Raw genomic sequence first — 56,867 nt, 5'->3', positions numbered from 1 at the left:
CCGGTGACTCCAGCCGTTGCTCCCTCTCCAGAGACGGGGCCGGAAGAGCTGGTCTTCGATGAGGGCTTCCGCTGGTCAGCCGAGATCTTGGCGGCTCAAGGGCGCAAACCGGAAGAGATTTCCGTTGAGGAAATCTCCTGGCTGCAAAAGCTGCGGCGAGGCTTGGGCAAAACCCGCCTTAACCTGATCAACCAGTTGAAAGCCCTGGTAGGCCGCGGCCCTCTGGATCAGAAGGCTGTGGAAGAAATTGAGGCCCTGTTGCTGCAGGCCGATGTGGGGATCGACGCCACCGAGCAGATCATCCAAGCCCTACAAAAGCGCATGCGAGAGGAGGTGGTGCCCCCAGAGGAGGCCGTCAAATACCTCAAGCAGCAGATGCGGCAGATGTTGACGGTGGGGAATCCCACCTTTGCCCCACAACGGGACACGCTCAACATTTGGCTGATTGTCGGGGTGAATGGGGCGGGCAAAACCACCACCATTGGCAAAATTGCCCATGTCGCCCGCAAGTCTGGATACCGCTGTCTGATTGCTGCTGCTGATACTTTCCGGGCTGCTGCTGTGGAGCAGCTCAAGGTTTGGGCAGAGCGAGCAGGGGTAGAGGTAATCGCCAATCCCTCTCCCAATGCCGATCCGGCAGCAGTGGTCTTTGACGCCATCACAGCCGCCAAGGCCAGGGGCACAGAGCTGCTGTTGGTGGACACGGCAGGCCGTCTGCAAAACAAGAAAAACCTGATGGACGAGCTGGCCAAGATCCGCCGCATCGTCGATAAAAAAGCTCCCGAAGCCAAGGTAGAAAGCCTTCTGGTGCTGGATGCCACCCAAGGGCAAAACGGGTTGCGCCAAGCCGAGGTATTTGCCGAGGCTGCCAAGTTGAGCGGCGTGATCCTGACCAAGCTGGATAGCACCGCCAAGGGGGGGATTGCCCTGGCCATTACGCAGCAGATGAACCTACCCATCCGCTTTATCGGCGCCGGAGAGGGGCTAGAAGATCTGCGGCCTTTTTCCAGCTACGAGTTTGTGGAAGCTCTTCTAAGCGAGTATTGAGGCACCCCCTCTCTGAGAAGGGCCACCGTGAAGGAGAGACACACAGATCCAGGCTTTGTTGGGCGTCGCCCCCGCTTTCTAACCTGGAGTGCCGCGCTGGTGGGGGCAGGTTTGCTTTGGGCCTGGAGCGGGCATCGCTGGATCCAGAGCGGGTTGAACCTGGTCTGGGCGGGATCCACGCAGGATACAGAAGCTTTGCAGGAATTTGTAACCACCTTGGCTCAGGTGTTGTCGGGGGTGCTGGGCTTTACCCTCTCGGTGGTGGCCATTGTGGTGCAGTTGAGCGCGGATCGCTTCACGCCAAAGGTCACGGAGCTGTTTTTGCGCGAGAAAGTCAATTTCTACCTCTTCTTTTTCCTGATTTTGGCCAATGTGGTCAGTTTGTGGAGTTCGGCAGCCCTGAGCCTTTACGTTCGCGTCGGCGGTGTGGAGCAACAACGTCTGGGGCTGCTCGTCGGGCTGAATCTGCTGCTGGGCACAGCTTCGTTTTTGATGCTGATCCCCTACTTTCGCTTCGTGTTTCACTTTTTGCAGCCGGCACGGAGTCCTTTCTGAAACCTTTGGCTTTGATCTGGGAATGTTGGCCCAGTCGAGCTGTGCTCTGGGCTCTGAAACAACGGAAGCCATTGTGCAAGCCTTGTTACGCCTGGATCAAGACCCCGTTCGCGTCAGCGGGACGGAGTCCTTAAGCGAGCAACAGGAAACCACCCTGCGTGGGATCCGCAAAACCCAAGTCCGCTTGGCAGCCTATCGCGTCAGCGGGACGGAGTCCTTGCAGTTTTTTAGCTGGTTTCAGGGCTTAACCTTGCCGGCAGATAAGCTGATCGCGTAAGCGGGACGGAGTCCTTAGAGCTCCTCTGGATCTCTGGAGCTTCCCTAAAAAATTCTGCCGATCGCGTAAGCGGGACGGAGTCCTTGTCTAGTCTGGTTAGAGCCGCCCCTTGCTGACTTGTCCCATCGCGTTAGCGGGACGGAGTCCCATGCGTCCTTTCGGCAACCCCAACCGTCTGGGCAGTTCTCCTAGCCGCAGATCCCTGCCGGGATCCAGCTCCTTCGTTCAGTTTCGCCGCGACCCGCACCTAGTGCCCTTTTGGGGCCTAAGCCTACTAGTCATGGGCCTGGCGGTGCCCCTGTTTGTGCTCTCGGGGGCGGATCCCAGTTTGGCTGGCTGCGACGAGAGCTTTTATGCCCAAATGGCCCGCGAGCTGCTGCGGGGAGGGCATTGGCTGGGGCCCACTTTTTTGGGGGAGCCTTTTTTCGAGAAACCCCCTCTGCTCACCTGGAGCGTGGCCCTCAGTTTTGCCCTGTACGGGGTAAACGAGTGGGCAGCGCGGCTGCCAGGGATCCTCGCTGCTTTGCTCTCCATTCCCCTGGTGGGTTGGATTGGGTGGTTTTTTTTGCCGATGCGGGCGGCCTTTTTGGGGATGGCGGTTTTGCCCCTGTGCTACCTCTGGGTGCAGCAGGGGCGGCTGGTGGGGCAGGATGTGCCCTTGACCTTTCTGGAGCTGCTGGGGATCCTGGGGCTGGTCAACGGTATCCGCGGCCACAGGGTTTGGTTTTGGCTAACCGGAGTGGCCTTCGGGCTGGGCCTGCTGATGAAAAGTGCCATGATCCTGCTGCCGGGGGCGGCTTTGATCCCCTATCTCGTGCAGCAACGGCGCCGCTGGATGGGATCCGCCCCATTTTGGCTGGCGCTTGGGCTGGGCTTGGGGATTTTTGGCCTCTGGCTAGGTCCAGCCATGCAGGTGTATGGCCCACAGGTGCTGACCACCCTGGTGGGGAAGGTGTGGGATCTGGGGCAAGAGCCCTTCCATGCGGATGCCACCGGCTGGTACTACCTTTGGCACATTCCCGTTCATGGCTTCCCGTGGACGGTTTTGGCTTTGGTGGGTGGCTTTCTCCTGGTGCGCCAGCAGCCGGGATCCACGCTGCTGATCTGGTCTTTCCCCCTGCTGCTGCTGTTGTTGTTGCAGCTTTATCCCACCAAAACCCCCTACTACACCGTGCAGCTTTACCCTTGGCTGGCTCTCTTGGCCGGGGTAGCCTTGGATCAAGCGTTGGCTATGCGGGGTCGCGTCAGCGGTGCGGAGCACTTAAAGCCCCGTCTGGCCCAGGTGCTCTCTTGGGGACTGGCAGCGGTGGGGCTGTTGCTGTTGGGTTTGGGGGTGGCCGTCCGGCTAGGTGTAGACGGTCTGGAGCTCCTACAGCCTCATGCTTGGCCGCTGGTGGTGATGGGTGTTTTGTACCTCTTGCTGCCGGGGATCTGGAGTTGGCGGCGGGTGTTGCGCTGTGCCGGCAGTCTGTGGGTGGGAACCCTCTTGTTGGCCGGGATCCTCGCTATGATCACCATCGTCTTGCGGCCTGATTTTGGCAATTTCAGCCCTGCTTTTGCCCGCATGGATTGGAGCCAGATGCTGCCCCCGTCCGTTCGCGCTATTCGGACGGAGTCCTCGACAGAGGCTGGGGAGACGGTGGTGGATATTGGCCGCAGCGGCTTGCCGGATGTCTGTCAGGGCCAGGCCATCGCTTTTTATACCCCTAATCCGGGGAGATGGGTGGATGATCAGGCTCTGCAACGAGGGGAATATGGAGACTACCTTTGGGTTTCTCCGGTGCAGGCAGAAAAGGTGGAGATCCGGGATTTGGGGTTACAACCTCTGGCGGAGGTGGAGGGCTGGCAACTGGTGCGCCGTTTGGATCCCCTCTTGGAGCAGGGCAGCGGGGAGCCTCTTTGAGTTTAAAAATCTTAAGTTTAAGAATCCTAGGAAGTGTTAAAGCATGGCGGGAATAGCGGAATCGGGCCGGTCGTGGGTGTCTCTAGAGCGTACCTGGGTAATCCAGGGATTGGCTTGGCTGGCAGCGCTGCTATTTGTGGCGGGGGTGATCCTGCTGGCGGGGGCTTCACCTCTCCAGGTGGCGGCCAGCATGTGGCAGGGGGCCTTCGGCACTGAAGCTCAGTTTGGCCGGGTTTTGGCAACGCTGGCTCCCCTTGTCCTCTGCTGCTGTGGGCTGGTGTTTACGTTTGTTGCCGGTCTCTACAACTTGGGCATCGAAGGGCAAATGGTGGTCGGGGCAATTGCGGCCACGTTTCTGGTGCGTCTGGAAGCGGGATGGTTGCCGCCGCCACTGGCCATTACCTTGGCGCTTTTGGCCGGGATCCTGGGGGGGGCGGGCTGGGGCCTGTTGGCCGGGATCCTGAATGTGTGGGGGCGGGTCAACGAGATCTTCGCTGGGCTGGGGCTGAATTTTGTTGCCCAAGGTTGGGTGCTCTACCTGATCTTCGGCCCTTGGAAAAGGCCGGGGGTGGCTTCCATGAGCGGGACGGAAGTGTTGGATCCCCGTCTGTGGTTGCCCACCTGGGGGCGGTCAGAGGCCAGTCCGGTGGCGTTGCTGCTGGCCCTGTTGGCTTTGGCCCTGACGGTGCTGGTGGTGGGCAACACTCGCTTCGGCCTGCAGTTGCGGGCGGTGGGGAAAAACCCTGTAGCTGCTTTCCGGTTGGGGATCCCGGCTACCCGCAGGTTGCTCATGGCATTTGCCTGCTGTGGGGGCTTAGCAGGGCTGGCGGGCGCCTTGCAGGTGTTGGCTCTGTTCCATCGCCTCATCCCCAATATCTCCAGCAATTTGGGCTTTCTGGCCTTGTTGGTGGTGATGCTGGCAGGCTTTAACCCCCTGCTGATTTTGCCGATTGCCTTTTTCTTCAGCAGTCTTAACATCGGCAGCTTGCAACTGCCTCTCTCTTTGCAATTGGAGTCTTCTTTGGCCGGCGTGATTCAGGGATCCCTGGTGTTGTTCGTCTTGCTGGCCCAAGGGATCAGCCGCCGCTACTTCCTTGGGAAAGGTTAATGGCTTCGGCGATTTCTGGGATCCCTTTGCGTTAGCGTTGCGCAACAACGAGATTTAACTCCTATCGCGGGGGAAAACTTTGGATTTTTCTGCTCAGGACAGTGGTGCGGTTCCTCTGCCGTAGGCATAGCACCATCAACATCGGGAAATAAGGTTATCGTAGAAGGATGAATCGGACATCCCCTTTTTCAAATCGACCGCTCATCGGCGTTACCACCCGCAACCGCAATGACGAGGGAGACTTTGTAGCGCCAGGCCGCTATGTGGATGCCATTCGTGCTGCCGGAGGGATCCCTGTTCTTTTTCCCCCAGGCGAAAGCGAGCCCCAGGTTTTGCTGTCTTGGGTGGATGGCCTGGTGTTGACCGGTGGCGGCGACCTCTGCCCCAGCACCTACGGAGAAGATCCGCAACATCCCCAGGTGCGCTATGTCAACTCGGAGCGAGATCGATTTGAGGTGGCCTTGGCTGAAGCAGTAATGACGCAAGGGATCCCTGTTTTGGGCATTTGTCGAGGGATGCAGTTGCTGAATGTGGTGAGTGGCGGCAAGCTGATCCCCCATGTGCCTGATGTGTACGACAAGCTGGATCACTTCAACCCCGCTGATCGCGGTAGCGGGACGGAGTCCTTTCGCAAGCCCATTGTCGCTACGCGACGCTAACGCGAACGCCACAATGTCAGCCTGATCCGCTCCACACGGCTACACCAGGGCGCAGAAGAAATCTCTGTGGTCTCTTGGCACCATCAGGCCATCCGCGATGTGCCCTCAGGTTGGCGTTTGGCTGCCCGTTCTCGAGATGAGCTGTTGTCGCTACGCGACGCTAACGCGAACGCGGTAGCGGGACGGAGTCCTTTCGCGTCAGCGGGACGGAGTCCTTGCGGGCATGAAAGATGTCTTGGTACTCAAATACGCTCGTTAGGCTGAGGCTTTGCCAGGGCGGGATCCCTCTGCGGCAGCTCAACACCCCAGTAGCCAGCAGAAAGCTGCCCCATGCTAGGCTCTAGGCGGTGCTGCCCTAGTCGGCAAGGGGGGACTTGAAGGATATGAAAAAAAGGGTGGGCAGGGTAGTTTTCGCAAGTGCTTTAACTTTTTTTGCCAGTTCAATTCTTCTGAGAGCATGACTCTAGTCAATAATAAGCTCAACTATACTGAAAATAATGTATAATATGTTCAGTACGGATTACTACCAGTTGATCTTTCTGTTTACTTTCGAGTCTGCCAACATGGTAGCCAAAGCAAAGCAGAAAATTGGTAGTAAGACGACATGGAAACTGCGCTTTGGGTATTCTACTCAAAGCTTTGCGGGATACCGCCATTCTGTTTGGAAACAAACAGAATGCTATCGCTGCATAGTTGAACAGCGATGTGTGGCTACGCCACGCAAGCGAACAGCAGTGTTCAGCGTAAATGTATCAGCCTACGGTTCGCATTCAATCGAGTGGGCTTGCCAGTTCGGAACTCCTGCGAATGAGGTGGCTGACTCTATTGCTGTCGATCGCGCCAGCGGTGCGGAGCACTTTGGACAGGGCAATGCTTGGGTAGCGGGAACCACTACGGGAGCCCTTCCTGACCAGTTGAGCGCTGGGAGCTGGGGTGCTTCTGTGCTTCAAGTACAGTCGCTAAGCCTGAGCTTCCTTCTCTTGGGAGAGCGGCCATGCACCGAATAGCTGCTTTGCCAGGGGGATGGGATCCTTCCCAATCCGGCGTCATTTTCTTGGAGCAGGATCCCGCTCCCATCGTTATCCTTTCGGCAGCCGATACGGACCTGACGGCTTTGAGCGCGGCCATCCGTCTTTTGCCCCAAGACTTTCCGGCCATACGGGCAGCTAATCTGCTGCAGTTGCAACAGCCCCTCAGCCTGGATGACTACGCCGAGAAGGTGCTGCGGCAGGCCCGGCTAATCTTGATCCGCCTGTTGGGGGGAAGGGCCTACTGGAGCTATGGCCTGGAGGTAGCCAAGCAGGTGGCCGCCGAGGAGGGATCCACCCTAATCGTCATTCCTGGGGACGATCGCCCCGACTGGGATTTGGTGAGCCATTCCACTGTGCCCCTGGCGGTGGCGGATCGGGTGTGGCGGTACTGGCTGGAGGGGGGAGCGGAGAATGTGGCTGCCTGTCTGCTGTTGCTGGCTAGGGAGTTCCTAGGGGGCCAATATTCGGCGCCGGATCCACAAGGGTTGCCTCGTCTTGGGATCTACCAACCTCCCGTAGCCTCGCCGACGGATCCCCAAGCTCCCAAGGTGGGGATTTTGCTCTACCGAGCCCATGTTCTGGCGGGGAACATAGAGCCGGTGGATCAATTGGCAAAAGCCTTGGTGGAGCGGGGGCTGCAGCCTCTGTGCCTTTACACCTACAGCCTTCAAGATCCCGACTTGCCCCAGGCCATTCGGGATCACTTTGGCAGCCAGATTGACCTGTTGCTCAACACCACCAGTTTTTCGCTGGCGCGGTTGGACAGCCACCAGCCCGATGTAAGCCTGTGGCAGGAATTGGATGTGCCCGTTTTGCAGGTAATCCTTAGCAGCGGATCCCGCCAGAGCTGGGAGGACTCCACGCGAGGACTGGGAGCGCGGGATCTGGCCATGAATGTGGCTTTGCCGGAGGTGGATGGGCGCATCATCAGCCGCGCCGTTTCCTTCAAGGCGGTTCAACAGCGGGATCCCCACTTGCAAACGGAGGTGGTGGCCTATGCGGCTGTGCCGGATCGGGTGGAGTTTGTAGCCGATTTGGCGGCCAACTGGGTGAAACTGCGGCGCACCCCTGCCAACCAGCGCCGTCTGGCTCTGATTTTGGCCAACTACCCCAGCCGGGACGGGCGGCTGGCCAATGGGGTAGGGTTGGATACACCGGCAAGCTGCGTGGAGATTCTCAAGGTCCTGGCGGAATCCAGCTACCGGGTGGGGCCCCTGCCGCAGACAGGAGATGAGCTCATCCGCTGGCTCACCCAGGGCCAAACCTATGACCCGCTGGGATCCCTGCGCCCCGCTCGCCAATGGCTTTCTGCTGCCCTTTATCGAGAGTGGTTTGCCCGCTTGCCTGAGCCCATCCAGACCGACCTCGTCCGGCAGTGGGGGGATCCGCCCTCTCGAGATATTCCCGTGGTGGGACTGCAGTTAGGGCAGGTGTTTGTAGGCATTCAGCCCCCGCGAGGCTATGACCGGGATCCGTCCTTGAACTACCACGCCCCGGATCTGGTGCCCCCCCACGAGTACCTGGCTTTTTACCTGTGGCTGCGGCAGGTCTTCGCCGTTCAAGCGGTGGTGCATGTGGGCAAGCACGGCAACCTGGAATGGCTGCCCGGCAAGGGATCCGCCCTTTCCGCCACCTGCTACCCGGAGATGGCCCTGGGGCCGCTGCCCCACTTCTACCCCTTCATTGTCAACGATCCGGGAGAGGGATCCCAGGCCAAGCGGCGAGCCCAGGCAGTGATTATCGACCACCTCACCCCGCCCCTTACCCGCGCCGAGCTGTACGGCCCCCTGGCGGACTTGGAACGGTTGATGGATGAGTACGTGCAGGCCCAACAGATGGATCCAGGCCGCTGCCCGCTGATTCGCGCCCAGATTCAGGAGCTGGTTCGAGCCGAGCATCTAGACCAACAGTTCAACCTGGAAAAAGAAGAAGATTGGAATCGCCTGGATGGCTATCTTTGCGAGCTAAAAGAATCCCAGATTCGCGATGGGCTGCACATCTTTGGCCGGATCCCTGCCGGTGAGCAGCTTGTTGATCTGGTGGTAGCGCTGGCCCGCTACCCCGGCCACGGACAACTGGGGATTACTCAGGCCATTGCCCGCGATTGGGGATGGGACTGGGATCCCTTGACCGCCGACCTGACAGATCCTTGGCCAGAGGGATCCCCGAACTCGCCGTAACCCAAGCCAAGCGTTTTATTTTCCTCTCTCAGGGAGCAAGGAAGAATCTTAAGAGTAAGAGGAGTTGATCGGGATCCCTCATCAACTCCTCTGTTGGAACAATGGAAGCAGGCTAGAGAAACAGCTGGATCCCGGAATCGTAGCCCAAGACCGGCTCGCGCCTAGGTGCCCCCTGGCCAGCTACCGGGAAGCCTCAGCAGGCGTTTCAATAGCGAGATTGAAAACTCCGCCGCCGCTCACCACCACCGAAAGCAGGGCGTTCTTCCCGGGGACGAGCTTTGTTCACCTTGAGGTCGCGCCCCATCCATTCCGCCCCATCCAGCGCAGCAATGGCAGCCTGCTCCTCTGCTTCAGAGCTCATTTCCACAAACCCGAAGCCTCGAATGCGGCCTGTCTCACGGTCAGTGGGGATCTGCACCCGCTTCACAGAACCGTACTCAGCAAAAACAGCGGTCAAATCCGCTTCTGTCACCTTAAAGGAAAGGTTGCCAACATAAATCGACATAGACGATCTCCGAAAGAGAGAGTAACAAAGGGTGAGATGTTCGGAGAGCCGTCTGCCAATACAAAACGTGAAAATCCGTCAAGACCAGAAGAAACGAGCACTACAACCGATAACAATCTCAGCTTCTATCCTAACACAGAAGCAGGGGTTCACCACTTCGATTTCGCGAAATTCTGGGGACATTGCCTTCACACCCCAACTGGCCCGGCCCAAACACTCCGCTGCCCTACCTGCGCTGACGCCACCTCAGCCCAGCTTCTCCAGCCTGGATCCCAGTAACCTCATCTGGGCTTCCAGCTCTGCCAGTTGCTCCTGACTGGCTTGCACCACCTCAGGGTTGGCCCGGTTGAGAAAATTGGGGTTCTCTAGGCGAGCGCGGATCCCTTGGGCCTCTTTTTCCAGTTTGGCCAGGTCTTTTTGCAGTTTGGCCCGCAGCGCTTCCACATCCACCAGTCCTGCCAAGGGCATCAGCACCTGCACCGTGCCCACCACTGCAGCTGCCACCTGTTTGGGCTCCGTGGCCAGGGATCCCGTAATCTCCAAAGCCTCGGCCTTAACCAGATCCCGGATATAAGCTTGGGCAGCCGTCAGGATCCGCTGCTCGGCGGGATCGGTAGTGAGCAAAAGGGCCCTGATGGTCTGCTGGGGCTTGAGGCCGGTTTCTGCCCGCAGGTTGCGCAGGCTGGTAATGGTTTGGATCACCAAGCCAAACTCCCGCTCCAGTTGAGGGTCGATCCAACTGGGATCTGGGGTGGGATAGGGCTGCACGGAGATAGAGGTGGTTTGGTTGGCCTGGGTGAGCAGCTGCCAGATCTCCTCGGTGATGTGGGGCATCCAGGGGTGCAGCAGTTTGAGAATGGTTTCCAAAACGATGGCCAGCACCTGCTGCGCTGTGCGCTTGGAAGCCAAGTTTTCTCCCCGCAGCCGGGGCTTGACCAGCTCGATGTACCAGTCGCAAAAGTCATCCCAAATGAGAGAGTAGAGCAGGCGCGCCCCCTCGCCCAGGCCATAGGCTTCCAGCTCGGCGATGACTTGGGTGGCTGTGGAGTGCAGCCGCGACAGGATCCAGCGATCGGCCAGCTCCAGCGCTTCGGGGGCAGGGGATCCCAGCTGGGCAGGGGTTTGCCCCTCCAAGTTCATCAACACAAAGCGGGAGGCGTTCCAGATCTTGTTGGCAAAGTTGCGGGCGGCCTCTACGCTGGCGCTCTCCCCCGTCTTGCGGTCGTAGGCCAGGCGGATATCCTGCCCTGCCCCCACCACCTCTTTGACCAGGGCATAGCGCAGGGCGTCGGTGCCGTATTTGTCCAGCAGCTCCAGGGGATCGATGCCATTTCCCTTGGTTTTGGACATTTTCGCCCCGTGCTCATCCCGCACCAGGCCATTGATGTACACGTCTTTGAAGGGGATCTGGCCGGTAAATTGGGATCCCATCATGGCCATGCGGGCCACCCAGAAGAAAATGATGTCAAAGCCCGTGGACATCAGGGAGTTGGGATAGTAGCGTTTGAAATCCTCGGTCTCTTCCGGCCAGCCCAGGGTTGAAAAGGGCCACAGAGCAGAGCTAAACCAGGTATCCAGCACATCCGGATCCTGCTCTACCCGCTCAACTTCTGGGCCAAACTTTTCCCGTGCCTTGAGCAGCGCTTCCTCGCCGTTGCGGGCCACCACAAAAGCTTGGGGATCCTCGAGAAGCTGGCCATTGAGGACTGGATACCAAGCTGGGATCTGATGGCCCCACCACAACTGCCGAGAAATGCACCAGGGGCGCAGCTTTTCCAGCCAGCCCGTGTAGACTTTGGTCCAGCGCTCAGGGATAAAGCGGGGGCTATTTCGTTGGTATTCCTCTTCCAAACAGCGAGCCCCCATCCCCGAGACATCGCAAAACCACTGAATGGAAAGCAAAGGCTCGATGGGCACGCCGCCGCGGTCGCTGTGGGGAACGGTGTGGGTGTAGTCCTCCACCTTCTCCAGCAGGCCATGTTCGGCAAACCACTGCACCACCTTTTCTCGGGCCACAAAGCGATCTAGGCCGGTGAAAGGATCCCCGTTTTCGTTGAGGGTGCCGTCTTTATTGAGGATGTTGATGAAGGGCAATCGGTGCCGTTTGCCGATTTCAAAGTCGTTGGGGTCGTGGGCCGGGGTAATTTTCACACACCCGGAGCCAAAGGAGGGATCCACATACTCATCCGCAATGATGGGGATGAGGCGATTTTTAATGGGCAGGCGAATGAACTGGCCGATGAGATGGCAATAGCGCTCGTCTTGGGGGTTCACCGCCACCGCCGTATCCCCCAGCATGGTCTCGGGCCGAGTGGTGGCCACCACCAGATACTGGCTGGGATCCTCGGCCAAGGGATAGCGAAAATGCCACAGGTGGCCCTTGACCTCTTTGTCGTCTAGCTCAATGTCTGACACCGCCGACTGGGTGGCCGGGCACCAGTTCACCAAATACTCGCCCCGGTAAATCAACCCCGCCTCGTATAGCCGCACAAACGCCTCGGTTACCGCCCGGCTCAGCCCCTCGTCGAGGGTAAAGCGATCCCGCGTCCAGTCCAGCGAGAGACCCAGCCGCCGCAATTGGCTCTTGATAGCTCCCTGCGACTGCTCCTTCCAAGCCCAAGCTCGCTCCAGAAAAGCCTCGCGGCCCAGATCGAAGCGGGTCTTGCCCTCTTGGCGCAGTTGGTTTTCCAGGATGGTGTGCACGGCGATGCTGGCATGATCCGTGCCGGGCAGCCAGAGCACGTTGTAGCCGCGCATGCGCTTGTAGCGCGTCACCACATCCGGCAGGGTAAAGGCAAAAGCATGGCCCATGTGCAGGTTGCCCGTCACATTGGGCGGGGGCAGCACCATGCTAAAGGCCTCTCCCGGCGCCTTGGGATCCGCCACGTAAAAGCCCTTCTCTTCCCAAAAGCGCTGCCACTTCGGCTCGGTCTCGAAGGGGTTGTACTGGCTGGGCAGGTTGGCGGAGGAAATTGCAGCAGTCATGGGGAGAACAGGCCAACGGCTGAGAAGGATAAATCACTTTATAGAGTAGCAGTCTAACCCCTTGCCCTTCGGGGTAGAGTGGCCCGTTGGTCTTGACCCCGATCACACAGCCAGAGAGGGATTTCGAGCTAGGGTACTGCTGTCCTCAGCGTTTGGGTACTGCGTTATGTCCAGATCATTGACGGCAACGGTACTGATGGCCCTGATGGCTCTATCCCCTGGGATCCCTGCCTTGGCGCAACAGGACCAGGAGAGCTTAGATGGTGACGTCCTGATTTGTCAGGGGGTACCTCATCTAGACTCTTTGGCAGGTTTTGAGGCTTGCTTGAGTTTGGGTTCCTACACCTACTCTCAGTCTGATAACCAATCCGCGACCCAGTTGTTAGCAGATTTGTTGCTTTCGCACCTCCTCGAGCGAACCCCCTCTCAGTCTAATAGCCAATCCCAGTTGGTAGGCCTGTATTTCATCCCATACACCACCTATAGCTTTTGCTTTGTGGGTACAGAGAAGTTCGATGACTCAGAGAAGATTTATGTGTATGTGGGTCGAAGTGGACGGCTATTCTTCGGTTTGGATCGCCCCCTGACCCCTTCTGAACTGGAGGTAGAGACCCCCCAAGTTATCCAGCGGAAGGCCCGTATTCTCCAGGTGGCGGCAGATCCCATTTTCGGTATCAGCCAACTGGTGGTTTACGACGAGACTGAGTTTCGCCTGAAGCAGCCAATAATAGTGACCACACCTCTAGGATACTTTGGAGACTCCATTTCGCGAGAGGTGTTTTTAGAGAGTCCCGACTGCCAAGCCATTTTGAATTGAGGATCCCCTGCACCTGTAACTGGTGTGCGTTCTTGGGTTTTGGCAGGCTTACGAAACGGCCCTAGAGGCCAGAGTAAGCGTTGAGCCATTCCATGAAGTAAAACACCAGTGGCGCGGTGAACACATAGCTGTCTCCCCGATCCAAGATGCCACCGTGGCCCGGGATCAGATCCCCGGAATCTTTGACGCCGGCATCTCGCTTCATCAGCGATTCGGTCAGGTCGCCCAGCAGGCTGGTCAACCCGATCAAAAACCCCAACACGCTGCCGCTCAGCCAGCTCCAGGGCCAGCTCAGGGCGTGGGCTCCGGCCACGGCCAGGGCCATGCTGGCGGCAATGCCGGCTACTGCCCCTTCCACCGTTTTCTTCGGGCTGAGGATGGAGAGCTTGGTGCGCCCAAAGGCCCGACCACACAGGTAGGCCCCTACATCTGCGGCGATCACGCAGCCAATGGCCAACAGCGTAATCCATAGCCCTTCGCCAATGCCCTTGGATAAAGACAAAGCCCTGACCCGAATCCAAAAACTGGGCAGCAGAGCACAGTAAAACAGTCCCAAAATTGAGGTGGCAATATCGGCAATGGTGGCCACCTTGGGCTTAAAGAGCAAATAAAAACAGATGATCGATCCCGCCACGATAAAGGCAGGGCTGGTCCACTCCGGCCTCACCTGCTGCAAAATCACCAGCACCTGGCTGGAAAACATGGTGGTGCGCATGGCCGGCGCATTGCCTTTGGCTTGCACCAAGCGAAAAAACTCCAACTGGGCCAAAAAAATGATTAGCCCAATGGCTGCAGTAAAATACCAGCCCCCTAGCAGGGTGACCGCCAACGCAAACAACACCGCCGCAAAACCGCTAACCCAACGGGCTCCCATGGGCGCACCCCGTCACGTTGGCTGGCCAAATACCTCTTGCCCCCGGCTCCAGCAGATCGACGTCCAAGCCGAGAGCAGAAGAAACCCCCCCTCTGGTGTTCAAGATTCGCGTTTGCGGGACGGAGTCCTGATGCGGCTGCTGCAATGGAAACGCCTCTTGCCCTAGCCTTTCAGTTTAACTCCCTTGGCCTCGAAACAACCGCTTTCGGCCCTGCAGGATGGGATTTCCAGGTAAGGTGGCAGACAGACTGGAGCATGAGATAATGGGCAAACCGCAAAGCTCACTGCTGACCGCCTAAGATACCTCTGATTCGTTGCACCGCAGCATGGTTCAAGAACTCACTTCGCGCTCCACGACTGCTCGCATTTCTGCCGAAGAGGCTCGTCTTCTCTATGAAGACATGGTGCTGGGCCGCCTGTTTGAAGACAAGTGCGCCGAAATGTACTACAAGGGCAAGATGTTCGGCTTTGTGCATCTGTACAACGGCCAGGAGGCCGTCTCTACGGGGGTGATCAAGGCGCTCAAGCCCACCGACTACGTGTGCAGCACCTACCGCGATCATGTGCATGCTCTCAGCACCGGGATCCCGCCGCGGGCGGTCATGGCAGAGTTGTTCGGCAAGGCCACCGGCTGCAGCAAGGGTCGGGGTGGTTCCATGCACCTCTTCTCGGCGGAGCACAATTTCTTGGGGGGCTATGCCTTCGTGGCCGAAGGGATCCCGGTGGCGACGGGGGCTGCTTTTTCTGCCAAATACCGGGGCACTGACCAGGTAACCGCCTGCTTCTTCGGGGATGGAGCCTGCAACAACGGCCAGTTTTACGAGTGCCTCAACATGGCTGCCCTCTGGAAGTTGCCCATCATCTATGTGGTGGAAAATAACTTCTGGGCCATTGGCATGGCCCATGAGCGCTCCACTTCCGACACCGATATCTACCGCAAGGGCCCGGCTTTTGGCATGCCCGGCTACCAGGTGGATGGGATGGATGTGCTGGCGGTGCGAGAGGCGGCCCAACAGGCCATCGCCCGCGCCCGCGCCGGAGAAGGCCCCACCTTGCTAGAGTGCATCACCTATCGTTTTCGGGGCCATTCCCTTGCCGACCCTGACGAGCTGCGCAGTCCTGAGGAAAAAGAGTTCTGGCGGCAGCGGGATCCCATTAAACAACTGGAACGCTATGCCCTGGAGCACAACCTAATGTCCGAGGCAGACTTCCAAGCCATCCACGCGGAGGTCAGCGCCGTGATTGAGGACGCGGTTCTTTTTGCTCTGGAAAGCCCAGAGCCAACCCTGGACGAGCTGCACCGTTTTGTCTTTGCCGAAGACGAGTAGATCCTGGCCACTTCCCCGGTAGCGGGGGAGTCGCTTGCCGGGGGATCCCCACAAGGTTCTCTGGCCAACTCGGGTGGCCCATCCACCTGGCGGAGTGCTGTCCTGCTGGATCCCTCGAGGCTCCTCGAGGATCGGCATCAGAGAAACTTTCTCGAGATCTGCGCGATGGCGCAGATTTTTTTGTAAATATCGCTTCCCATTTGTTTACACAGCTTCATATCATTGAGGTATCGAGCATGAGTATTTATTCCCGGTCATGAGCAATTCTCTTGAGTTTCCCTGGCTGTCGGTGCTGGTGCTCTTGCCTCTGCTGGCAGCCTTCGGGATCCCCTTGATCCCCCAGAGCCGTTGGGTGCGTTGGTATGCCCTCGCTGTGGGGGCTTTTGATTTGGGCCTGATGGTCTATGTCTTTGCGCGGCACTATGACCTGCAGGACTTTTCTCTGCAACTGGCGGAGCGCTACGCCTGGGTGCCCCAAATTGGATTCCACTGGTCGCTGGCGGTGGACGGCCTCTCCTTCCCGCTGGTGTTGCTGTCGGGTTTGATCACAACCCTGTCGATTGTGGCGGCTTGGAATCTCACCCATAAGCCGCGTTTGTTTTTCTTCTTGCTGCTGCTGATGTACGGTGCCCAGGTGGGCGTGTTTCTGGCGCAGGACATGCTCCTTTTCTTCCTGATGTGGGAGATCGAGCTGGTGCCGGTCTATCTGCTCATCTCCATCTGGGGTGGGCCGAAGCGCCAGTACGCCGCCACCAAGTTCATCCTCTACACCGCCGCCGCCTCCATTTTTATCTTGGTGGGATCCCTGGCAATGGCCTTCTATGGCGAGGGCTTTAGCCTGGAGATGGCAGAGCTGAGCGCTAAGTCTTACCCGGTGGCCTTGGAGCTGTTGGTGTATGCGGCTTTGCTGATTGCCTTTGGGGTGAAGCTGCCGATTTTTCCGCTGCACACCTGGCTGCCGGATGCCCACAGCGAAGCCTCTGCTCCCATTTCCATGATCTTGGCGGGGGTTCTGCTCAAGATGGGTGGCTATGGCCTGATCCGCATGAATGTGGGCATGTTGTCGGAAGCCCACGTGTACTTCGCCCCGGTGCTGGCGGTGTTGGGTGTGGTGAACATCATCTACGGGGCGTTGGCCGCCTTCGGTCAGAACCATCTCAAGCGGCGCTTGGCCTATTCATCCATCGCCCACATGGGCTTTGTGTTGATCGGGATCTCCGCCTTCACGGAGCTGGGCATCAATGGGGCAGTGCTGCAGATGATCTCCCACGGTCTGATTGCCGCGGTTCTGTTCTTCCTGACGGGGATCACCTACGAGCGCACCCACACCCTTGCCCTCGACAAGTTGGGAGGGTTGGCCAAGCAGATGCCGAAGGCTTTTGCCCTGTTTACAGCGGGATCCCTGGCCTCTCTGGCGCTGCCGGGGATGAGCGGATTTGTGGGTGAGCTGACGGTGTTCTTGGGCTTGACCACCAGCGATGCCTATGCGCCGACCTTCAAAGCTGGAATTGCCCTGCTGGCGGCAGTGGGTATCATTTTGACGCCCATTTACTTGCTCTCCATGCTGCGTCAGGTGTTCTACGGGGCTCAGGATCCCGGCCTAGTTTTGGAAGATTACCTGGGGGATATGCGCCCGCGGGAAATGGCGGTGGCCCTCTGTCTGCTGTTGCCGATCCTCGGCATTGGCTTCTACCCACGCCTGGCTACCCAAACCTACGATGTCACAACGGTGGCGGTAGCTGCCCAGTTGCGCAGTGTGTTGGCCACTGAAATTGTGCAACGGCCTTTCTTCCCTTCGCCAGTGCAACCGGCCCAGGTGGCCGCTCTGCCCCTGGAAGATTGAAAGGGGGTCGAGACTCGCTTTCTTTTTATCGGTCTTTCTCTATTCCTTCCCTATCCAGAAGAGCTGCTGTCGGAGGAGTGGCCCGACTCAACTTGCGGCTCTTCTTTTTTCTTTTGTTTTTTAAGCTTCTTTTAAGTTTTAAGGTTGGATTTCGGATCGAGGATGTTCCTGGGCTGGGATTTTCTGGCGGTTGATTGTTCTTGGGCTGCCAATCCTAGTGGTGATCGGTGCGGATGGAGTTCTGTTCCATCAGGTTTAGCTGCACCACCAACCACCAAAGGGTTACATCGGAATAGGTTGCCCGAAGCTTGAGCCGAGAAATGGAGTGTACTGGGTTTTGGCTGTCGATCATCCACTCAGAAGCGATGATTTGGCCACGTTGTTGAGCATTCATGGTTTCTCCCTCCGCTCGCCAACTGCTCAATAGAATGGCTAATACCCAGGATGGCGAATTTGAACGGGAGCGTGTGAAAAAATATATTACGCAAGGATCCCCAAAGTCAGCCAACTTTCTTAGCAATGAGGATCTCAGAGAATCTCAGAGGCCGTCGAGTTGCTGATTTATCGTCCAGGGATCGGGAAAAACGTTGCAAAAAGGGCAAAATGTTGGGTGAGGGGATCCCCTCTATCTTCACAAGTCTTAAAACTAGAAAGATCCCATCTCTCTACTGGTCTGAAGGTCTGGGTTCTACCTCTTGTTGCCAACCTTTGCAGCAGCAACCCTTGAGAAGTCCGAGATCGCGATGAGAGCCAAGGCCATCTCCCCCCAGCCGGCCTCTGCTTTTGGAGAAGTGGTGGAGGCCAACACCACAACCTTTGTGGCCCAGTGCTTCGAGCCGGAACGTCTGACCTTCCCACCCATGCCTGCTCTCGGCAGTTGGACGCGCTCCCAAGACGAAGAGACCGGCAACCTAATCTACGGGGTGGTTTGCTATGCCGCCATCGCCCCCATCGACACCGTCCATCGCGCCAGGGCTTTGGGCCTCTCCCCTCAGGAGCTGCGGGAGCAACAGCCCCAGATTTTTGCCATGTTGCGCACCGATTTTCGCGCGGCCATTGTCGGCTTTGTCAGCGGGGGACGGGTCTATCAGTACTTGCCGCCACGCCCTCCCCAGATTCACCAGCCGGTTTATCTCTGCTCCGATACGGAAGTGAGGGAGTTCTGCCGCTCTTTCGAGTTTTTGCGCACCCTGCTACGGGTCAACGGGATCCCAACCGATGAGCTGGTGGCTGCCGTGATTCGCCAAACTTACCGAATCCTGAACCGGGATCGCAACTGGCTTCTACAGGCAGGTCGGCAGTTGAGCTGTCTGTTGCGGGGTGATTATGAGCATCTCAGCGCAATTTTACGAAAGATTGAAGCCTAAGCGAAGAAATATTGAGAATGGCCTTGGATCCTTCTTGAGTCAGGTCGGGGGGTGATAACCTGAGGCCGTTTCCTATGGAATTGATTCCCTTTGAATCCTCTTTCTGCTGTAAAAATGTTTAACAAATTCAATCCTTCTGACAAACCCTCCAAAGGCAATTGGGCAGGTCGTACCTTTTCTGCAGCTGCGGGCGCTTCGGTGGCAGCCGGTGTTTGCATTGCCCACGGTCAGCCGGCTTATGTGTCGCTGTTGGTGGCCTGTTGCGCGACGGTGTTTACCCTCGTTTTGGATGAAATGGGCTGGATCTAGGCTCGGTTTCAACGTCAGCTCTGGATTTTGCCGCGTAAGAAGCCGGTCTAAAGCAGAGGCCAACCAATAGGGATCCCTGGCCCTCTGGGTTTGCTGCTTGCGTGAAAGGATCCCTTTGCTGGGTTGGCAACATGCAGCCTTACTTTACCCTGCTTCGCGGGCTGCCCGCACCAACAATCCTGCTGTGATCAGCCCTGCCAGAATGGAGCTACCCCCATGGCTGAACAAAGGCAGGGGCACGCCTGTGGTGGGCAAAATCCCAGTGACCACGCCGATGTTCATCAGCGACTGACCCACCAAAAACATCAGGCAGCCACAGGCTACTAAGCGAATGGTCAGCTCTCGACAGCGCCCCATCACTCGCCAGCCCAGCAAGGTGTAGAAAGTCAGCAACCCCAGAAAGAACAGGGATCCGGCCAAGCCAAACTCTTCTGCATACACCGAGAAGATGAAGTCGGTGTATTGGATGGGCAGGTAGAACAGCTTTTGCTGGGAGAGGCCATATCCCTTGCCCCACAGGCCGCCGGAGCCAATGGCCAACAGGCTTTGCACCAACTGATAGCCATCCCCTTGGGCGTTACCCCAGGGATCCAAAAAGGCCAAGATGCGCCGCCGTTGGTAATCTTTGCTGAGAATGCTCACCACAGCCGCCAGAATCCCCAGCCCCGCTGTGGCCAAAAGGGTGAAAGCTGGGATCCCGGCGGTCCAAGCCATAGCCCAGAGGGTAAGGCCGCAGATGGCCGTGGTGCCCAGGTTGGGCTGGGCGAGGATCCCCAAGAGCGCAAAGGCGAAGATAACCACCCAGAGGATGCGGAACCAGAGGGGATGGTGAAACCAGCGGCCAAAGATCCAGGATCCCTGCAACACCAACAGGGGCTTGAGCAATTCTGAAGGCTGGATAACAGGGATCACCTTCAAATCCAGCCAGCGGCTGGCCTCCAGGCGGGAAACCCCCAATCCCGGCACCTGGGTGGCCCACACCAGGCCAACTCCCACCAAGCAGAGGATCCCGGCCCAGGGGAACCAGCGCCGCAGCGGGATCTGCACCAGAGCCCAGAAACAGCCCAGACCCAGCCCGGCCCAGAGCAATTGGCGCTTGAAAAAGTAGAGGCCATCGCCGGTGATCCGCTGAGCCACCGGGTAGGAAGCGGAAAACAGCATCATCAGCCCCAGCACCAGCCAGATCAAGGTGAGCCAGCGCAGCCAGCGAGCTTCAGCATTCCAGGGATCCCTGGAGGGCTTGGCAGCAGGCTCGGAAATGGTTGCCACGGTGTTCAAAGCTGGAGTACTGGTCAAAACTGGCACAGGCGGGGGACAGCAAAATGGTGATGGGTTGAGCGGGCTTCCCCAAGCTCTGAGCTTGACGCGAAAGGGAACAAGCCGCTGCAAAGGCTCTTTCCACCGCTACATCTAGGGTTGGCACCAGCTCAACGTCAGTATAGTGGATCCCCTGGAGGGCCTCCGCCAGGGCTGGGGCAGACTCCCCCATCAGCACCACGCGGGCCACCTTGGCCCGAATCAACCGCAACCAGGCGCCGGGATCCCCCTGCTTAGCCCTTCCTCCGGCAATCAGAATAATGGGTGGGGAGAGGGCGTTGAGTGCCACCCAGCCGGCCTCGTAGTTGGTGGCCTTGCTGTCGTTGACAAAGCGGATGGGGGTGGCTCCCACCTGGATTTGCGCCACCCGCTCCAGCCGATGGGGCATGCCGGCAAAAGATCGGATGGCTTTTTGAATGGCAACGTTGGGGATCCCGGCCAGACGTGCTGCTGCTGCCGCCAAGAGCAGGTTTTGCAGGTTGTGTTGGCCAGGGCAGCGTTCTGCAAAGTCCTCCAGCTCCGCCACCATCTCCCCCTGGATGTAGAGGCGGTTTTCCCGCAGGTCAACGGTTGCGGTGGGATCCCGGTCACAACAGCCTTGGGTAGCAACAAGGGAAGTCCAATAGGTATTTTCCCAGTCCTGCCGGCGGCAGCACAGGTAGGGATCCTCGCCGTTGAGCACCCGCCACTGGGCCCGATCCAAAAGGCGAGCCTTAAAGCTGGCATAGCGCTCCAGCGTCCCATGCCGTTCTAGGTGATCGGGAGTGAAGGTGGTCCACACCCCAATGCGCGGCGGCCCTCCAGGAGTGCTGCTCATGAGGCGGCTGCTGGCTTCCAACTGATAGCTGCTCAGCTCCGCCACGATCCAATCCGGCTTGAGCTTTCCCTGGAGCGTTGCCAAAGCCACTTGCGACAGGGGCAGGCCAATGTTGCCGCAGGGGATCCCTTGCAGCCCCGCCGCCTTGAACATCTCCGCCACCAGAGCTGTGGTGGTGCTTTTGCCGTTGGTGCCGGTGATCCCCACCCAGGGTAGGTGGTCAAGATAGATCCAGGCCAGCTCCGCCTCCCCCACCACCGGGATTCCCTGTTGACGCACCGCCTGCAGCAGCGGGTGATCCCAGGCAATGCCTGGACTGACCACCACCTGCTCCACTCCTTCGGCCAGTTGAAAAGGCTGCCCCAGCCGAACCGGGATCCCTTCTTGATTGAGCTCAGCCTGCCGCTGTCTGAGAAGAGGGGAATCTTGCTCATCCCAAACCAGCACTTCATAGCCCTGGGCCCGCAACAGTCGCGCTGCCGCCAGCCCCGCAACGCCTAACCCCAAAACTTGATGTTGCACGTTGGTTTCTACTTCGTTTCTTTATTTGGGGATCCCTGCTTGGATCTTACCGGTCACGTCCTTGACCCGCATGTTTTTGTTCGACACTCCCCTTGCTTATGGGGGTAACCAGTTGGTGGAGTGGATGGAGTTTTCCTAGCCGCCTGGATGGCTAACTTGGGAATAGGCTGGAGCATGACTCTAGTCAATAATAAGCTCAACTATACTGAAAATAATGTATAATATGTTCAGTACGGATTACTACCAGTTGATCTTTCTGTTTACTTTCGAGTCTGCCAACATGGTAGCCAAAGCAAAGCAGAAAATTGGTAGTAAGACGACACGGAAACTGCGCTTTGGGTATTCTACTCAAAGCTTTGCGGGATACCGCCATTCTGGTTGGAAACAAACAGAATGCTATCGCTGCATAGTTGAACAGTGATGTTCAGCAGTGTTCAGCGTAAATGTATCAGACCAGTCCGCCGGCCACCCTCTACAACCCGTGCAGATTTGTCTTTGGCGTAGAAAAGATTCCACCTAGCCTGCCAGCCTCACTTTGTGGATGCTGTAGGAAATTTTCTTCCCTATGCATCATCTACTCAATCTTCCAAGGGATCCAACTTGGGATCCAGACTCTTGGCCGTTAGACGCAGAGCCTCCGCCTGATCCATCACCCGTGGAGCTTGCACTGCCGTTTCAAGGCCCTGGCGATAGCTCTCCCACAGGGGCATTTCTGGGTAGGTCTGCTGCAACTCGCTGATCTGATCCAGAAGGGCCTCCAGCCAGCCGGCCGTGCTCCAGGTGAGCAGAAACTGGAAGGGGTTCCAGAGGTTGAGCTGCCGCCCCAATTCATTTAAGCTCTCGTTGCGAATGGGCGGATCGAAGATGTCCGCCACGGTCATCAACTGGCGGGCCAGCAGGGGTCTGAGGATTTTCTCGGCAGCTTCCACCACAGCAGGGATGGCAGCCTGGATCTGGTTGGGTCTGGGAATGTTCCGCGCCTGGGGCAAGGCTTGCAGCACCAACTCCAGTCGCCGCTCTGCCTCTGCCGATTCCAAAGCCGATTCCAGGGTGGTGCCCACGCTGAGAAACACTTCTCCCGTCAGCAGCCGCACTGCATCGATGACCAGGTGATACAAGGGGGGGATCACGAGCTTAATCCACTCACTCTGGAAAAACTCCCGCAGCCGCCGTGCCGCATAGTCCCCCACTTGGGTGGTCTGGATCCCCACTTGAGTGAGATTGAGATACCAGTCGGGAGGAGATCCCTTGGGATCCAGCCAACGGCGCAGCGTTTGCCATTCTTCTTCTGTGAGGGCAGTTCGTCCCTGTTTTAAGCCAGTTCGCCGCAGCTTGCCCTCGGCATTCAAGAGCTTGCGCAGCTCCGGTGTGCCCAGCAAGGACAAGGCACCTGCCGAACCCACACTGCCGATCTCGATGGCGATCAAGGCGGCCAACAAGGCGGCTGAGGCCTTTACTTGAATCTGGCCGCTTTTGTCCATCACCAAAGGCAGGCGGCTGTTGCCATAGGCACGGGCACTCATCGCCTCCAGAGCAGAGCGTTGGTCAGAGGTCAGCGTCCAAGCCCAAGAAGGGATCCCGTGGCTTTCCGCCTCTGGATAGGCCGCTTCCTGCAAGCCGTGATACAGCAAGCTGGCCACCCAGGCGCGATCCGCAGCCTGCCGCAAAGAGCCAATGACCACTTCCCATTGGCAGGGGTTAAGCAGGGGCAAGAGCGCTTGCAGCTCTCGGTGGATGGGTTCTGGGGATCCCGCCGTTCTCGACTGTTCCAGAGCGCTTTGCAGCCGATCCCGCGCCTCTCGGCACAGCCCGCCCCACTCCAGTTGCAGGCGAGCCAGGGTCTGTTGCACCGTCTCTTCGGAGCGACGGGGTAGATCCTGCCAGCCCGCTTCCAGCTGCCGCCACAGCTCCTCCCAGTTCAGGCCCTCAGCAGCGCCATTGACGGCATCTGAGGCAACCTTTGAGCTGGGCGAGGCGTTTTGGGGCTCGGAATGGAAAGGGGGATTCAGGGGTTCAGACATGGACAGAATCCGCTTCAAGGGGATCACGGGCATTATAGCTAGGGGTAAAACGCCAGCCGAGGCAAACCCAACGTTTCCGGCCATCCCATCATCAAGTTGAGACACTGCACTGCCTGCCCGGCTTGCCCTTTCATCAGGTTATCGATCACCGACAGGACGATAACGCGGTTGGTGCGGCTGTCCACCTCCACCCCGATCATGCAGGTGTTGGTGCCGGAGACCCATTTGGTTTGCGGGTAAACCCCCCGCGGCAGCACCTTCACCCAGGGAGATTGGCGATAGAAAGCATTGTAAATGGTGAGCAAATCTTCCCCCACAAAGCCGGGATCCCGCAGGGTGGCATACAACGTGACGTGGATCCCCCGCACCATGGGCACCAGATGAGGCGTAAATTGCACGGTGATGGGGGTGTGGGTCAGGTCGGTGCAAGCTTGCTCGATCTCGGGCGTATGGCGGTGCTGGGCCACTCCATAGGCTGCCAGAGAGCCGTCCACTTCGGCAAACAGGGATCCCACCTTGGGGGTACGACCTGCCCCCGAAACGCCGGATTTGGCATCGAAAATGAGGCTGTCCAGCTCCACCAACCCCTGCCGCAGCAGAGGAGCAACCGCCAACAATGAGGCAGTGGGATAACAGCCGGGACAGCCCACCAGTTGGGCTTGGGCAATCGCCTCGCGATAAAGTTCCGGCAACCCATAGACCGCCTGCTCATTGGCCTGGCGATAGGCAGGGCTGGGCCAGTTGGGATCCGTCTGACCCATGCGGTACCAAGATTGGTAGGTGGCCAGGTTGCGAAAGCGGTAATCCGCCGACAGATCTAAGACTTTGCACCCTTTGGCCAGCAAGGGCGGGGCCAGCTCGGCAGCTAGCCCATTGGGGAGAGACAAAAACACCACATCGCTGTTGGCGGCAATACGATCCACCTCTACCGGCTGAACGGTCAGATCCACGGCCTGGGCCAACTGGGGATAGAGATCCCCGTAGCGCTTGCCGGCGCTGTCTTGCCCGGCCAGGTAGGTGATCTGCACGCCAGGGTGCTCGCTCAGCAGCCGCACCAACTGCACCCCTCCGTAGCCGGAAGCGCCGACAATGCCAATGCGGACAGGCTCTGTGGGGTGGGGTGGGCGGGGCGCCATGTTGGCCATGGGGGGGCTGCCTGTGCAAGAGGGTTGCGTGATGGCTTGCCTTAAGTTCTACCGCATTTTTCTGCTGCATTTGACGCTGCATCTTGTCCATTCGCGTTTTCATTCGCGTTAGCGTTGCGTGGCCATCCAGGGGGATTTGTTATGCTGGGTTCACCTGAGCCGCTCGGGCCTTGGCAGCGGCTTCCGTAATATCTGTCTATGTTCTGTGTAGCTTTCTAATCTGCGGTCTATGCACTATGAGCGATTGATCAACATGGTCTTGCGGGCCTATGGCCAAAGCAGCCGCCACGGTCTGGATCAAGAAACGCTGACCCTCTACTCAGAAGGCCCCTACACCCTCTACAAACTCACTTCCCATTTCGATCGCCGCTCCATTTTTGTGTTGGCCCAGAATCAGCGGGATATGTTTGTTTCTGGCGATGCGTTTAACAACAAGCTGATCCCAGGGGAATGGCAGGCGTGGCTGCACCAGAAAGCGCTGGGCATCGCTCCCGACACGGCCCAAGCGGGTTAGCTGCAGACCAGCTCTGCCGGGGAAGGATCCCCAAGCCTACGCCCGGCCTGTTGAGATCCAGCCCATGCTGACAATGGCCGCCTACTTCCAGCTCAGAGGGTGGTGGGATCCACAGGTCGCTCCACCTGTCCAGAATCTACCCGCCACTGGCCAAAACCCCAGGCTGAACCTGTCGGGGCACCACCGAGAGACGATCCAGATCGGCACAGTAGGCCAGATCCTTATCGTTTTCCGGCCCCAGACCCAATAGCCGTTGCCCGTGGCTAGAGCGTCTCAACAAACCCAGCAGATCGTCCTGCCAAGTTTGGTAGAGGGCCAAGGCTGCCAAGGTCTCGTCGTTGCCCAACTGGTTCAAAGAGCAGCCCAAGCGATGCAGGATAGCCCCGGCACAGGCAGTATCTTCCAGCGAAAAGGCCCCTTCCCACCCGGATCCCACCAGCCACACCTCGGCAAAGGAGCCCCGTCTGAGAAAATCCACCACGGCTCCCAAGTTCACCAGGGCTGCTGTAATCACCACTGGGATCCCTTCCAGGCGCTGTAGGCTGCGCGTGCCGTTGGTGGTGCTCAGGAAGATGCGCTTGTCCCGCACGCGGTCGGGAGTGTAGTCGAGGGGGGAGTTGCCCAGATCAAACCCCGCCACCGCTTTGCCCCCCCGTTCCCCGGCCAAAAGCCGCTGGGAAGCCGGCCAGTTTTGGCTTGCCTCTTGGAGCTGCTGCAGGTGGGCAAACACCTGTACCGCTTCTGCTCCTGCTGCCAGCGCTGTGGCAATGGTGGTGGTGGCCCGCAGCACATCAATGGCCACCGCACACTCCGGGATCCCAGATGAAGGCACCTGTTCAGGCGTATGGAAGTGGAAAAAACGCATGGGGGAAGAGGTAACGTCAGAACTCACGCCGGGCGAACACCAACACTGCCAGAATCAGCAGCAAAAGGGTGTAAACCAAGCCGTACAGTGCATCTCCGAGAAGTTCTGCTGGGGGCGGAACTTGGCCGTAAACCGCAGCATCTCTCAAATTGAGGCGCTCCAAATCCGGCAGGATCAAATAAATCACCTCAAACAGTTTGCCAAATCCGGCATCTTTCACCAGCTTGCTCAGTTGCAGCAGGGCGCGGCTGGCATGGCCCATCAGGAACAGGGCAATGGTGTAGAGGGTGGCCAGAATCGAGGAAGTGAAAACCCCGAACAGCAGGGCTGCGGCAACAATCAGCACCAGCTCTAAGAAAGTGAAGACTGTTGCCCAGAGAATGGCCAAAAGGGGGATCGGGGCCTGCACCAGCAGCAAGCTCAGCAGAAACACAACCGTCATCAGCAGCACCAGCACCGACAGCAGCGCCGATAGGCCCAGATGCTTGCCGACAATGAACTCTGCCCGGCTCATGGGTTTGGCGATCAGCACATACACCGTGCGTTTTTCAATCTCCTTATTCACCAGCCCTGTGCCCACGAAAATGGCCACGATCAGGCCGAAGAAGTGAATGGCTGCCAACCCCAGGTCGGCAATGATTTTGTTGTGGGCCTGGTTGGCCACCTGCGGGATCAAAACAGTGGCTCCCAGCATGGCCACCGCAAATACCATCACCAGGTAGAGAATCCGATCCCGAATCGTTTCCCGGAAAACGTTGTGGGCAATGGCCACCACGCGCGACGCATCCATGACTGAACCCAAAGCTGTGATGATCCGACTGATACACTGGTAACAGATCCAGCCTTTATTCTATGCAGTTCCAGGCCCAGATTCAGATTCACCTACGCCCCTCTGTTCTCGATCCCGCCGGGGCTGCGGTTCAGTCCAGCTTGCATCAGCTGGGGCATACCCAGGTACAGCAGGTGCGCATTGGCAAGCATATCCAACTGCAGCTAGAGGCCCCCGACGCCGAGACCGCCCACCGCCAGGTGGATGAGCTGTGCCATCAACTGCTGGCCAACCCGGTGATTGAGACTTATCAAATCCAAGTGGCTGCCATCGGTGGTTAATTTGATGGGTTCACGCGATTTGGGGTTGATCTGATGGCCATTCCAAAAATACCCCCAACCCCTCTTCCATCCCTCTAATCTGACCATCTTCTTTCCTCTCACTTAAGGGATCCCAATGGCTGGCGTGAGGTTTGGCGTTGTTGTTTTTCCGGGTTCCAACTGCGACCGAGATGTAGCCTGGGTAACCCGCGGCCTCTTGGGCTGCCCAACGCGGCTGATCTGGCACCGAGAGACGGATTTGTCGGGGCTGGATGTGGTGGTGCTGCCGGGGGGCTTCAGCTATGGGGATTATTTGCGGTGCGGGGCTATTGCTCGCTTTGCCCCGGTGATGGGATCCCTGAAGGAGCACGTAGCGCGAGGGGGCTATGTGCTGGGCATCTGCAATGGCTTTCAGATCTTAACAGAGGCGGGCCTGCTGCCGGGGGCGCTGGTGCGCAATGCCAACCTGCACTTTATCTGCGACCGAGTGGGGATCCGTATAGAACGGCAGGATCTTCCCTGGACAAGCGCGTATCCCCAGGGATCCACCCTAACCCTGCCCATCGCCCATGGGGAAGGCCGCTATACCTGCGACCCGGATACCCTCAAGCAATTGCAGGATCAAGGGCAGATCGTCCTTCGCTATGCTCCGGTTGCGCCCAACGGCTCTGTGGATAATATTGCCGGCATTTGCGATCCCAGTGGTCGGATCTTGGGTTTAATGCCCCACCCCGAGCGGGCAGGAGATCCTGATTTGCCAGAGCAGGATGGGATCCCCTTCTGGCAGTCGATTTTGCACAGCTTCGCCGCCTAATTCTTCTCCTCCATTCTTCTCCGGGACAGCTCACTCCTGCCTCGGCCCTTGAGACAACACCTGGCGAACTTGATTCACCATCTCCTCGTGATCCACCACTGGCTTGGCGATATAACCATCCGCCCCGCTCTGGGCCAAGAATGCCTCGCGGTCGCCGCGCATCGCATGGGCCGTCACCAAAATGATGGGGATGGAGCTGCTTTTCGGATCCGCCTTCAACAGTTGGGCAATGCGGATCCCGTCCACCGCCTCGCCGCGAAAGGTGCTCTGGGACAGGGAAACATCCAACAAAATGACATCCACCTCGTGCCCCTGGGCCAGCTTCAAAATCTGCTCCACATCCTGGCTGTGAAAGACCTCAAAACCTCCCCGCCGTCGCAACACCTTCTCAAAAACACGGGCGTTGATCGGATCATCTTCCACCAGCAGCACTGTTGCCATCGTTAACCCAATCTTGAATCTGAACCCAAGCTAAGCTGTCTCTGGGATCCCAAAAGCCATCCTAAGGCATCCTTAGCGAGTTCAATTTGAGCAGTAGGACAAGCGTTCTCCTACAGAGTACTGAAGAGTACCGAAAAGGGTCTCAGTAGCTCTGAGAACTCCCCCCTCCTCTCCCAAAAGGAAGGATCCTCAGGTTGCCGCTACTTGACTATTTAACTATTTATTTTGGAATCTTATTTTGGAATCACTCCATTCCGAGTTGCCGCTACCCAACCGCAAATAGGAAAGCCGGAGAGAGCTCCGGCCCCATCCAGAACTAAGCCTAAACCACAAATCTCAAAAGAGACTGACCTTCCCTCTGCCTTGCTTGAGCCCGGCACAGCAGGAACGGCAGCCACTACCCTGGGTTACTTCTTGGTAATTCTCGGAGTTTCCCGAAAGGCGACCGCGAAAAACAGAAGGCCCAACGTCAAAAACAGGATAAAGGTGTAGGTGATGGCTTCCATACAAAACCTCCATTTCTAAGGGGGCTTGATTCCAGATTAACTCGGAGCCGCCAGCACCCCATCTCCAAAGTGAAGCAGAGTGCCGACGGCATCGCCGAAAAGGGCTCTAGGCTTCCTGAACCTTGCGAGTGGTGGGATCCCCTACTTTCTGGAAGACGCCGAACTCCACCATTTCCTCGCTCATATTGGGGTCAATACCGGCGAACACATCGCGGAAGAGAGTGCGAGCGCCGTGCCAGATGTGGCCAAAGAAGAACAGCAGGGCAAAGACCGCGTGAGCAAAGGTAAACCAACCGCGGGGGCTGGTGTGGAAGGTGCCGTCCGCCTTGGGGGTTTCTCGGTCGAACTCAAACAACTGACCCAACTGGGCCTGGCGGGCATATTTCTTAACCGTTGCCGGGTCGGTAAACACCTGACCGTCCAGCTTGCCGCCGTAAAACTCCACCGTCACGCCCACCTGCTCAAAGCTGTAGCGAGACTCTGCCCGACGGAAAGGAATGTCTGCCCGCACCACGCCATCGGCATCCCGCAGAATAACCGGGAAGGTTTCGAAGAAATTGGGCATCCGCTGCACCGTCAGCTCGCGCCCTTCGCGGTCACGGAACACCGGGTAGCCCAGCCACTCGATGGCAATGCCATCCCCTTTGTTCATGGGGCCAGCTCGGAACAGTCCCCCCTTGGCCGGGCTGTTGCCCACGTAGTCGTAGAAGAGCAGAGACTTGGGCAGGGAGTTGTAGGCCTCGCTGCGGGTCATCCCGGCTTCCATGGCCGCATTTACCCGGCGGTTAATCTCCTGGTTGAAATAGCCAGAATCCCATTGGTAGCGGGTGGGACCAAACAGCTCCACAGGGGTAGTGGCGCTGCCGTACCACATGGTTCCGGCCACCACAAAACCGGCAAAAAACACCGCCGCAATCGAGCTGGAAAGCACCGTCTCGATGTTCCCCATTCGCAGAGCGCGATAGAGGCGCTGGGGTGGGCGTACCGTGATGTGAAATAGACCTGCAATGATGCCCACGATGCCTGCAGCAATGTGGTGGGCCACCACCCCTCCGGCGTTGTAGGGGTTAAAACCGGCTGGCCCCCATTCCGGTGCTACCGGCTGGACGTGCCCCGTCGTCGCATAGGGATCGCTCACCCACATCCCCGGGCCAAAAACCCCCGTCAGGTGAAAGGCGCCAAACCCAAAGCAGAGGATCCCGGCCAACAGCAGGTGGATCCCAAATATTTTCGGCAGATCCAAAGCCGGCTCGCCGGTGCGGGGATCCCGGAATAGCTCCAGATCCCAGTACACCCAGTGCCAGCAGGCCGCCAAGAAGAGCAAGCCGGACAAAACGATATGAGCAGTAGCTACCCCTTCAAACGTCCAGAAGCCCGCATTGGCTACGCTCTCGCCGTAGATATTCCAACCGCCCCAGGAGTTGACCACCCCCAGGCGAACCATAAATGGCATGACAAACATGCCCTGACGCCACATCGGATTCAGGACAGGATCCGACGGATCGAAAATGGCCGTTTCATAGAGCGCCATCGACCCGGCCCAACCTGCTACCAGAGCGGTATGCATCAGGTGAACCGCGATCAGGCGACCTGGGTCATTCAGTACAACCGTATGGACCCGATACCACGGTAGTCCCATAAAGCTCGGTCCTCCACGTTCTCCAACACTTGCGCGATATCCAGTCAAAATTAAGCCGACATCTTACCTGGGATCCTGACCTGAGCAGTTTCTTCAGAGTCGAGGGGTGCCGCACCCGCTTGAACCCCTGAGCGCACCCAACTAGGATATCGCTCTCAGAATTTCCATCGCGGGCATCAAACAGTATAACGAAACGCTACCGACCTGAGTGGCTTCAGGCAGGATGCCGTCTCACTTTAGGCATCATCATCCCAGATCTCTCGCCGGAGATTAAAAATATGACTTAAAATGTTACAATACTTAGCAACTGTGAGCGCTCTCCTGGCTCAGGCTGAAAGGTGTCGTGGTTTCTGGCAGGGGTATGGCAACGATTCGCTTCGTCAACGAGAACCGAGAGATCTTCGTCGCTGAAGGCGCTAACTTGCGCTTGAAGGCTCTGGAAAACCAGATCGATCTCTACAAAATGATGGCCAAGCTGCTCAACTGCGGCGGCAACGGCCAGTGTGGCACCTGTGTGGTGGAGATTGTCGAGGGATCCGAGAACCTCTCCCCTCGCACCGAGGCAGAAAACCGCAAGCTCAAGCGCAAGCCCGATAGCTACCGCCTTGCCTGCCAGACCAAAGTGCTGGGGGATGTTTCCGTCAAAACAAAGCCCTAGCCTTGGCCCGCCCGTTTTCCCTTTGGGCAAGTCGCACCTCAGAGTGGTATGCTGACTGCCAGTTGGGCTTGTGGCATTTGGAGTTATGGAGACGAACTACCTGGGCATCTTGGCCACCCTCTTAGTTGTTCTGGTGCCCGCCATCTTCCTGGTGATTTTGTACGTGCAAACCTCCAGCAGATCTGGTGACTGAGTGGGCAACTCCTACTGGCTCAAGTCGGGTAAATGCTGGTCAAAAGGGGGGATCCCCTGTGTAGGAGGGGATCCCTTCGTCTTTTGTCGTCTAGGCTGGGCGAATTAAGGGTATTTGGAGCTCTATCGGTCAAGCTGTTGCTTGAGCTGACCTAGCCCTGTCGAAAGTCCCCGCAGGCTCATACAAAAACTCAAACAGGTTGCCGTCGGGATCCTTGCCGTAGAAAGAGGCCGTGCCATCCCTGTGGGTGTGAATGGCCCCTACCGGGATCCCTTGGGATTTCAGGCGTTGGTGTTCTTGCTGGAGCTCCTCTATGCTGTCGAAGACAAAGCCAAAGTGAGGCCCTGCCGCGCGGTAGCCCGGCCCCAATAGCGCCAGCCCATCCTCTCCCGCCTTCATGTAGGCCCAGTCGGGATCCTGCCAGACGTTGACCATGCCCAGCTTTTGGTAGAACTCCACCGCCTTGGGGATGTCTTCTACCCGGATGGCGACATGCCCGAGTTGTCTAAGTGCCATGTCATCCTCTGTGCTCAATTGAGCCAACTGCAATGGTTCTTCTACAGATCAGCTTGACACACTCCCCGCCGCAAAGGGCAGGGATCCCTGCAGCAAGACAGGGCTCTAGACCTGACTTCTTGAGAACTTGAGACAGGGATCCCAATCCAGTCCATAGGCAGGACAGAAGATGGTTTCAACCCATTGGATTGGGGATGAACCAAGACTTATCCTGTTGGCTGCGCGGCCAAGAACTGCTCCAGCTCACTCAAAGCCTCTGCATCCATTTTGGTTTGCATGGGGCAAAACTTTGGCCCACACATGGAGCAGAACTCTGCCGTTTTGTAGATATCTGCTGGCAAGGTCTCGTCGTGATATTCTCGAGCTCGCTCCGGATCCAAAGACAGTTCAAATTGTCGGTTCCAGTCGAAGTTATAGCGAGCTCTGGACATCTCATCATCGCGATCCCTGGCCCCAGGCCGGTGACGGGCAATGTCGGCAGCATGGGCGGCAATTTTGTAGGCAATGAGGCCGTTGCGCACGTCCTCAGCATTGGGCAAACCCAAGTGTTCCTTGGGGGTGACGTAGCAGAGCATTGCCGCACCATACCAGCCAGCCAAGGCCGCCCCAATGGCGGAGCTGATGTGGTCATAGCCTGCCGCAATATCGGTTACCAAAGGCCCCAAAACGTAGAAGGGAGCTTCGTCGCACTCCTCCATTTGCTTGCGCACGTTAAATTCAATTTGATCCATCGGCACGTGCCCCGGCCCTTCTACCATCACCTGCACATCGTGCTCCCAGGCCATGCGGGTCAGCTGGCCCAGGGTTTTCAACTCCGCCAGTTGCGCCTCATCAGAGGCATCGTGCAAGCATCCCGGTCGCAAAGAATCTCCCAGACTAAAAGAAACATCGTATTTCTTGAAAATCTCGATAATGTCGCGGAAGTGGGTATAAAGCGGGTTTTGTTTGTGGTGGGCCAACATCCAACGGGCCAGGATCCCACCCCCACGAGAAACAATTCCCGTCAGGCGATGGCGTACCAACGGAAGATATTCGATCAGGATCCCGGCATGGATGGTCATGTAGTCCACCCCTTGCTGGGCCTGCTTTTCGATAATATGCAAGATATCTTCTGCCGAGAGTTTTTCGACATTGCCATGCACGCTTTCTAGGGCCTGGTAGATGGGCACCGTGCCAATGGGCACTGGAGAAGCTTGGATAATGGCTGTGCGAATTTCATCCAAATCGCCCCCGCCGGTGGACAGATCCATAACGGTATCGGCGCCGTATTTGATGGCCAATTTCAGCTTTTCCAGCTCTTCGGCCAAGCCGGAAGAAGTAGGGGAAGCGCCGATGTTGGCATTAACTTTACAGCGGGAAGCGATCCCAATGCACATCGGCTCGAGGTTGGTGTGATTGATGTTGGCAGGGATGATCATGCGACCCCGGGCCACTTCCGAGCGGATCAGTTCCGGCGGCAGGTTTTCCCGCTGGGCCACATACTCCATCTCTTCGGTAATCACGCCCTGACGGGCAAAGTGCATCTGCGTTACATTTGCTTGCCCACGACGACGGGCAACCCATTCGCTGCGCATGTTGTCAACTCCAGTGCTCGCTTTCCTACGCTGGTATGAACCAGATCAGGTTCTGAGGATGTAATCTCAGCCTGGGGGGGATCCCCAGACACTCCTAGCGTGGTGTGATCATATCACCGAAATAGAGATGAGGCGGGGAGCTTTATAGTCTTTATTAAAAGAGTTTGAGATAGTACTAACCCTCACTCCTGGCCTCTCTCCCCATGAGATCCTGACCCTCACAGGGATCCCAGCCAGCGCCGCCAGCTCCACCAGAGCCCCTTTTTCCTGCGGGCCCGGAACAGTTCGGCTACTTCTTCCCCGCTGGGCTGGGCAATAAAAGTCTTCAAGACGCTGTAGAGGCCGGGCTCTTCCTGTTGCCACACGCTCCAGGGATCCGGATAGGCCCGAAACAGGGCCCCCTCCACCAGGGAGCGCAGGTAGTAGCTGGTCTCAAAGGTGCTCAGGAACCGCTGCCGCAGTCGGCGACCGGCCAGACCCACCCCCACGGTGGCGGCATCCTGCAATTGGGGGTTGAGCAGCACGACGGGTTTGGGATCCCGTCCTTTGGAAGCCAGCCCAGAGGGATCCCCGCCACTGACCGCTTGGCAAACCCGCTCCACCTGATCCAAGCTGTAAACCGCGGGCATCACCAGCAGGATGCTCTGTTCTGGGGTAGGTTGAGTCCGGGAAGTCAAGCTCTGTAATTCAATCCCTTCTGGCAGGGATCCCCATTCCCGCTGGGCCAGGGCTGCTCCGCCGGCATCGCTGAATAGCACCAAAGCCGGTGGCTGCACAAGTTCCAAAAAAGGGCGAGCCAAAACCTCCGGCTTCAGGTCGGGGGCGAGGATCTCGATCAGCAGGCGGCGATACCCCGCTTGCATGGCCAAGCGAGTTGCCCGAATGGCTTGTTCGCAGGCTTGGGCCAGATCGACGGGCAGGTCGGGAAATTGAGTCAGTTGCAGTTGCTCCGCCACAGCTCAGATCCAAATCAGATCCAACAAGGTTCAAGAAACGGTTGCCTAGCCTGACGAGTCTTCCCAAGCCTTGTGGGTGAGCAATTCCTCCAGCACCCGCACGCCCCGCAGTTGGTTGGAAAGGGGCAGGTGGCCCTTGGGGGCGGAGAGATCCCAGATGAACTCGTCAGGGTAGCGAGTCCAGTGGTAGCCCTGCTTCCAGCCGATGAGGGGCCAAAGGCGCTCCCAGTTGCGGTTCACCCCCAGCCACAGTTGCCGCTGCACCGAGTAGCCAAAGCGATCCCCGGAGGCCGCCCGCCACAGGTGATCAATCGTTCGCAAATCCTCCACCGGAATCCGGCTCACCTCAGAAAAATACAGCCAGCCCCGCCGCATTGCCCCCTCTCCTGCCGCCCGACATAGCAGTTGTAGGCTCAGCCGATCCGCCTCCAGCCAGGCTCCCGCCGATAACAGCTCCTGCAGAGGACGATAGTCGATATTCAGGGCTGAAGTCAGAGGGACGGTCACCATTGCCAAGTTGCAAAAGGTCTCCCTTGATTTTAGTCCCTGCTGTCTGCCCCCTCAGGTTTCAGGCGGGTACTTGGGCGGATCCCCGAAGAGGATGCGATAGCCGATGTACGCCACCCCCAACAGCCCTGCCAGGATCCACAAGAAAGCCGAAAAGGGCATGTAGGAAAAAAAGACAAGATAAACCCGGCGACTGAGCCAAGAAAAAATAAGATAGACTGCCGCCAAAATGCCGATCCCTTGCAAGGTGCGAAAAGCCGGCACCCGCGAGAGAGGCATGCGCTGCCGCGCCACCCAGATGGAGCTAAGAAAAGTCCAGGGAGGCACCAGCAGCAAGAACATATCCGCCTGCTTCACCACCGCCTGCCAGCCGGCGGTGTTGGTGGCATAGGCCAAGTAGCCCGCCCAGAGGACAAGAGTTACCGCTCCCAAGCCGATACTTAAGCTGAGCAAAAAAGGCTCCTCCCATTGGCCTGGGATCCAGTCGCAGAGAACCCAAACCACCCAAGGGGTGGCAAAGAGCAAAAGCGCAATGGCTAAGCCATTGGCGTTGAGCTGGGTAAAAAACGTCTCCAGAGTCATGAACAGCAAAAGGAGCGAACGTCACCCTCGATGGTAATGATTCCTCCTTCAATCTGCAATTCGATTCGTATACAGAATCCATGAATTTGTTGGGAGCAATGCCCAAAAGGTTCACAGCCCGTCCGGGCATTCGTGTAAGCCTTGCCAAGCAACAACAGCGGGGATGGAAGTGGGAAAAAGAAAAGGGATCCTTGACACTGGCCAGGGATCCCTTCCTAAAAAGCTCAAGACATTTCTCCGGCACGCTGCTGAGGCAACTCATCCAAGCCAATCTCCCCTTTTGCAAGAAGTGAGTCTGGCATCGGAATCCCTACTCCTCCGGATCCATCCGCCCCAGTCCATTAACCCAATCTACAGCCCTTGCAGCACCGTATCTGGGCGGGCCGACAGGTTCTGGATGCGGGTATCCTGGGCCGGCGGGGTGTCTGCTTGGGTGAACACGCCGATCTGCCGCAAATACCGAGCCAAGGCATCTTGCTCGCTGCCGGGGGTGTCGAAGGTAATGTCAGAGCTGGGGGCCAAGTTGACCCGGTTGGGGTTAGACAGGCGAGGGAAGGGATAGTCATCCCCACCATTGGCCAAGAAGTCCAGGGTCACCAGGCGGAAGGTGCGTCTGGGATCCCCTTGCACTTGGCCGTTGCGCACCACCACATCCCGACCTGTGGGCGTATCCACCCGCAAGGAGAGGACGCGGGATCCCGGTGGCCGCGAGGGATCAAAGCTAAAGGCAAAGCCGCCAATTTGCGGGAAACGGCCTGGCGTGGCTCCTGGCTGGGTTTGCGCCACCCCGTGTTCCACTATCTGCTTCAGTTCCTCAGCGGTGACGGTCAACAGAGAGAGGCCGTTGTTAAAAGCAAGGGCCGTTTCGATGTCCAGCTGAGAGATTTGACCGGACTGCTTGCCGGCCTCAGGGTTAGCAACCGGTGGGATCCGCTGCACCGGCTCACCGCCGCCGCCGCCGGTGGTAGCCCCAATGGGAGCGCGAATGCCACCGCCATTTTTCAGGGAGATGACCGTAGAAGGATCAACCGTTCTGGCGTAGGCCAGGTTGGCATCAGCAGTGAGGTTGCCCAGGTTGGTTTCCTCAGTGCGCACCTCTGCCCGCAGGCCGTTGAGAAATTGGGTGGTGGAGCCGAAGGTGCGGCCATCTTTGGTGCGGATGATGTTGCCAATTTCGTTGGCTATCCGCACTACGTCGGGATTGGGGGTGCCCCTGACAGCTGCTACCCCTTGGTCGTCGGTGGCATAGGCACCGCTGACCGGATCGATGCGGGCAATAACCCCGTTGGCGTCAAAGCTGACCACCAGGCGGCCCACGTAGCGATAGTTGGAGCCGGTGTTGACCACCGCCACCGGTTGACCACTGGCGGAGGAGCGCAAGATGGGGTAGTCACCCGTGCGGGTATCCGGCAAATCAGTGCGCAGGCGATCGGTGGGCTTGGCGATCACCCGGTGGGATCCGCCGGCAATGATGATGTCCACATTTCGCAATTGGCTGGCCAGGGCTACCTCGTTTTGCAACTGTTGCAGATGGGCTAGGAGGATAATTTTGTTGATGCCCTGAGCGGCGAGTTGATCGACAAAGCCCTGGATTAGAGCGGCACTCACCTGGTCAGTATCGTCCACCCTGTCTTCTACCCTCACCTCGGGGCCGGGGCTAGAGATGGCCGCCAAACGGGTGGTGGTGGCTCCCACCAGACCGATCCGCTGCCCTCCTACCGTGATCACCGCCGTCTTGGCGATCTTGCCGCGGATAGAGCTGGCCTCTTGACCATCAGCAGCAAAGTCAGAGCTAGCCAATTCGCCGGTACCGCTGAAGCTGAGGTTGGCGCTCAAGTAGGGAAAACGAGCCCCAGCGTAGCCGCGGCCAGTGTCGGGCCGGATGAGGTCGCGAATTTGGCGCGTGCCTTGGTCGAACTCGTGGTTGCCGAAGGCAGCTGCCTCAAAGCCAATGGCGTTGATGATCTCGATATCGGCTTTGCCAGGGGTGAGGTTGTAACGGCCTTGCAGAGACCGATCCGTGCTGGCGTTGTAGAAGGGGCTGGGAATATAGTTGTCCCCACTGGAGAGCACCACCGTGTTGGGAAATTGGGGGTGCAGCGCATTGATCACCGCGGAGAAGCGAGGCGCATCCTGAACCGCGGCAACCGAAGCCTCGAGATCGCTAGCGTGCAAGATCTGCAGGGTAAAGGTGGGCGGCTGAGAGGAGAGCCTAACGTTGGGATCTGAGGCGATAAACCCTGCCCCGCCGCCGGCTGGAGGAACCGAGCTACTGTCGGTGGTACCGCAGGCGCTGGCCAGGCTCAGCAGCAAGCAGCACAGCCCAACCCGCAGGAACTTGGCCAGAGCGTTCAGCCAAGCTGGAAGCCCTCCCTCAGCAGGGGCAGCCCCTCGAGCACGACAAGCTGGTTTCATGACCACTCAAGACGCATCCGCATTCACGTTACCAAGGCTGGACAGGAGATTTCGCTATGACCTCAAGCGCAGGTTAAGCTTCCCGGGGATCCCAGCCAAACTGCTGCAGATCCACCCGACCTTCGGCGTCAAAGGGGATCCCTTCAGCTTGGAGTAGGACTTTTTGCAAGTCGTCGTAGCCAAGGCGAAAGGGGGAGTAGGAAATGCAGCCCTGGGCGTTGATCACCCGGTGCCAAGGGATGTCGGTGTTTTGGCCTTGCAGGCGAAACAAAGCATAGCCCACCTGGCGAGCATAGCCGGGGTAACCGGCAACCCGCGCCACCTGCCCATAGGTGGCCACTCGGCCCGGCGGGATCCGCCGCACCACTTCGTAAAAGCGCTGGTAGAGGCTAGTAGATGGAGCGCTAGTGGAGCCAGACTGGGTCACCGGGATCCTCGCTCAAACTTGGCAGACAATAAGATGTGGAACGGATTGGATCCCCGGGTCCATGAGCTATTTAATCGCGGTACTGCCGGATCGCATAGCCGCTGAGGCAGCCTACAGCGCCCTGGAACAAGCCGGCTTTTCCCTAGAGCGATTGCATCTGCTGGGGCGGGGCTACAAGAGTGCCGACGAGTTTGGGCTGATTGACCCGGCCCAAGCGGCCCGCCGTCAGATGCGGCGCCTGGCCATTTGGTTGGTGCCCTTTGGCTTTTTGGCCGGGGTGGGGTTCAGCGTTTTGAGTGGTTTGGATACCTTTGCCTGGGCGGGACCTATAGGCAACCACCTGATCGGCGGCCTATTGGGCGCGATGGGCGGGGCCATGGGCAGCTTTTTCGTCGGCGGCGGAGTGGGCTTGTCTGGTGGCTCCGGCGATGCTTTGGCTTACCGCAACCGCCTAGACGCAGGCAAGTATGTGCTCATTGTGGAAGAAGAGAGCGAGCCCCGCATCCGCGAAGCCACTCGGATTCTGCGCCAGTTTGAGCTGGAAAATCTGCAAGGGTACAGAGAGCGCCCCTAGACTGGGAGATCTGGGCAGCTATTGAGAGAACTCAGGGAGGTCCAAAAGCATGTCTTGGCTGTGGCAGCAAGTCCCATCGCCGCTTGGGCGGTGGCGAAAGGAAGGGATCCCCAGCTTTGCCGCTGCTGGGGGTGCACTGGCAGTTACGGGGTTTTTTTCGCCGGCTTTTGCCCACCACGCCCTGGGAGGGAAACTGCCTGCAACGGCCTGGGAGGGATTTCTCTCCGGGCTGGCTCACCCTGTCATTAGCTTGGATCACCTGGCCTTCGTCGTGGCCATCGGTCTTGTGGCAGCGGGGCAGCCCTGGCGCTACGGGATCCCGCTGGGCTTTGTGCTAGCGGGTCTGGTGGGCACTGGGATCCACCTGGCCGGCTGGGATCCCCTGGGACTGACGGAGCTGGCCATTGCCTCTTCCGTGGTTCTCTTCGGCTTGCTGCTGGTGCAACCGCGGCAGATCCCAAGTTGGCTCTTGCTAATAGGGGGATCCCTGGCGGGGCTATTCCATGGCTATGCCTACGCCGAAACCATTATCGGCGCCCAACCCATGCCTTGGGTGGGATATCTACTGGGGTTGAGCACCGTCCAGTATGGGGTAGCTCTCCTGGCCCTTTGGGCAGCAGAACGCTGGGGGTTGCGGATCCCTGGCTTAACTCGCTGGGCCGGCTGGGCGATTACAGTGGTGGGGGCTGCCTTCCTGACCTTGGCAGTGGTGGGCGCGTAAAAAGCGCCAATTTTGCTCCCTTGCGCTCGGGATCCCCGATCCGGTACAAGGATAGCGGTGAAGATCTGTAAAACGAGGGGAAAACACATGGAGCGCACCTTTATCGCCATCAAACCGGACGGTGTGCAGCGCGGCCTGGTGGGCACCATCATTCAGCGCCTGGAGAGCCGGGGCTACCAATTGGTGGGCCTGAAGCTGGTGCAAGTGAGCCAAGAGCTGGCGGAAGCCCATTACGCCGAACACAAGGAGCGCCCCTTCTTCCACAGTTTGGTGAAGTTCATTACCTCGGGGCCGGTGGTGGCTATGGTCTGGCAGGGCAAAGGGGTGATTGCTGCCGCCCGTAAGCTCATCGGCAAGACCAACCCCCTGGAGGCAGAACCGGGCACCATTCGCGGCGATTTTGGCATCGACATTGGCCGCAACCTCATTCACGGCTCCGATGGAGTTGAAACCGCGCAGCGGGAGATCGCCCTTTGGTTCGATGAGTCGGAATTGGTGAGCTGGACACCGGTTGCCCAAAGCTGGATTTATGAGTAAGTATGGCTATTGCAAATCGCCAACCTCATCTCCAACGGCAGTGCTATGATCCCCAGTTCTCCTCTGCCTTCGGCACAAAGGCTAGGAGCAAAGTCTGTGCAGCACTCCGGGGCAATATCTCAAACGGGCTTCAATTGGCTGTGAACTGCTGCCCTGGAAGCGCCACCCCTTCTCTGCCAAAACTCGAGCGGCAAGCAGGATCTGTTTGCTACTGAATTGTTGTTTTCTATCTCCCCAGGCGTAGAAGCTTTCCACCAACTCTGCCGTCGTAGAAGGGTGCCCACGAGTCACGATCCGGTGGACAGTAGCCAGCAATTCTAGACCATAGGGCGACTCAAAGCCCTCCACGAGGTCGCTGACACGCTCAAAGCGTTCTCTCGTCTCTGGCTGATCGGCGAGATAGCTGTGGGCCTCCTCGATGGCGCCAGGCACCAGCTCCAGCTTCTTGTCTGGTCGGTCACTCCCCGATCCGTACCCAGAGATGTAGTAACCCTCGATTTCCTTAAGAACATGCCGCAAGTTCTCGGCGTAGGGTCCATGAACGCCCTTTGTAAATCGCAGGCGAAGCGGCTCCCCGGCTTCCTGCAGGAAGTACATCAGCTTGTGCAGCTCAAGCAAAGAGACAAACGGAACAAGTAGACCGTTTACATAGCGCTCCATAAGGCCCACCAGCACCGCTCTTCCCGGCGTCAAGGAAGGGATCTGGCCGCGGCGCATGCTCTTCGGTAAAGGCTGAGGCCCGGTGGGCTCAAAGACAAGGATGTGGACGTCGGGAAGTTCTGCTAGCGCCTGCTCGATGCGGGAGCGCACATCGGGCCAATGAAGACCCCCGAGGCCACAACCCAGGGGTGGCAAAGCGACTGAGCGCAGACCAAGATGCCTGATCTCCTCGGCAAGGGACTTCAGCCCAGCTTCTATATCCTCGATCCGCGACTTCCCCCGCCAGTGGCGTTTTGTGGGGAAATTGATGATGTAGCGCGGATTGGTCAGGTTTCCGGTCTCGAAAACGAACATTTTGCCCGGTTGGACTTCCCCCCGCCGGCAGGCTGCGGCATAGGCCTTGAAGTTCCCAGGCCATGATTTCAAGTGCTGTCGCAGAACCAGTAACAAGAATCCCCTGCCTTTAGGCAGGGGGGTATGTCAAAATCCCTTGCAAGTTGTCTACATGGGTAATGTGGTAGATTTTGGGACTTTCTGGAATTGGCGCCATACCTTCGCTCTACGATGCAGCTTTGAAAAAGGCAGAGCCAGATGTGCTTCAGCTAGAAATCGCAGGAGCCCCGCACTGTACCCGTAGGGTCAGTGCCGGGAGGAATGCGCTTTGATGAAGTACAATGAACTTATGAGCCAAGTCCTGACCATCTCCTGCAAGCTCAAGGTAGCCCAGTCGCAAGCCGCCAAATTGGACGCGACTTTGGAGGCTTTTGGCCAAGCCTTGAATTGGGTCAACCAGAACACGCCGGAGAAGATCGTCAACGCGGTCAAACTGCAATCCCTTTGCTACTACGAGATTCGAGCCCGGTTCGGCTTGTCCAGTAACTTGGCTCAACAGGTGTGCAGACGGGTGGCGGGCGCTCGCAAAGTGGCGAGACAGCGCAACCGTCCGGTTAAAGAGTTCAAGCGTAGGTTCGTTACCTACGACGCCCGTATCTTTTCGTTCCGTCAAAAAGACTGGACGGTGTCGCTCACCACGGTGGAAGGGAGAGAACGCTTTGAACTGGCCATTGGCAACTACCAGCGTGGGATGCTGGCTGGTTCCAACCCCAAATCTGCCACCCTGGTCAAGCGCAAAGATGGCTCCTACTACATCCAGATTTGCGTAGAGGAAAAAACACCCAAGCAACAAGATACCGACAAGGTGATCGGGGTGGACTTTGGAAGGACAGATATTGCCCATACGTCAGAGGGGGACAACTGGAATGGACAGCAGTTGAACAGAGTCCGAGACCACTACTCCCGGTTGAGGGCGGTACTCCAACGCAAAGCCAGTAAGGGCACACGCAGTTCGCGGCGCAGATGCCGTCAACTGCTGCAACGGCTGTCTGGCAAGGAAAGACGCTTTCAAGTGTGGGTCAATCATCGCATCTCCAAAACTATTGTCTCCAGGGCAAAAGCTACCAACAGCGCTATTGCTCTGGAAGACCTGACAGGGATCCGGGAAAGGGTCAATCAACAACCCCGCAGCAAAGCCGAGCGGCGTAGGACCAACAGTTGGGCGTTCTACCAACTACGTCAGTTTCTGGAGTACAAGGCGAGGGCTGCAGGGGTTTCTCTGATTCTTGTTCCGCCCGCCTACACGTCGCAGACCTGCCACCGGTGCTTACACATCCACCCTGAGCAGGGTAAGTCCTACCGCAGTGGCAAGTCGTTCAAGTGTGGGCACTGTGGATGGGAAGGGGATGCGGATTTGAATGGTGCGAATGTGATTGCGCTCTTGGGGGCTGCTGTAAACCAGCCTAGAGGTTCGGGCTTGTTTTGTTCTCTGGTAGAGCAGAGCAGGCCCAGGGCTACTGAAAGCCCGCTCCGTACCGCTTAGCGGTCGGAGTCGGGTAGTTTACTCGGAACGAGAGTTGAGACCGACAGGCTTTTGAGCAGTGGAGCTCTCGCTTGGCTCGGGCAGATAGAGACGTTCTTCCGAGGCGTCGTACTCAAACAGCTCTGCATAGCGTCCCCAATCAATGGCGGTGGCAAACTGCCGTTCGGCTTCAGCGTGGGGGAAGTGTTCGTCCCAAAGATCCAAGAAGAAGTCCGCTCGCATGGAGCGGCTGCCTTTTTCTTCCAGAGTCTGCAAGATGCTGCGGAACACGGGAACCCGTGCCAATAGCTGTTGTCGGAAGAGATCCTTGCTGCGCAGGATGGTGGTGTTGGCAAAGTCCTGGCCAATTTCGGTCAGTTGCACCACCCCGCTGGCCACCTCGGCAAAGCCCAACAGCACCGCCGCATCCAAAATCGGCAGCAGATCGTCCACGGCCAGTTGCAGCCGCTCGGCCAAATCGGCAATCTCCGCCCGCCCTTGCGGCCACTCCACGATCAACTCCAGCAGACCGCTGATCCCGCCCACCCGCGCATGGGGCAGAGGCAGGGCATAGGGGGAAGTGGCCTTATCACCAGCCAGCGCAGGCAGAGCCACCTCTCCGGTAACAGCAATTTCGGGGTTGGTCATGATCTCGTAGATGTAGTCCACCAAGGACTTGAAGCGGGGATCCGTGCGCTCGTGAGGCCGCGGCAGATCTATTCTCACCTCCCCCCGGATCCGCCCCGGGTTGGATCCCAGAATCACCACCCGATCTGCCAAAAACACCGCCTCTTCGATGTTGTGGGTAACGATGAGGATGCTTTGGGAAGGGAAGGCTTGGGCGTTCCACAGCTCATCAATTTCCCCCCGCAGGTTTTCCGCCGTCAGCACATCCAAGGCGCTGAAGGGCTCATCCATAAACAGCACCTTGGGCTCCAAGACAAAGGCGCGGGCAAAGCCCACCCGCTGTTTCATGCCCCCCGAAAGCTCTTTGGGGTAAGCGCTCTCAAACCCATCCAAGCCCACCAGGTCAATGGCCTTCAGGGCCCTTTGCCGGCGGATCTCGCGGGGGATCCCTCGGGCTTGCAGCCCCAGCTCCACATTTTCTTGCACGGTCAGCCAGGGTAGGAGAGCAAAGCTCTGAAACACCATCGCCACATCGGGGTTAGGCCCGCGTAGAGGCTGGCCGTTGCTCAGCACCCGCCCTTGGCTGGGGGGGATCAGGCCCGCCATGATGCGCAAAAGGGTGCTTTTGCCACTGCCGCTGCGGCCCAGCAGAGCCAAGACCTCCCCTGCCCGCACTTGCAAATCAATTTGGCTTAAAACGGTAAACTCCCCCTTGCCCTCTGGCAAAGGAAAGCGCTTGTAGACTTTCTCAACCTCAATTAAAACGGGGGAAGCTGCAGAGCTCATAGAGAGATTGCCTCAGAAATTGAAAAGACTAAAGGTGATACTTTTCTTCCGCCAACTGATACAGCCGTCGCCAGAAGAGGCGGTTAAGGCCCACCACAAACAAGCTCATCATGCCAATGCCCAAGGTAATGCGGGGCCAGTCCCCCACCGAGGTTGCCTCGGCAATGTAGGTGCCCAATCCTGTAGCCTTGAGGGTGGTGGATCCCCAGGCCACAATCTCCGAGACAATGCTGGCGTTCCAAGCGCCGCCGCTGGCCGTGACTCCCCCGGTGACCCAGGCGGAAAAGATCCCTGGAATGATCAGCTTTCGCCAGCGCTGCCATCCTCGTAAGCCCACATCCACGGCCATTTCTCGCAAGTCCGTGGGGATGCTTTGGGCACCGGCAATGGAGTTGAAAAGGATGTACCACTGTGCCCCCAACGACATGAGCAAAATGCTGCCCCACTCAATGCTGATCTGGGCGCGGATAAAAAACAACGTGGCAAAGGGAAAAAGGAAATTGGCCGGGAAAGCTGCCAGGAATTGCACCACCGGCTGCAGCAGTTTCGCCAGTTTTGGATTAAAGCCAATGGCCACCCCAATGGGAGTCCAGATCACCGTGGCGAACACCAGCAACACGCTAACCCGCAGCAGGGTGAGGATCCCTAGCCCGAAGGTCAGCATCACCTCTCCAAAGCCTACAGTGGTAGCCACAAAATAAACAATCCAAATCCCAATGCCGCCAATAGCTGCCCAGGAAAGCTGGGTTAGCAGCCGCTCGCGGCGTCGCTCGACCTCAGGACTGAGGGGATCCACCCAACGGGGGCGAGTTAAGTGGGACAACAGCCGATCCACCAACTCTGCCAAGGGGGACAGCCAACTGCCGATCAGCCGCGGGATCCGCGCCGTGGTCAGCAGATCGTACAGCCAGGATTCGGGGGCAGCAGCCCCGCTGCTCTGTTCCAGGCGAAACTTATCCGACCAAGCCACCAAGGGCCGCCAGAAGAGCTGATCCACCAGCAGGATCACCCCGGCCATGGTCAGGAGCGCCCAGCCCAGCTTGGGCAGATCCTCCGCCTGGACGGCCGCTTCCACATAGGATCCCAGCCCCGGCAGCGTGTATTCCTGGTTGAGCACACTGATGGCTTCGCTGGCTGCCACAAAGAACCACCCCCCACCAAAGCTCATCATGGCGTTCCAGATGAGGCCCACCATTGCCGCCGGCACTTCCAACTGGGTAAAGCGCTGCCACCCCGACAGGCGATACAAGGTAGCCGCTTCCACCAACTCTTGAGGCAGCGTGCGCAAGGATTGGTAGAAGGAAAAGGTCATGTTCCAGACTTGGCTGGTGAAGATGGCAAAGATAGAAGCCGCCTCCAGCCCCAGCAAGCTGCCGGGAAAAAGGGCAATAAAGCCGGTGACGGTAATGGAGAGAAACCCCAACACCGGCACCGATTGCAAGATATCCAACAGGGGGATCAAAATGCGCTCGGCCCAGCGGCTTTTGGCAGCAATGTAGCCATAGACCAAAGTAAAAAGGGTGGAAAAGGCCAAGGCAATGAACATGCGCAAGGTGGAGCGGGCCGCATAGTAGGGCAGGTTGCGCGGATCCAAGTCGATCCGGGGCACCACCGCCGGGGGCTGAAACCGCTCAAAAGCCCCTACCCCCACCTGCGCCACCAAGGCCAGGAGAACCAACGTGCCCAGAATGATGGCCCCATCGGCAGCCCCCGCTGGCAGCCGACGCAGCGCCTCCGGAGAAGGAAAAGTCCTCATCTTCCCTGACCAAGCCCGGCATCCGCGCCCAGTGTACACCGTTTGCGGTTAGCCAGGATCCAGCCGGCTACTCTTCCGGCAAGTCGGGGGGAGACTCCTTCCACTGGGGATCGTCCAAGATGGCTTTTTTGGTCTGCTTGAGTTGTTTCCACAGCTCCTTGATTTGCCGGTAGGCTTCTTCCGGGGTAATTTTGCCCCCGGTTTCCAAGCTACAAATCAAGGACACTTTATTGCTAAATTCCTGCAGGTTGGCATCAAAAACTAGGTTCTGCGGCTTCACTTCGCCCCAGTAGGGATAGCGAGGCGAAATGAATTCATCTTTGTTGGGAGGTTTGTTGGGAGGAGTTGGTTCTGCCACGGCCTAACCAGGGTAAAAGAATGGTTCACAACAAGAAGGTCAACATGAAAAGCTCCATTAAAGCAGGATCTACTAGCCCAGTTTATGGGCGTTTTCTCTTAACCGGCTTGGGTACTTTTGTGGGATCTCGCAGAGGATAAAACGGCTCTTGAATAGACGCTTCCCCACGTGTCGAGGGGGTGGAACTCTTCCTGGCTTTGGGTTGGGGGGGGGAACGCTTCAGGCGTGGGCGCGGCGGCGTTTTGAGTACTGGGCCGATGGGAGTGCCCGCCTCCACATAGAGCAGGGATCCACGGCGGCGCACCTGCAGATCCCAGAAATTGCCTACCCCTTTGCCCGGCAGGGATCCGATCAGGCGCAATTTAAAGGCTTGGGGCTTGGAGGCTGCAGTTCCATCCTTCTGGACTCGCTGAGAGGGAGAGTTGGCAGAAGCTTTTTTGCCCGATTGACGGATCTTGACAATGATGAACCCTTTCTCCTGGGATTGAAAAACGACCTCGCCCCGGATGGAAAACCAATCCGGCACCACCGTCGGACGGGATCCCTCGGGGAGAGTTCGCCCCATTTCTTCTGGGGCCCACACCCCCAGCAACTGCACGTGCAGATCTTCGGTTTTGTCGCGGGTGCGAGGATAAACCACCCACAGATAGTTGCGTTCCGGCTTCAGGTGCTTCCGTACCAGGCTCATCACCCGGCCCAGCAATACGGCATTGAGATCCAGGCCATCCGAGGTGCGCAAAATCCCGCGGGTAAAGTGCTCTGGGGAGGGGATGTATTGCCCTTCGATGAGGCCGATGGCTCGGTATTGCATCTTCTCCCCAGGCGGGGGGATGGGTTCCAAACAGACTCGCTCTTTCTTTTCTTCCAAGCTAGCAGTGGTACTGACAACAGGCTGCAAGGACTCCGTCCCGCTGTCGCGAACAGCACCAGGAGCTGCCGCAGGATCCTGAGCTTTCGCTGATGACAGGGATCCCTTGGCCTCACCCGTTGAGCTGGGTCTGGGGGGCCGTACAGGTCGAAAGGGAGGTCTCAGATCGGAGGACATTGTGACGGTTCCGTTGCTGTCAATTCAGAATGCTCGGCGGCAGACATTTACCGTTGCAAAAACAGGCCATAACTTTGCTCTTGACCCAAGACCTGCTCAACACACCATTCACTAGCCTAACAACGCCCAACAGCGTCTTTCCATCCTGCTTCCATTGACAAACTCCCAGCAGGTGCCCTCGTCGGGAACTGGGGAGCCAGCAGTTGTCAACACTGTAGCCGACGTGTAGCCAATACTAGCAACTGTTCCAAGGGAATGGTTCTCAGGCCGCAGAATGTTTATCCCCCAGACAGAACCATTTCATCTTTATGGTCATTTCGATTCGAACTAGGACATTATACTCACACCCAAAACATTGAAGGTGCAGAGCCAGAAGGCTTTTCTCAGTAGCCCAGGCGTCTCACCCTAAGCTGAAACGAATAGAGTACCTGTAGTTTTTTCCGGCAACGCTGACTGGAGGTGTTTTTGCACAGCCGGGATCCGACTGACCGATCCCCAGGGCTCCCGCAAAGGCTGGGGCGCATGATCTTTCCCGAGCCGATGGGATCCATTAGCCATTCCTGGGGTTCACCGTTTAGGCAGGCGTTACCCACACCTGGGGAGTAAAACTGCCGTGTAGGCCATAGGGAATGTGGTGCCGCAATGGGATCCGCGCAACCGGGCCGGCTGTCAGGTCGGCTGCTTCTAGGATCACCACTTGAGAGCGCTGGCTGGCCGCATCAAAAACCACCGTCACGATCCACCCTGCCTCTTCTCCCTGGTCTTCTGGATTGGGGATGAACACCGGTTCTCCCACAAAGCCGCGGGGGGCAAAGCTGTACTGCTGTGTGCGGCCTGTGGCGGTATCCAGCTTGAGGATGGCTTGCAGAGGAGCATTGGGGCCAGGAGCATGGGTGGCCCCGATGTAGATGTAGCGGTGGGATCCCCCCATTTGAGCCGGGTGGATGGCCGGAAACTCCACCGAGCGATCCAGCAGCAGTTCCCGCTTCACACTGCCCCCCTTGGGATCCAGATAGAACCGCCACAGCTTGCCCGCCGGAATCTGGGCAAAGTCAATCTGCAGGTAATCGGCATCCGGCTCCAGGGCAGGGTAGCTCTCATAGAGGACGGCATCCACCACCACCTGATCCCCGACTTCGTAGCCGTTGACAAAATGGAAAACAAACCCCGGCTCCGCTTCCAGTTGCAGCGGCTTATCGCCCTGGGGAAAGAGCCAGATGCGGGTTGGCTCCCCCGGTTTCAAGGTCAAACAGGTGCCCGCCGGTTGCCAGCCCAACACAAACGGCAGGGGGTTGAAAGCCAAGGGATTTTGGAAAAAGATACGGTAGCGGGGTGTCCAGACAAAATCGTGCAGGAAGGCAAAACCGGGCAGGCGGTAATCCCGCTTTTCCACCAAGCGCCCGCGCGAGTCCAGACGATAAAACAGCAACGTGGAGTTCTGGGCAGCCCGCACTCCAAAGGCGATGAGATCTCCCGTGTGGGGATCCCGCCGGGGATGGGCGGTAAAAGGCTGGTTGGCTGAGATCCCTCCTGCAAACGTTTCGATCCCCTCGGTGGCCAAGGTGGCCGGGTTCAGCCGGTAAGGGGCACTGGCCTCCCACAGGGCCAGCAGCTTGTCTCCCTGGTAGATGACATTGGTGTTGGCGGGATTTTTGAACCGCAAATCGAGAACATTGGCCCACCAGCCGCCCGGCTTTTGGGTGCCAAACACCCCTCGGTAAAGCACCCGACCGGCTTTTTCCTCTGCTTCAAACTCGCGGGTGCGCACAAACCGGTTGCGAAAATGAACCTTCCCCCCCACAAAGGTGATGGCGCAGACCATGCCATCGCCATCGAACGGGTGCCCGTAGCGCTGGGATCCCACCTCCAGCTTGCCCGGGCCGTTGCGAAACAGGGTTCCCCGCAACCCTGCCGGGATCCGTCCTTCGATCTCCGTAATCCAATAGTCGTACTCCTGGGATAGGGAGCGATAGCCCAATTGCCAGTCGGTGGTGCTGTAGGGAAGGGAAGCGACGCTGACCATGGAAGATCTGCATGCAACGCCCTCTATTGTTGCTTAAACTTTTGTGAAGTCGCCAGTTTTTCTGGGCCGGGATGGTCTCCTGGGTGGGGATCCCCAAGATGGAGTCGCCCCGATTCGACTATGGTAGGAAATGCCCCCAAAGCGCCTGACAGGATAGACAGCACCCATGTTTGATGCCCTCTCCGAGAAGTTGGAATTGGCCTGGAGAAAGCTGCGCGGCCAGGACAAGATCACCGAAACCAACATTCAAGAAGCTCTGCGGGAGGTGCGGCGAGCCCTGCTGGATGCGGATGTCAACTTGCAGGTGGTGAAGCAGTTCATCGAGGATGTGCGGGAAGCTGCCCTGGGATCCGAGGTCATCCTGGGGGTGACGCCGGATCAGCAGTTCATCAAGATCGTCCACGACGAGCTGGTGAAGGTGATGGGGGAAGCCAACGTGCCCATTGCCCAAGCGGAGCAGCCTCCCACCATTGTCCTCATGGCCGGTTTGCAGGGATCCGGGAAAACCACCACCTGCGCCAAGTTGGCTCTGTATTTGCGCAAGCAGGGCAAGAAGTCTCTCATGGTGGCCGGAGACATCTACCGTCCGGCGGCCATCGACCAGCTCAAGACGCTGGGCCAGCAAATTCAGATCCCCGTTTTCGACCTGGGCAAAGCAGATCCCGTCGAGATTGCCCGGCAGGGGGTGGAGACGGCCCGGCAGCAGGGCTACGACTACGTGATTTTGGACACTGCCGGTCGTTTGCAGATTGACCTGGAGATGATGGCGGAGCTAGAGCGGATCAAGGCGGCGGTGCAGCCCCACGAGATCCTGCTGGTGGTGGATGCCATGATCGGCCAAGAGGCGGCCAGCCTTACCCGAGCCTTCCACGAGCGCTTGGGCATCACTGGCGCCATCCTCACCAAGCTGGATGGGGATACCCGCGGTGGGGCCGCCCTTTCCATTCGCCAAGTGTCCGGCCAGCCCATCAAGTTCATCGGCGTCGGCGAAAAGGTGGAAGCGCTGGATCCCTTTTACCCAGATCGCATGGCCTCCCGCATTCTGGGGATGGGGGATATCCTCAGCCTGGTGGAAAAAGCCCAAGAGGAAATCGACCTGGGAGATGCCGCCAGCATGGCGGAGAAGATGATGACCGCCCAGTTTGATTTCACCGATTTCCTCAAGCAGATGCGCCTAATTAAACGCATGGGATCCTTGGCAGGGCTGCTGAGACTGATGCCAGGGATGGGCAAAATCAGCGAGGAACAACTGCAAAAGGGACAAGACCAACTGGCCCGCGCCGAAGCCATGATCAACTCCATGACCCCCGAAGAGCGGCGCAACCCGGATCTGTTGGCCCGCAGCGTCAGCCGCAAACGACGGGTGGCCCGCGGATCTGGCCACAAGCTGGAGGATGTCAGCCGACTGGTCAGTGATTTTCAACGCATGCGCGACATGATGCGCAACATGGGCATGGGTGGCGGTTTTCCCGGTATGGGTTGGGGGGGTGGGCGTACCTCTCTTCCCGGCGGGGATCCCAGTTGGCGCGGACGTTCAACGGCCTCTCCCTCTCGGCAACAGCCCAGCCGCAAGCCGGGCAAAGGTGGGGGTAAAAAAGGGGGCGGCAACCGCGGATTTGGGGGCAAGTAGGATAGGATTATGCCCTTCCACGTTGTTTTGGTTGCCCCAGAGATCCCGGCCAATACGGGGAATATCGCCCGCACCTGTGCAGCCACCGATACCCCTCTCCATCTGGTGGATCCTCTGGGGTTTCGCCTTTCGGATCGCTACCTCAAGCGGGCGGGGCTGGACTACTGGCAGCATGTCCAACTGTATCGCTACCCCTCTTGGTCTGCTCTGGTGCAGGCCCACCCTGAGGCCCGGTTCTGGTGTTTTAGTGTGCGCGGCAAAGCCCTTTATACGGAAGTAACCTATCAGCCGGGAGACTGGTTGGTGTTCGGTAGCGAAAGCCGGGGGTTGGATCCTCTGTTCTTGGAAACCTATCCCAGCGTGCGCATCCCACTGCGGGGGCCGGTGCGCAGCCTGAACCTCAGCAATGCCGTAGCGATTGCCCTTTTTGAGGCGCTACGTCAGCAGGGATCCCTGACAAAAGAATAAGTGGTCGGGTTGGCCCTGATATAATAGCTACTTCTCCCCGTCAGGAAGATGTGTGCTCTGCAGTATCTGCGCCCCGACTTGCTCTACCTCAAGCCCTACGACGCTGTGCCAGCCCCGGCTGCCGACAAGCTGGATGCCAATGAGTTCCCCCTCGATTGGCCGGCGGGCTTTAAGCAGAAGCTCTCCCTCCTTTGGGAAAAGGGGATCCCCAGCAACCGCTATCCCGATGCCCACCACCGGGGCCTGAAGCAGGCCATCGCCGCCTATGCCGGAGCGGAGCCAGAGCAGATCAGCTTGGGCAATGGGTCGGATGAGCTGATTCGCTCGCTGCTGATTGCCACTTGTTTGGGCGGGCGGGGCGGTATTTTGGTGGCAGAGCCCACCTTCTCCATGTACGCCATCCTGGCCCAGAGCCTGGGGATCCCAGTGGTGCGGGTTCCCCGCGACCCGGAGACGTTTGCTCTGGATCTAGAGCGATGTCAACAGGCTTTGAGGGAGCATCCGATTCGGGTGGTGTGCCTGGTGGATCCCAACTCGCCGACGGGGAATGGCCTGACGGCTGCAGAGTGGGAGTGGGTGGAAGGGCTGCCCGAAGAGATTCTGGTGATTTTGGATGAGGCCTATTTTGAGTTCAGCCGGCACACAGCCCTGCCCAAATTGGCGGAGCATCCCAACTGGGTAATCTTGCGCACCTTCTCCAAAGCCTTTCGCCTGGCGGCCCACCGGGTGGGCTATGCTGTGGGTCATCCACAGCTTATGCAAGTGTTGGATGGGATCCGCCTGCCCTACAACCTCACGGCCCTTTCTCAGTGGGCGGTTCAGATGGCTTTAGAGCATGCCGAGGAGCTTTTGGCCGACGTGACGCTAATTTGTCAGGAGCGGGAAGCCCTTTATCAAGCTCTGCAGGAGCTGCCAGGGGTGCGGGTGTGGCCCAGCCAAGCCAACTTCCTCTACTTCCGGGTGGCCGGCTGGGATCCCCAAGAGCTGCAGCGGGCCTGGCAGGAGCTGGGGACTGGTGTGCGCTACACGGGTGGGGGGCTGCGTCTGACGGTGGGCACCCCTGAAGAGAACCGACGGGCCTTGGAGCGCCTGCGCCAAATCCTGCAGTAGATCTCCCGGCTCCGAGTTGCTTTTGGAGCCAGCCTAGGTGGACAAGCCTGCGGTCAAGAAACGCTGGATCAAGCTGTGCACCTGCTGCAATTGTCGTTCGTCCAGATGCTCCAGCGCCTGGGCGATTTCCGCTCTGAGTCGGCTCTGGGTGTCGGTTTGGGCCCGCTGCAGCAGCCAACTTTGGACAGGGCTGGGGTACTCCACAAAGTCAAACGCCCAGGGATCCCGTTCGTCCAGCTCAGGTTCTGCCTGGGGCAGCTGCTCCCTCCAGCGCTCTTGAGCCTGTCGAAACTCCTCTGCCAAACGGTCTGTTGGGCGTCCTTCTGCTTGGAGAAACTCCTGATACCTTTGGTGGGTCACCAGCCAGCGCTGCCGGATTTGAGAGCGTTTCAGCCTGTCGGTTCTGCTTTCGGTGAAGCGCTCGTAAAACCTGAGCGTGTCTCGGTAGTGGCCCAATCGCTCACAAGCCAAGCCTACCTCCAGGGGCTGTAGCCACCAGGCCCGCTCCATCTGTGTGCTGGTAACCACTTCCTGCAGAAAATCTCGCAGCCCAGGGGATTTGCGCCTTAAGTCTTCCCAGTTGGTCCGGATATCCCGGGCCATGGCAGCCACCAGCTCGTAGTCATGTCCCCGCTGCCACGCCTGAGGATGGGCCTGCACCGTTTTCCAGAGCTTCTCCCACTCTCGGCACTGGATCAGAACTCGCAGCATCAGCGGCCAGTCTTTCAAGCGCTCCAGACTGGTGACGACGTCGCCGATGTACTCTGCCCACTCGCCTGTGAGGGGACGTCCTGCCTCTTGCCATCGGTCCAGCACCACCGAGTCTTGGCGGTCTTTGGATAGCCACCTCACCTTGCCGGGAAGGGGTTCCAGGTGGATCTTGGCCCGGTAGTAGGGGGAATGCTCCGTTTGGCCCCCCTGATCCCAAACCTCTACCGCCCGCTCAAATTCCTGCCGATAGAAGTGACAGATACCCCAAATCTTGTAGTACTGATTCGCGAACGGCTGCCGCTGGCCGAGAAAGGCCAGACGTCCCTTCAAAGCCTCAAGGGTCTCTTGCAAAAACCGGCTGCGGGCCTCTTCCTGGGGGCAGAAAGTTCCCAAGTTGTTGAGAACTTGCTCAAGCTCTGCCAAAAATTGCTGTACACACTCTTTCCAGGTGGAATCCGTTCGTGTAAGCGGGACGAAGTCCCTATCTTTGGGGCTGACTTCAACGCTCAGCCAATCTCGCACCCGCACCACCTGTCGGAAGCGCTCCATAGACTTGACAGAGGTTCTTTGGGTCGCCACCATCAAGTCCACCAAGGGGCTGTAGTCTGGGATCCCAGGACATCCAGCAAAGTAGGCGGCGTTACGCTGCAGCTCCAACCAGGCCTTCCCTCTCCAAAAGCACTCCCAGGCTTCTCGTTTAAGATTTTTGTTGGGCAAAGCAGACTGCTCCAGGCTCAGGAACTTTTGCCCTGCGGAAACGTAATCCCTCTGGAGCTTGAGGAGCCAGGCCTGACATTCCTGTTCTAGAGGTGGTTTTTTTGCCTTCCGCGCCAGAGTTTGAACATCCTCCAGAAGTTTGAGGTTGCCCTCCTCGATGCCGCGCCTGAGAAGCTCAAGAGCTGCCTCCTGCAGATCTTCCAAGCTTGTATTGGTCCAGTACTGGATATTGATGCCTTTGACAGGGTAACCCAATACCGGTGGGTCGGTCTCCCATTCCGACCGATCCGGTTGCAGAGAAGGATGATTGAGCCAAGAGTTGGATTCTAAGCTTGGATCCCAGAACTCCCGCCAACCGGCAGAGGTGTCCACAATGGCCAGGGCCTCGATGGGGCGGGTAATGCCGACATACAATTGGTTGAGAAAATAATGGAGTTGCAGGGATATCGCCTCCCCAGCTCCTCGGGCGTAATAATTAAGCTGCCGGTTAAAGTTTTGTCGATAGGCGTTTCCAAACTTGTAGAGGATAACTTTTTTGAACTCCATTCCCTTAACAGACGTAGCAGTTTGCAGGAGCGGTGGTTTAAGATTCTGCTTCAATTCCTCGGCAAAGATCTTCTGGAGTTCGGGATCCTGACGCACGTAGTTCAGCTCCTCTCCCACAGGACAGGGTAAGATACAGACTGTTCCTGTGAGATCACTAAGCATTTTTCTAAGCTCATCTTCGATTAAGTTTCTTTCCTGACCATCCAGCACAAACCTTTGAACCGGCATGCCCTGCTCATGGGGACGCCAGGGCTGTTGGGGATAGATTTCTCGACTCTTGCTGAGAACTCGCCGCCACAGGTTGACTACATTGCTAAAACGAGTAACTTGTGGATTGCTGCGATAGTTGTTTCTCAGCTCCTGCGGGCCTGCAATCTCAAAGGGATGGCTCGGCAACAAGTAGGCGCGGATATGCTCGTAGAGATATTTTTTCAGAGCAGCCCAACGAAATCCCGTCGGGTTAATGGTTTGCAAGGGATCCCCGGCAAAGGCATAGGGCAGGCGCTCAATAGCCCAATCCAACTTGTATTTTCCCCAAGGAGATAAGCAAAAAATGATATTCAGCTCAAGTTGGGTAAAGTCCTGAACCTCATCGCAAAAAATGACTGGATGAATAGGATTAAGAGTGCCATTTTGCAGCACATCTCTGGCCAAATCTTGGTCATCCCAGTAGCCCTCGTGGGTGGTTCGATCCCGGTAACCCGGCCAAATCTCTTCGTAAATCCGCTCGAAGGCTTCTTCATCCACACTGCGGTCGGCCTCAGGCAATTCTCGGTAGCTATCGGGATCCAAATAGTCACTGACCTCATAGCCTTTGATCAGCGTGCGAATGGTGTGCCAAGCCAGCTCTACATCGCGGCGACCACAATACCAGCTCTGAAATCGATAAAAATTGACATACCGATCCGGTTGGTAGCGTTCTTGCCGCTCAGGGGGAAGGCAGTTCAGCAGGTAATCCTGAAAAGTGCTAAAAAAAGTTTGACATTGCTGAATTTCCTCCGTGGAGAAGCTGCATCCCTCCTCCCGATAGCGGTGGCTGATGCGCAAAATTGAACTTACCCTGTCGCGGGCTTGCTGCACCAAGCTTGGGCTGTAGGTCAAAAAGAGAGGGCGGTACTCAAGAGGTCTCTGTTTTGAAGTTTTGAGGTAGTGGCTGCAATAGTCGGCAAAGCGGTAGTACAACATCAGAGATTTGCCACTCCCGGCCCTTCCGTTGATCAGTAGGGGCATGGATGTACTCTGCAGGATTTCTTCCTCCTCCATGGACAAAGCCAAATTTCCCTCTGTGATCTCCTGCATTTCCAACCAAATGGTCTCATCCGCCACCATGTAGTCGGGGTAGGCGCGACGGGCGTACCGCTTCCACACCTCCAAAGGTTGCGGGTGCTGGAGAATGTCTGGCTGCTTGGCTTTCATCCCAAAGAGGCAGGTTTGGCATCCCAGCTCAAACCGTTCCTTTTGCTCTGGGGCGTGGTCGTAAACTCCAATGAGAAATGGAAACAATCTCCCCGGCTGCTCCCAGACTTGCACCAAGCTGACAGCCAGATACAGGGATCCCTCCTGCCAGCATTTGACCTCTGCCTCCAGATAAAACGGCGGGAGCTGCCGGTAGAGCCTGCCTTCAATGTCATCTACCAAGCGGGATACTGCTTGGTAAGCCTGGCGCCGCTGCTCTGGAGAAAGGGCCCGTACTTGCCGAACCCATTCCCCACTTTCCAACACCAGCCGCTCCTGCGGATTGGGAGCATTCAAGAACTGTGTCCATTCATACAGCTCGTCGGGCAGAGGGGGGAGATGGTTTGGCGGATCCCCTGGTTCGTGCCGCTGCGCCAGCCACGCCTGCAAACGGTCATCGGGCACCCAGCTCCGCACCCGTTCTTGATAATCCGGATCTCGCCGTCGGTCTAAGAACTCCCGGTATTCGTGACTGCCTCTCGGCCAGAGGCCAAACAAAACCAGAACGGGTACCTCGCCTACATAGCGCAGCTCCCCCACCAAGCGAATGTTGTTGCGGAGATTACGCTTCCAGTAAGGGTAACGAACGTCAAACAACTGGCTCAAAAGGGTGCGACCCCCCTCTTCCAGCCGTTCTATCAATGCTTCTAGGTTGCACTGGGTTTTGCTTCCCAGAAACTCCTCCGGGCAATATACATACATGGGATCCCGCCGGGTATACCTGGAAGCCATCCTAGTGCCGGACTACTGGCGAAAATTGCCGCTGTGCCAAAAGTCTTAATTTTTTTCATAATCCCCACGTAGCCCACAACTACCTATGTAGCCATTTGCAAACTCACAAAACATCTCGATTCAAGCTTTTGTAAACTACCCGACACCCGCGCTATGCGCAGGGTGCGGGCTTTATCCCAATCCCTAGCGGCCCCAGAGGACAGCTAAGTTTCGGAATTTCAGGCGAGTTTACAGTCGCCCCAAGGAGAGA

Annotated in this window: 49 protein-coding genes, 3 pseudogenes and 1 riboswitch (1 of these 53 running past the window's edge); of the genes and pseudogenes, 25 read left to right on the top strand and 27 right to left on the bottom strand. The window is 58.0% G+C overall.

Translation table 11 applies throughout. The features are described from left to right. The 8 genes and pseudogenes from ftsY to cobN form a co-directional block, all read left to right on the top strand. Positions 1–1,047: the 3' portion of a signal recognition particle-docking protein FtsY gene (gene ftsY / locus ACVWZU_RS07320; RefSeq protein WP_457444134.1), read on the top strand. The gene continues 462 nt to the left of window position 1, outside the view; the window shows 1,047 of its 1,509 coding nt (coding positions 463–1,509); its start codon lies off the left edge, out of view; its stop codon occupies positions 1,045–1,047. Positions 1,048–1,074: 27 nt separating this feature from the next. After that, entirely contained in the window at positions 1,075–1,602 is a 528-nt protein-coding gene (locus ACVWZU_RS07315) for a DUF2254 family protein (protein WP_457406701.1), read from the top strand. Between the two features lie 22 nt (positions 1,603–1,624). Continuing rightward, complete coding sequence (locus tag ACVWZU_RS07310; RefSeq protein WP_457415353.1) at positions 1,625–1,879, top strand: hypothetical protein; 255 nt, start codon at positions 1,625–1,627, stop codon at positions 1,877–1,879. 148 nt (positions 1,880–2,027) lie between these two features. Next, positions 2,028–3,782 carry an ArnT family glycosyltransferase gene (locus tag ACVWZU_RS07305; protein ID WP_457444131.1) on the top strand — a complete coding sequence of 585 codons (1,755 nt, stop codon included), beginning with the start codon at positions 2,028–2,030 and terminating at the stop codon, positions 3,780–3,782. Between the two features lie 43 nt (positions 3,783–3,825). After that, a complete protein-coding gene (locus ACVWZU_RS07300; RefSeq protein WP_011431976.1) occupies positions 3,826–4,890 on the top strand; it encodes an ABC transporter permease in 1,065 nt (354 codons plus the stop codon). A gap of 167 nt (positions 4,891–5,057) precedes the next feature. Then, a pseudogene (locus tag ACVWZU_RS07295) lies at positions 5,058–5,813 on the top strand (gamma-glutamyl-gamma-aminobutyrate hydrolase family protein). A gap of 245 nt (positions 5,814–6,058) precedes the next feature. Next, positions 6,059–6,242, top strand: a pseudogene (locus ACVWZU_RS07290) (hypothetical protein); the annotation flags it as partial. 301 nt (positions 6,243–6,543) lie between these two features. Further along, positions 6,544–8,760, top strand: coding sequence for a cobaltochelatase subunit CobN (cobN, locus tag ACVWZU_RS07285; RefSeq protein WP_457444129.1), 2,217 nt, complete (start codon positions 6,544–6,546; stop codon positions 8,758–8,760). Between the two features lie 205 nt (positions 8,761–8,965). On the opposite strand, the gene ACVWZU_RS07280 is transcribed toward cobN, so the two are convergent. Together ACVWZU_RS07280 and ACVWZU_RS07275 are read right to left on the bottom strand one after the other, a co-directional pair. Beyond that, positions 8,966–9,265 carry an RNA recognition motif domain-containing protein gene (locus tag ACVWZU_RS07280; RefSeq protein WP_457394815.1) on the bottom strand — a complete coding sequence of 100 codons (300 nt, stop codon included), beginning with the start codon at positions 9,263–9,265 and terminating at the stop codon, positions 8,966–8,968. 246 nt (positions 9,266–9,511) lie between these two features. Continuing rightward, positions 9,512–12,250: a valine--tRNA ligase gene (locus ACVWZU_RS07275; RefSeq protein ID WP_457444127.1), complete on the bottom strand. Its 2,739-nt coding sequence runs from the start codon at positions 12,248–12,250 to the stop codon at positions 9,512–9,514. Positions 12,251–12,416: 166 nt separating this feature from the next. Between ACVWZU_RS07275 and ACVWZU_RS07270 the strand changes: the two genes are divergently transcribed. Beyond that, entirely contained in the window at positions 12,417–13,067 is a 651-nt protein-coding gene (locus ACVWZU_RS07270; protein ID WP_457444125.1) for a hypothetical protein, read from the top strand. Positions 13,068–13,128: 61 nt separating this feature from the next. Here ACVWZU_RS07270 and ACVWZU_RS07265 read toward each other — a convergent pair whose 3' ends face one another. Then, positions 13,129–13,941 carry a phosphatidate cytidylyltransferase gene (locus tag ACVWZU_RS07265; protein ID WP_457444123.1) on the bottom strand — a complete coding sequence of 271 codons (813 nt, stop codon included), beginning with the start codon at positions 13,939–13,941 and terminating at the stop codon, positions 13,129–13,131. Between the two features lie 326 nt (positions 13,942–14,267). Between ACVWZU_RS07265 and pdhA the strand changes: the two genes are divergently transcribed. Together pdhA and ACVWZU_RS07255 are read left to right on the top strand one after the other, a co-directional pair. After that, positions 14,268–15,269 carry a pyruvate dehydrogenase (acetyl-transferring) E1 component subunit alpha gene (gene pdhA / locus ACVWZU_RS07260; RefSeq protein WP_414409499.1) on the top strand — a complete coding sequence of 334 codons (1,002 nt, stop codon included), beginning with the start codon at positions 14,268–14,270 and terminating at the stop codon, positions 15,267–15,269. Between the two features lie 256 nt (positions 15,270–15,525). After that, positions 15,526–17,112, top strand: coding sequence for an NAD(P)H-quinone oxidoreductase subunit 4 (locus ACVWZU_RS07255; protein ID WP_457444121.1), 1,587 nt, complete (start codon positions 15,526–15,528; stop codon positions 17,110–17,112). A gap of 214 nt (positions 17,113–17,326) precedes the next feature. On the opposite strand, the gene ACVWZU_RS07250 is transcribed toward ACVWZU_RS07255, so the two are convergent. Then, positions 17,327–17,506, bottom strand: coding sequence for a hypothetical protein (locus ACVWZU_RS07250; RefSeq protein ID WP_457444119.1), 180 nt, complete (start codon positions 17,504–17,506; stop codon positions 17,327–17,329). Between the two features lie 349 nt (positions 17,507–17,855). Here ACVWZU_RS07250 and ACVWZU_RS07245 point away from each other — a divergent pair, with 349 nt between their 5' ends. Next, positions 17,856–18,479, top strand: coding sequence for a hypothetical protein (locus ACVWZU_RS07245; RefSeq protein ID WP_457444142.1), 624 nt, complete (start codon positions 17,856–17,858; stop codon positions 18,477–18,479). Between the two features lie 453 nt (positions 18,480–18,932). Here ACVWZU_RS07245 and ACVWZU_RS07240 read toward each other — a convergent pair whose 3' ends face one another. Continuing rightward, complete coding sequence (locus ACVWZU_RS07240) at positions 18,933–20,057, bottom strand: FtsW/RodA/SpoVE family cell cycle protein (RefSeq protein WP_457395702.1); 1,125 nt, start codon at positions 20,055–20,057, stop codon at positions 18,933–18,935. Continuing rightward, entirely contained in the window at positions 20,002–21,444 is a 1,443-nt protein-coding gene (gene murD, locus ACVWZU_RS07235) for a UDP-N-acetylmuramoyl-L-alanine--D-glutamate ligase (protein ID WP_457444116.1), read from the bottom strand. The genes ACVWZU_RS07240 and murD overlap by 56 nt, the downstream gene beginning before the upstream one ends. 226 nt (positions 21,445–21,670) lie before the next feature. Between murD and ACVWZU_RS07230 the strand changes: the two are divergent. After that, positions 21,671–21,854 (top strand): annotated as a pseudogene (locus ACVWZU_RS07230) (hypothetical protein); the annotation flags it as partial. Positions 21,855–22,022: 168 nt separating this feature from the next. On the opposite strand, the gene ACVWZU_RS07225 reads toward ACVWZU_RS07230, so the two are convergent. Next, entirely contained in the window at positions 22,023–23,465 is a 1,443-nt protein-coding gene (locus tag ACVWZU_RS07225; protein ID WP_457444114.1) for a hypothetical protein, read from the bottom strand. A gap of 38 nt (positions 23,466–23,503) precedes the next feature. Beyond that, positions 23,504–24,610 carry an N-acetyl-gamma-glutamyl-phosphate reductase gene (gene argC / locus ACVWZU_RS07220; RefSeq protein ID WP_011431956.1) on the bottom strand — a complete coding sequence of 369 codons (1,107 nt, stop codon included), beginning with the start codon at positions 24,608–24,610 and terminating at the stop codon, positions 23,504–23,506. A gap of 229 nt (positions 24,611–24,839) precedes the next feature. Here argC and ACVWZU_RS07215 point away from each other — a divergent pair, with 229 nt between their 5' ends. Next, on the top strand, positions 24,840–25,124 hold the full coding sequence (locus tag ACVWZU_RS07215) for a hypothetical protein (protein WP_011431955.1): 285 nt from the start codon (positions 24,840–24,842) through the stop codon (positions 25,122–25,124). A gap of 136 nt (positions 25,125–25,260) precedes the next feature. On the opposite strand, the gene ACVWZU_RS07210 is transcribed toward ACVWZU_RS07215, so the two are convergent. Then, positions 25,261–25,989 (bottom strand): 2-phosphosulfolactate phosphatase family protein, encoded by a 729-nt coding sequence (locus ACVWZU_RS07210; protein WP_457444140.1) that lies wholly within the window; start codon positions 25,987–25,989, stop codon positions 25,261–25,263. Between the two features lie 16 nt (positions 25,990–26,005). Continuing rightward, the gene (locus tag ACVWZU_RS07205) at positions 26,006–26,779 is read right to left on the bottom strand and encodes an ABC transporter permease (protein ID WP_414330211.1); all 774 of its coding nucleotides are present in this window, start codon (positions 26,777–26,779) and stop codon (positions 26,006–26,008) included. A gap of 62 nt (positions 26,780–26,841) precedes the next feature. Between ACVWZU_RS07205 and purS the strand changes: the two genes are divergently transcribed. Beyond that, positions 26,842–27,099 carry a phosphoribosylformylglycinamidine synthase subunit PurS gene (gene purS, locus ACVWZU_RS07200; protein WP_011431952.1) on the top strand — a complete coding sequence of 86 codons (258 nt, stop codon included), beginning with the start codon at positions 26,842–26,844 and terminating at the stop codon, positions 27,097–27,099. Positions 27,100–27,214: 115 nt separating this feature from the next. Then, positions 27,215–27,892, top strand: a complete 678-nt coding sequence (gene purQ / locus ACVWZU_RS07195) for a phosphoribosylformylglycinamidine synthase subunit PurQ (RefSeq protein ID WP_457444112.1) — start codon at positions 27,215–27,217, stop codon at positions 27,890–27,892. Positions 27,893–27,922: 30 nt separating this feature from the next. On the opposite strand, the gene ACVWZU_RS07190 is transcribed toward purQ, so the two are convergent. The 3 genes from ACVWZU_RS07190 to psbB all read right to left on the bottom strand — a co-directional run bounded on the left by ACVWZU_RS07190 (position 27,923) and on the right by psbB (position 30,478). Then, entirely contained in the window at positions 27,923–28,333 is a 411-nt protein-coding gene (locus ACVWZU_RS07190) for a response regulator (RefSeq protein ID WP_414330017.1), read from the bottom strand. Between the two features lie 407 nt (positions 28,334–28,740). Then, entirely contained in the window at positions 28,741–28,839 is a 99-nt protein-coding gene (locus ACVWZU_RS07185; protein WP_011431949.1) for a photosystem II reaction center protein T, read from the bottom strand. Positions 28,840–28,945: 106 nt separating this feature from the next. Continuing rightward, complete coding sequence (psbB, locus tag ACVWZU_RS07180) at positions 28,946–30,478, bottom strand: photosystem II chlorophyll-binding protein CP47 (protein ID WP_011431948.1); 1,533 nt, start codon at positions 30,476–30,478, stop codon at positions 28,946–28,948. 361 nt (positions 30,479–30,839) lie between these two features. On the opposite strand from psbB, the gene ACVWZU_RS07175 reads away from it, so the two are divergent. Together ACVWZU_RS07175 and psbM are read left to right on the top strand one after the other, a co-directional pair. Next, the gene (locus tag ACVWZU_RS07175) at positions 30,840–31,136 is read left to right on the top strand and encodes a 2Fe-2S iron-sulfur cluster-binding protein (RefSeq protein WP_011431947.1); all 297 of its coding nucleotides are present in this window, start codon (positions 30,840–30,842) and stop codon (positions 31,134–31,136) included. An 85-nt stretch (positions 31,137–31,221) separates the two neighbouring features. Then, positions 31,222–31,329, top strand: a complete 108-nt coding sequence (gene psbM, locus ACVWZU_RS07170; RefSeq protein WP_071818137.1) for a photosystem II reaction center protein PsbM — start codon at positions 31,222–31,224, stop codon at positions 31,327–31,329. A gap of 129 nt (positions 31,330–31,458) precedes the next feature. Here the strand turns inward: psbM and ACVWZU_RS07165 are convergent, their stop codons facing one another. The 7 genes from ACVWZU_RS07165 to ACVWZU_RS07135 form a co-directional block, all read right to left on the bottom strand. Further along, positions 31,459–31,845 carry a VOC family protein gene (locus tag ACVWZU_RS07165; RefSeq protein ID WP_414355356.1) on the bottom strand — a complete coding sequence of 129 codons (387 nt, stop codon included), beginning with the start codon at positions 31,843–31,845 and terminating at the stop codon, positions 31,459–31,461. 206 nt (positions 31,846–32,051) lie between these two features. Continuing rightward, a complete protein-coding gene (thiC, locus tag ACVWZU_RS07160; RefSeq protein ID WP_414330011.1) occupies positions 32,052–33,419 on the bottom strand; it encodes a phosphomethylpyrimidine synthase ThiC in 1,368 nt (455 codons plus the stop codon). Between the two features lie 5 nt (positions 33,420–33,424). Continuing rightward, positions 33,425–33,525, bottom strand: a riboswitch (TPP riboswitch). Between the two features lie 112 nt (positions 33,526–33,637). Beyond that, positions 33,638–34,375, bottom strand: a complete 738-nt coding sequence (locus tag ACVWZU_RS07155) for a DUF1995 family protein (RefSeq protein WP_457444109.1) — start codon at positions 34,373–34,375, stop codon at positions 33,638–33,640. Positions 34,376–34,420: 45 nt separating this feature from the next. Next, positions 34,421–34,885 carry a GUN4 domain-containing protein gene (locus tag ACVWZU_RS07150; protein WP_457444107.1) on the bottom strand — a complete coding sequence of 155 codons (465 nt, stop codon included), beginning with the start codon at positions 34,883–34,885 and terminating at the stop codon, positions 34,421–34,423. A 51-nt stretch (positions 34,886–34,936) separates the two neighbouring features. After that, the gene (locus tag ACVWZU_RS07145) at positions 34,937–35,464 is read right to left on the bottom strand and encodes a hypothetical protein (RefSeq protein ID WP_457388274.1); all 528 of its coding nucleotides are present in this window, start codon (positions 35,462–35,464) and stop codon (positions 34,937–34,939) included. A 351-nt stretch (positions 35,465–35,815) separates the two neighbouring features. Beyond that, positions 35,816–37,879, bottom strand: coding sequence for a bifunctional metallophosphatase/5'-nucleotidase (locus ACVWZU_RS07140; RefSeq protein WP_457444105.1), 2,064 nt, complete (start codon positions 37,877–37,879; stop codon positions 35,816–35,818). Between the two features lie 73 nt (positions 37,880–37,952). After that, positions 37,953–38,306, bottom strand: coding sequence for an MGMT family protein (locus tag ACVWZU_RS07135; RefSeq protein ID WP_457444103.1), 354 nt, complete (start codon positions 38,304–38,306; stop codon positions 37,953–37,955). 61 nt (positions 38,307–38,367) lie between these two features. On the opposite strand from ACVWZU_RS07135, the gene ACVWZU_RS07130 reads away from it, so the two are divergent. From ACVWZU_RS07130 to ndk, 3 genes are all read left to right on the top strand, one after another. After that, positions 38,368–38,880, top strand: coding sequence for a hypothetical protein (locus ACVWZU_RS07130; RefSeq protein ID WP_457444101.1), 513 nt, complete (start codon positions 38,368–38,370; stop codon positions 38,878–38,880). Positions 38,881–38,929: 49 nt separating this feature from the next. Then, positions 38,930–39,601, top strand: coding sequence for a HupE/UreJ family protein (locus tag ACVWZU_RS07125; RefSeq protein WP_457444099.1), 672 nt, complete (start codon positions 38,930–38,932; stop codon positions 39,599–39,601). Between the two features lie 87 nt (positions 39,602–39,688). Further along, positions 39,689–40,138, top strand: a complete 450-nt coding sequence (gene ndk / locus ACVWZU_RS07120; RefSeq protein WP_011431937.1) for a nucleoside-diphosphate kinase — start codon at positions 39,689–39,691, stop codon at positions 40,136–40,138. A gap of 81 nt (positions 40,139–40,219) precedes the next feature. Here the strand turns inward: ndk and darG are convergent, their stop codons facing one another. Beyond that, positions 40,220–41,248, bottom strand: a complete 1,029-nt coding sequence (darG, locus tag ACVWZU_RS07115; protein ID WP_457444097.1) for a type II toxin-antitoxin system antitoxin DNA ADP-ribosyl glycohydrolase DarG — start codon at positions 41,246–41,248, stop codon at positions 40,220–40,222. Between the two features lie 232 nt (positions 41,249–41,480). Between darG and ACVWZU_RS07110 the strand changes: the two genes are divergently transcribed. Continuing rightward, a complete protein-coding gene (locus ACVWZU_RS07110; RefSeq protein WP_457444138.1) occupies positions 41,481–42,674 on the top strand; it encodes an RNA-guided endonuclease InsQ/TnpB family protein in 1,194 nt (397 codons plus the stop codon). A gap of 18 nt (positions 42,675–42,692) precedes the next feature. Here ACVWZU_RS07110 and ACVWZU_RS07105 read toward each other — a convergent pair whose 3' ends face one another. From ACVWZU_RS07105 to ACVWZU_RS07085, 5 genes are all read right to left on the bottom strand, one after another. Then, positions 42,693–44,066: an ABC transporter ATP-binding protein gene (locus ACVWZU_RS07105; protein WP_457444095.1), complete on the bottom strand. Its 1,374-nt coding sequence runs from the start codon at positions 44,064–44,066 to the stop codon at positions 42,693–42,695. A 28-nt stretch (positions 44,067–44,094) separates the two neighbouring features. After that, positions 44,095–45,822, bottom strand: a complete 1,728-nt coding sequence (locus ACVWZU_RS07100) for an ABC transporter permease (RefSeq protein ID WP_457444093.1) — start codon at positions 45,820–45,822, stop codon at positions 44,095–44,097. Positions 45,823–45,889: 67 nt separating this feature from the next. After that, positions 45,890–46,180, bottom strand: coding sequence for a DUF7219 family protein (locus ACVWZU_RS07095; RefSeq protein WP_414331448.1), 291 nt, complete (start codon positions 46,178–46,180; stop codon positions 45,890–45,892). A gap of 82 nt (positions 46,181–46,262) precedes the next feature. Next, positions 46,263–46,991: a hypothetical protein gene (locus ACVWZU_RS07090; protein ID WP_457444091.1), complete on the bottom strand. Its 729-nt coding sequence runs from the start codon at positions 46,989–46,991 to the stop codon at positions 46,263–46,265. 808 nt (positions 46,992–47,799) lie between these two features. Next, complete coding sequence (locus ACVWZU_RS07085) at positions 47,800–49,248, bottom strand: carotenoid oxygenase family protein (protein ID WP_457444089.1); 1,449 nt, start codon at positions 49,246–49,248, stop codon at positions 47,800–47,802. A gap of 166 nt (positions 49,249–49,414) precedes the next feature. On the opposite strand from ACVWZU_RS07085, the gene ffh reads away from it, so the two are divergent. The 3 genes from ffh to ACVWZU_RS07070 are packed head-to-tail and all read left to right on the top strand — an operon-like array spanning position 49,415 to position 52,456. After that, the gene (gene ffh, locus ACVWZU_RS07080; RefSeq protein ID WP_011431929.1) at positions 49,415–50,878 is read left to right on the top strand and encodes a signal recognition particle protein; all 1,464 of its coding nucleotides are present in this window, start codon (positions 49,415–49,417) and stop codon (positions 50,876–50,878) included. Between the two features lie 9 nt (positions 50,879–50,887). Beyond that, positions 50,888–51,346 (top strand): tRNA (cytidine(34)-2'-O)-methyltransferase, encoded by a 459-nt coding sequence (locus ACVWZU_RS07075; RefSeq protein WP_011431928.1) that lies wholly within the window; start codon positions 50,888–50,890, stop codon positions 51,344–51,346. Positions 51,347–51,394: 48 nt separating this feature from the next. After that, positions 51,395–52,456, top strand: a complete 1,062-nt coding sequence (locus tag ACVWZU_RS07070; RefSeq protein WP_011431927.1) for a histidinol-phosphate transaminase — start codon at positions 51,395–51,397, stop codon at positions 52,454–52,456. Between the two features lie 33 nt (positions 52,457–52,489). Here the strand turns inward: ACVWZU_RS07070 and ACVWZU_RS07065 are convergent, their stop codons facing one another. Further along, positions 52,490–56,617: a hypothetical protein gene (locus tag ACVWZU_RS07065; protein ID WP_457444087.1), complete on the bottom strand. Its 4,128-nt coding sequence runs from the start codon at positions 56,615–56,617 to the stop codon at positions 52,490–52,492. Positions 56,618–56,867 lie beyond the last annotated feature (250 nt).

Source organism: Thermostichus sp. MS-CIW-26 (assembly GCF_054059115.1).
This window is presented reverse-complemented; position numbering and strand designations above follow the sequence as displayed.

Bases quoted from the DNA above. Each gene is read 5' to 3' on its own strand.
- ACVWZU_RS07310 (WP_457415353.1), top strand. From the start codon at position 1,625: ATGTTGGCCCAGTCGAGCTGTGCTCTGGGCTCTGAAACAACGGAAGCC.
- ACVWZU_RS07305 (WP_457444131.1), top strand. From the start codon at position 2,028: ATGCGTCCTTTCGGCAACCCCAACCGTCTGGGCAGTTCTCCTAGCCGC.
- ACVWZU_RS07300 (WP_011431976.1), top strand. From the start codon at position 3,826: ATGGCGGGAATAGCGGAATCGGGCCGGTCGTGGGTGTCTCTAGAGCGT.
- cobN (WP_457444129.1), top strand. From the start codon at position 6,544: ATGCACCGAATAGCTGCTTTGCCAGGGGGATGGGATCCTTCCCAATCC.
- ACVWZU_RS07280 (WP_457394815.1), bottom strand. From the start codon at position 9,265: ATGTCGATTTATGTTGGCAACCTTTCCTTTAAGGTGACAGAAGCGGAT.
- ACVWZU_RS07275 (WP_457444127.1), bottom strand. From the start codon at position 12,250: ATGACTGCTGCAATTTCCTCCGCCAACCTGCCCAGCCAGTACAACCCC.
- ACVWZU_RS07270 (WP_457444125.1), top strand. From the start codon at position 12,417: ATGTCCAGATCATTGACGGCAACGGTACTGATGGCCCTGATGGCTCTA.
- ACVWZU_RS07265 (WP_457444123.1), bottom strand. From the start codon at position 13,941: ATGGGAGCCCGTTGGGTTAGCGGTTTTGCGGCGGTGTTGTTTGCGTTG.
- pdhA (WP_414409499.1), top strand. From the start codon at position 14,268: ATGGTTCAAGAACTCACTTCGCGCTCCACGACTGCTCGCATTTCTGCC.
- ACVWZU_RS07255 (WP_457444121.1), top strand. From the start codon at position 15,526: ATGAGCAATTCTCTTGAGTTTCCCTGGCTGTCGGTGCTGGTGCTCTTG.
- ACVWZU_RS07250 (WP_457444119.1), bottom strand. From the start codon at position 17,506: ATGAATGCTCAACAACGTGGCCAAATCATCGCTTCTGAGTGGATGATC.
- ACVWZU_RS07245 (WP_457444142.1), top strand. From the start codon at position 17,856: ATGAGAGCCAAGGCCATCTCCCCCCAGCCGGCCTCTGCTTTTGGAGAA.
- ACVWZU_RS07225 (WP_457444114.1), bottom strand. From the start codon at position 23,465: ATGTCTGAACCCCTGAATCCCCCTTTCCATTCCGAGCCCCAAAACGCC.
- argC (WP_011431956.1), bottom strand. From the start codon at position 24,610: ATGGCCAACATGGCGCCCCGCCCACCCCACCCCACAGAGCCTGTCCGC.
- ACVWZU_RS07215 (WP_011431955.1), top strand. From the start codon at position 24,840: ATGCACTATGAGCGATTGATCAACATGGTCTTGCGGGCCTATGGCCAA.
- ACVWZU_RS07210 (WP_457444140.1), bottom strand. From the start codon at position 25,989: ATGCGTTTTTTCCACTTCCATACGCCTGAACAGGTGCCTTCATCTGGG.
- ACVWZU_RS07205 (WP_414330211.1), bottom strand. From the start codon at position 26,779: ATGGATGCGTCGCGCGTGGTGGCCATTGCCCACAACGTTTTCCGGGAA.
- purS (WP_011431952.1), top strand. From the start codon at position 26,842: ATGCAGTTCCAGGCCCAGATTCAGATTCACCTACGCCCCTCTGTTCTC.
- purQ (WP_457444112.1), top strand. From the start codon at position 27,215: ATGGCTGGCGTGAGGTTTGGCGTTGTTGTTTTTCCGGGTTCCAACTGC.
- ACVWZU_RS07190 (WP_414330017.1), bottom strand. From the start codon at position 28,333: ATGGCAACAGTGCTGCTGGTGGAAGATGATCCGATCAACGCCCGTGTT.
- ACVWZU_RS07185 (WP_011431949.1), bottom strand. From the start codon at position 28,839: ATGGAAGCCATCACCTACACCTTTATCCTGTTTTTGACGTTGGGCCTT.
- psbB (WP_011431948.1), bottom strand. From the start codon at position 30,478: ATGGGACTACCGTGGTATCGGGTCCATACGGTTGTACTGAATGACCCA.
- ACVWZU_RS07175 (WP_011431947.1), top strand. From the start codon at position 30,840: ATGGCAACGATTCGCTTCGTCAACGAGAACCGAGAGATCTTCGTCGCT.
- psbM (WP_071818137.1), top strand. From the start codon at position 31,222: ATGGAGACGAACTACCTGGGCATCTTGGCCACCCTCTTAGTTGTTCTG.
- ACVWZU_RS07165 (WP_414355356.1), bottom strand. From the start codon at position 31,845: ATGGCACTTAGACAACTCGGGCATGTCGCCATCCGGGTAGAAGACATC.
- thiC (WP_414330011.1), bottom strand. From the start codon at position 33,419: ATGCGCAGCGAATGGGTTGCCCGTCGTCGTGGGCAAGCAAATGTAACG.
- ACVWZU_RS07150 (WP_457444107.1), bottom strand. From the start codon at position 34,885: ATGGTGACCGTCCCTCTGACTTCAGCCCTGAATATCGACTATCGTCCT.
- ACVWZU_RS07145 (WP_457388274.1), bottom strand. From the start codon at position 35,464: ATGACTCTGGAGACGTTTTTTACCCAGCTCAACGCCAATGGCTTAGCC.
- ACVWZU_RS07140 (WP_457444105.1), bottom strand. From the start codon at position 37,879: ATGAAACCAGCTTGTCGTGCTCGAGGGGCTGCCCCTGCTGAGGGAGGG.
- ACVWZU_RS07130 (WP_457444101.1), top strand. From the start codon at position 38,368: ATGAGCTATTTAATCGCGGTACTGCCGGATCGCATAGCCGCTGAGGCA.
- ACVWZU_RS07125 (WP_457444099.1), top strand. From the start codon at position 38,930: ATGTCTTGGCTGTGGCAGCAAGTCCCATCGCCGCTTGGGCGGTGGCGA.
- ndk (WP_011431937.1), top strand. From the start codon at position 39,689: ATGGAGCGCACCTTTATCGCCATCAAACCGGACGGTGTGCAGCGCGGC.
- ACVWZU_RS07110 (WP_457444138.1), top strand. From the start codon at position 41,481: ATGAGCCAAGTCCTGACCATCTCCTGCAAGCTCAAGGTAGCCCAGTCG.
- ACVWZU_RS07105 (WP_457444095.1), bottom strand. From the start codon at position 44,066: ATGAGCTCTGCAGCTTCCCCCGTTTTAATTGAGGTTGAGAAAGTCTAC.
- ACVWZU_RS07100 (WP_457444093.1), bottom strand. From the start codon at position 45,822: ATGAGGACTTTTCCTTCTCCGGAGGCGCTGCGTCGGCTGCCAGCGGGG.
- ACVWZU_RS07090 (WP_457444091.1), bottom strand. From the start codon at position 46,991: ATGCAATACCGAGCCATCGGCCTCATCGAAGGGCAATACATCCCCTCC.
- ACVWZU_RS07085 (WP_457444089.1), bottom strand. From the start codon at position 49,248: ATGGTCAGCGTCGCTTCCCTTCCCTACAGCACCACCGACTGGCAATTG.
- ffh (WP_011431929.1), top strand. From the start codon at position 49,415: ATGTTTGATGCCCTCTCCGAGAAGTTGGAATTGGCCTGGAGAAAGCTG.
- ACVWZU_RS07075 (WP_011431928.1), top strand. From the start codon at position 50,888: ATGCCCTTCCACGTTGTTTTGGTTGCCCCAGAGATCCCGGCCAATACG.
- ACVWZU_RS07070 (WP_011431927.1), top strand. From the start codon at position 51,395: ATGTGTGCTCTGCAGTATCTGCGCCCCGACTTGCTCTACCTCAAGCCC.
- ACVWZU_RS07065 (WP_457444087.1), bottom strand. From the start codon at position 56,617: ATGGCTTCCAGGTATACCCGGCGGGATCCCATGTATGTATATTGCCCG.